Origin of the sequence: Flectobacillus longus (genome assembly GCF_030056705.1) — a bacterium.
Classification (GTDB): Bacteria; Bacteroidota; Bacteroidia; order Cytophagales; family Spirosomataceae; genus Flectobacillus; species Flectobacillus longus.
In genome coordinates this window covers 57,672-115,342 of record NZ_JASHIC010000024.1, presented here as the reverse complement: position 1 = coordinate 115,342, position 57,671 = coordinate 57,672, and the positions used below count along the sequence as shown (strand labels likewise).

Here is a 57,671-nt window from a genome sequence, read left to right as displayed (position 1 = left end):
TTGTAATATTTTAAAAATCAGGGCTTAATATACTACTTATCTAGTACATTAAGCCCTGAAAAAAAATTACTTTTTTTTTGAAATTTTAGAAGCGAATACCAAAACTTAAGCCACTAATTTTGGGTCCATAGCCTGTTTGGTACAATTGTGACAAATCATAATTCACGAATAAATCTGGAAAATCTTTCAAACCAAGCTCAAATGCAAGTCCATATCTAAGATTATTCAAGTAAAAACTGCTATGATTCCAAAGTTTTCTACCACTGTCAGATTCTTTTGTCTTTGTATAGCTATCTAATCTGTAGCCTACATATCCTCCAAATCCGATATATGTTACTGTACTACTCTTTTTGAATGCTACATAAGGCATTACTGGAAGATTAATATAGGCTACAGTTAATTTATTTCTAGACAAGTCTACAGGTTGCCCTTTGTCGTCAACATAATCTTTAAATTCTATATTATTATTTCCTTTTACTTCATATCTATTGTTTTCATACATGAAGTTGTACCAAGAAAATTCCAATCCGTAGCTTATTTTCAAAGCTGCACTGCTTCCTTTACTAATAGCTGCGCTACGAGTCCATCCAAAACCGAAGTAACGAGAGCCAAATGGACTTAATTCAAAGTCTTTTGTATTATAAACACCGCTTATCGAGCCTGTATTGGTAAAGCTATTTAAGCCAAAATAGATATTAAATCCTGAACGTGAGGCAAATTCTCCGTTGCGACGAGCCACTTTTGCTGTATCTCTCCACATCACTCTGGTTTCTTCGCTACCATCTTTTACAACTACGCCATTAACACTTACGTGGACTTCATCTCTTCCATCTTGAATATGTACTCCTCCAAGACCTACACTTATTCCTCCTTTAGAACCACTATTTCCTGACGAACCGCTATTGATTGTAGCATTAGAAGGAGCATTGGCTTTGATAGCTACATTAATTGTTTTATTATTTTGAGATATAACCAAAACAGTATCTTTTGTTATATCGCTATTAACAACCCTTCTGATTCCAATCCAAGTAGCATCATCTAAGGTCATTCCGCTCTTTTGAAAAAGAGCTTGAATGTCTTCTTTCAAACTTACATTGGGCTTGCCTCCTTCCAATACGGTCTGGTTTCTTTTATCTATCTTGATGACTGTAGAATCAGTCTCTATATTTCTTGCAATTGTTGGCTGAATTGCTAATACCATAAAAAATGCGATGATGTACAATTTTACCCAGTTTACTGTTACATCTAATTGGCTTATAGATTTCATGACTTTTATGATTTATACTCGATTTAGAAAGTTCTAATTTGTTTTATATCTCCTAGATGCAAGTCGTTTGCCTTAGGTTGCGTGATATGTTTATTTTTCGTTATTTTTTATTTCTTTCACTGACTCCACGATTGTTTCTTTTGTATTTTCTAGCTTCGCATCAGCACGTGCAAGTACTTTTTGTGGTTTCACACCAAGTTCGTTCCAATCCACTCCTTCTCCATTTTTAGCTCTTTTGAGTTGTTGCCAAAGTTTACCTAATTTAGTTGTTTTTCTATTACTCGCTTCTTCAACCCATCCCGGTCTTTCTGTATCTGGACCTGCGGGAGCTTCTACCATGCTTAACACAATCGTCTCAGCAGTTTTAGGTGTAGTTTGCTCTGGAGTACGTTCCATTACCAGTATGATAGTATTGTTAGTAACTTTTGGTAATGGTTGAGGCGTTTCCTTCTGAGCCAATACTGGTTCTTGGGTATCTTTAGTTACTTCAATTAATTTATTAAAATGCTCTTTGACTGAGCTCTTGTGAGTGGTTTGTTTATTTATTTTATTCAAAAGTGGCTTTGCTTGTGCTAAAGACTCTTCGATTTTATTTTCACCATTACCCGTTTTCTCCAACACTATTGATTTCTTAGGTTGAGCTAGCTTGTCTTCTTTTGCTTTTAGATGGCTATTTACTACCGCAACATTTGAGCCTTCAACTTCTGGGTTTGTAGTAGTTTCCCATACAAAATACCCTGCTGTTCCTAAGAGGAACACAACTGATGCCGCTCTTGCTACTTTCCACCACAGAGGTACTATTTTGGTTTCGTTTTGTTGTAATTTAGCCTGCAACTTATCCCATGCTTCTGGTCTAGGTTTGCGCTCATAATTTTGCAAACGTTCGTCAAATAGTTTATCTATATTATGCTTTTCCATTTTGTTTGCTAATTAACTGTTGATTTTTGTTGAGCTATTGCATTTTGCAATATAACTCTAGCTCTCGATAATTGTGATTTAGAAGTACTTTCTGTTATTCCTAAAGATGCAGCTATTTCTGCATGAGAATAACCTTCGATGGCGTACAAATTAAAGACTGTGCGATAACCAATAGGTAATGTTTCAATCAACTTCATTAGGTCATCCACCTCTAATTGTGTACTAAATTGTTCGGGTTCTGGTTCGTAAAGGATATTATCATAGCTCATTTCAAGTTTTGCATTTTTAGTACGTCTCAAGTACATTAATGCTTCGTTTACCATGACTCTTCTAATCCATCCTTCAAAACTTCCTTCTAATTTGAAAGTATCTATTTTTTCAAAAACCTTCACAAAGCCCTCAATCATTATTTCTTCTGCCTCAAAATCATCGTGCACATATCTAAAGCATACTCCAAGCATTCTGGAGGAGTATTTTTCATACACTCTTCGCTGAGCTTTGGGGTCGCCTTTCTGACAGGCTTTAACCAAAGCTTCTTCACTTTGAAAGAGTGATAAACCGCCGAGTTGTAAAATTTTCACGATAATTGTCTTGGTTTAGTTTTGTAATAGGTAGATGAAAAAGGTGCTAGAAAGGTTGCATGAGTTGTAATGAATTTTCAACTTTACGAAATTTTTTCTGAAAAACAGCTTATATTTTCGGCAATTCCTTTTTACTCAACCTTATTTATGCATACATCCGCTCCAATTGGAATTTTTGATAGTGGTATTGGTGGACTCACCGTAGCGCATGCCGTTACGAGATTACTCCCAAACGAAAATATCATCTACTTTGGTGATACCGCACATTTGCCTTATGGCGACAAGTCTGCGACAGCCATTCAGGCATATTCTATCAAAATTTGTAATGTTTTATTACAACAAAAATGCAAGGTAATTTTAATTGCTTGTAATTCGGCCTCGGCAGCTGCGTACGAATTAGTCAAAGAATATGTGGGTAGCAAGGCGAAAGTCATGAATGTAATTGACCCTGTGGTGGCTTTTCTTGGAGAAAATTATGCCAACAAAACCATTGGGTTGATCGGTACCAAACAAACCGTAAACTCCAATATTTACAGAAAAAAGATAGACTTTCTTGAAAAAGGAATTACGCTTAAGTCTTTGGCGACGCCACTTTTAGCTCCTATGATCGAAGAAGGTTTTTTTAATCATAACATATCTGAAAGTATTATTAATGAATACCTCCAAAACGATACATTAGACGATATCGAAGCGTTAATTTTGGGCTGTACTCATTATCCACTTATCAAAAAACAGATTAACCAATACTATAATGGAAAGGTAACGGTATTAGATACTTCTGAAATTGTAGCAAAATCTCTTTATGATTATTTAGAAAGCAATCATTTACTCAATGAAATGAACGCTCATATTCGTCACTTTTATGTTTCTGATTATACTCAATCATTTGAAACTTCTACAAAAATATTTTTTGGAGAACAGATTCGACTTCAACACTATCCTCTTTGGGAATAGGCATACATTTAAGCCTATTATAACAAAAATCCTGTCTCGTTCGAGACAGGATTTTTGTTATTTGAATGCTTGCTTCAGTTTTTGACGCATAATATCTTTTGGGCTTAAACCTTGGTTGGAAGTTCTCCACCAAAGAAAACCAATGACCATTGCCAATACATAGGGTACAGATAGGAGATATAAAATTCCTGTGTTTAGATTTGATGCAATTTGGCTTCTTCCATTCGATACGGTACTTTCCACTACTGAACGGCACATAGCACATTGAGCAAAACTCATGGTAGTCGAAACTACACTTAGCAATAAAACTAATAATACCTTTTTCATAAAACTTGAATTATTGATAATACGGAGAAATCATCAAGTAAACTATTACGCCTGTTACAGATACATAAAGCCATAAAGGAAATGCCCATTTTACAACTTTTTTATGTTCTGCTATCTGATTACTCAATGCAAAATATACTGCTTTAAGTACAAACCAAACGACTCCTACAGACAACAGAATGTGAGTAAGTAAGAAAAAGTAATAAATGGGGCGTAATAGACCTTCTCCTCCATAAGGGGTTGAATCATTTGAAATATGATATAAGATATAAAGTACCAAAAACAATGCTCCTTGTGCAAAAGAAAGCATCATCATTTTGCGATGCCCTTCAAGGTTTTGTTTTTTAATATAAGAATACCCTAATATGAGTGTAATGGAAGTAGTGGTATTTAAAATACCAATTACATGTGGCAATATTTTAGTCCAACTTCCTAAATCAATCTTTTGGCGAATACCTATTAAAAGTGCAACCGCAACTGGAATAACGATAGCAAGGATATTAACGATTTTATCGTTCTTTTTATCCTTCTGAATCGAGAAAGATGCCATGTGTGAATTATCTATTAAGTTTTTTTATTGATATAACTTCAATAATTACTTTTCTGTTTCGTAAATTTTTTGAAGTACTTTAATTTCGAGCATCAGGCGATCTACATCTTTCTTATCTGTTCCATCATAAAATCCTCGAATATAACCTTCTTTGTCTACTAGAATTAATTTTTCTGAATGAATAAAAGTCTCATCAGGGGTTTTTACAGCCTTATCATATTCAGAAGCATCCGCCACAGGGATGTAATATCCTTTTACAGCCAATGGATATAATTGCTGACGTGTACCTGTTAAGAAATGCCATTTCCCTGGAATAGCATCATATTGCTTGGCATATTCTTGCAACATTGCGGGCGTATCGTGTGAAGGGTCAACCGTGAACGACGCAAATTCGACATCTTTGTCTTGTCCAAAAGTATCCTGTACTCTTGTCAGCTGAGTAGATATTTTGGGGCAGATAGAAGTACATCTTGTAAAGAAGAAATCTGCTACATAAATTTTTCCAGCAAGCTGTTTATTAGAAAACGACTTACCTTCCTCATTAGTCAATGTCCAATCAGGAATAGTATGAAAAACGGTATCCATTTCGGGTTCATCCCATTTTGGATTAGGGTTTTTCTTCATTTTAATATAACCTGTAGTTGAATCAATCACAGGAATCAACTTTGGGAGTTTGTAATGGTTTTCACCAAAACCTCTCAAGAATAAAAAAATTAAAGCTGGAACCGCTAATGCTACGATTAGAATTCCAGCTTTTATACCTTTTTGCATATTTATCATGCTTTACACTTGAATAAAATACAGGCTGGCATTTTGCCAGCCTACCTTTATTGCTAATGATCAATACAAGTGACCGCCTTCGAAAAGTAATGCAGTCAACAACCATACAACAAAAACAACTGGAAGTAAAATCATCCAAATCAAGGTTTTTACTTCGTGCTTTAAGTGCATGAATTCACCAATGATATAGAATGCTTTAACAATAGTCATTCCAGCAAAGATTGCTACACGAAGACTACTTGCATGCATTGTAAATGCGATAATAAATTCAATCGCAGTCAAAATCAAAAGAATCCAGAATGTTTTCCAGATAGCGCCAGTTTGTGCTGGTGGAATTACTTTTTCCTCAGTTGCGTGAGAGTGTGCGTGTGATGCCATAATTTCAGAGATATTTTCAAAAATATATGATGTCATGGATAAAATTTACCCATGACATTTTCTCATAAAGACTAAACCAAATAGAAGAATGTAAATACGAATACCCATACAAGGTCTACAAAGTGCCAGTAAAGACCTACTTTCTCTACCATCTCGTAGTGACCACGTCGGTCGTACAAACCTGTAGCAGTGTTAAAGAACACCATGATAATCAAAATTACACCTGAAAATACGTGAGTTCCGTGGAAACCTGTAATAAAGAAGAACAAGTCTGCAAATGCTGGAGGTCCATAAGGGTTTTCTGTAAGATTAGCCCCAACGATTGGATTACCCAAAGCATCTTTCGCTGCTTTTACTAGGTCATGAGGACCAGCAATAAAGTGAGACCATTCCCAAGCTTGAGAACCTAAGAAAGTAAAACCACCGATAATTGTCCACAACAACCATTTTTCAACAGCAGCACGGTCGCCTCTGTGACCAGCTTCTACTGCTAATACCATTGTTACAGAACTAAAAATCAAGATGAATGTCATAATACCAACAAACACCAATGGAGCTTCGCCGTGGAAGAATGGCATCGCCTCGAATACTTTCTCAGGGATAGGCCAGTGAGTTGTAGCGAAGTAGAACTTTTCGTGAGCGCCTGTCCAAGCAGGTTGACTAAAACGGATCATTCCGTAAGAGACCAACAACGCTGAGAATGTAAAAGTATCTGAAAGCAAGAAGAACCACATCATTAGTTTTCCATAGCTCGCTTTCAAAGGTTCTGAACCACCCGCCCATGTCAGTTTCTCAGGAACAGCAGGTGCTGCGTGAATTGAAGACATCTTTTTTACTTTTTTGGTTAAATATTAATTACTAGATTATCAATTACCGTTAAATACTAACGATTAAAATACAAGAAAAAGAACAAATACAACCAGAGTCCATCAAGGAAGTGCCAATAAGTGGCACAAAGTTGTATGCGTGTTAGGTTGTTAGAGTTGATACTCAATCTGAAAGATGATACCAACGAGAATAAAAGTACAATCAACCCTGAGATAATATGCAACCCGTGGATACCTACAAAAATATAAATCCAAGAGGATGCGACATCACTTCCAGAGAAGTGCAATTGGTTCTTTACAAGGTCTGAAAAGCCATACCATTGCATAAACAAAAAGGCCATCCCAAATGCAAAAGTAATAGAAATTGCTATTTTGAGTGTATTGAAGTTATCTTTTTTTGCTGCCTTTACTGCCAAATGCATAAACACACTACTTACGACTAATACTCCTGTAGAATACAGGAAAATATTTGGTAAGTCAAATTCATGCCAATTCCCTTCAGCTTTTCTTACTAAATATCCAGAAGTCCAACCAGCAAACATCATTGTAATTGATGCAATTGCAAGCCATAGCATAAACTTCTTTGGGTTCATCGACATAGTTTTTACAGGCTCTTCACCCATATCTATATCTCTCAAATGTTCTTGTGTCATTATATTAAGTTTTTGCTTGTTGTTTCTCTCTAAATATTTTACAAACTATACCTTATCCATCAAAAAAGCAATTTGAACGATAGGGAGATAAATAAAGGAGCCAAACATCATCATTAACGCTGATTTATCTGTTGGCTTCATCATCAAGTAAAAGGTTTGAGATAAAAACAATACTCCACAAAGTACAGCAATCATTGCAGAATTGACGCCAGCCATGCCAAGCATATAAGGAACAAAACCACATGGAACCAAAAATATGGTATATATCATAATGGTTATTGCTGTACGCAAATCTTTGTGCCCATTGTTAGGAAGCATTTTAAATCCTGCTTTTTGATAGTCTTCATCAGCTACCCATGCAATCGCCCAAAAGTGGGGGAATTGCCAAAAGAACTGGATAGCAAACAAAATACCAGGCTCTAATCCAAAGTGATTTGTAGCGGCAATCCAACCAATCATTGGAGGAAATGCCCCAGGAATTGCACCTACAAATACAGAAATGGGACCTACTCTTTTGAGAGGAGTATATACAAATCCATATAAAATAAATGAAAGAACGCCAATAACACCTGCTTTGAAGTTGAACTCAAAAAACAATATATAGCTTGATAGCAATAACAAAATCAAACAAAATATTGATGCTTCTTTGACAGATAACCGCCCTGTCGGAAGAGGTCGACCAGCTGTACGTTTCATGAGTTTATCTAGCTCAATCTCTTTAACTTGGTTGACAATATTTGCGGCTCCTGTAATCAGAAGACCTGCCAAACTTATCAAGGTTAATCGTTCCCAATCGATTCTTTCTACGGCAAGTGAATAGCCAAATGCTCCAGAAAATGCTACTAAGAACGATAATCTAAACTTTAATAACTCATAATATGCTTTTACTTTACCAGCTATACCTATTGAGATGTTTTCGTTTGTGGTAACCATTTGTTACTTGACGTTCGTTTACGCCGTTTCCTTTTGAAATACTTTTCCAGAATTGAGTAACAATAAGATTACAAACTGTAATCCAAGTGCTACAATTGCTAATGTTAAGTGTACAGGTTGAATATAAGCTGGTACACTAAAATACGCCATTACAGCGCCTGATACAATTTCAACTATTACTAGAAGTACTAATGCCCTGAGGAAATTATAAAGAATTCCTTTTGCTTGAATATTCTTTTTGAGTTGAATAATCAAATAAACATGTAGTCCTAATAATATTAATGAGAAAGAGCGATGTATGTAAAAAGACAAACCTAATTGCTCTATCCAAGTAGAGCGGTCGTAACCAAAAATTGGATTTGCAATAATTTTATCGATAGCTTCTCTAACCTGTGTTCCAATCAATACCTGAGCGGTTGACAAAATCAAAAGAAGCATTAATATCTTGTTTAAAATGGATTTATTTGTAACTTTTTCAGTCTCAATAACTTCAGACCACGCTCTTGCTATAGAGTAAAGTAGCACAAATACTACTAAAATTGCTAACAACATGTGTGCTGTAACAACACCAGGTTTCAAAAACGAGTCAACTACAAATTTTCCTAATGCAGCATTTGCACCAATCAACACTACCGATAAAAATGATAAGAATATTAATATTTTATCTCTTTTACGGTAACTAAACGACGCTACAAATACGCCAAAAACGACAATACCTGTAAACGCACCAATCAATCTGTTCACATATTCAATCCATGTTTTTACAGGATTAAACTCTACCTCTCCATGAAGCTTCTCAGCATAAATTTCCTGATAATTTGGAGGTAACTGACTTACCTCTGTGGGAGGAACCCACATGCCAAAACACTTTGGCCAGTCCGGACAACCCATTCCCGACCCCGTGCTTCTTACAATACCACCTGCCAATACTAATAAGTAAATCGAGACAATTGTAACAAGACCAAGCTTACGGAACCACATAAATTTAAAATTGGATTTTAGACTGATTCAAAAGAATCAAATCTTGAAAAGTATAATTAGGTAATTCATAAAATAAATTTGAGAATGTAGAGTGTAGATTTTCCACACTCTACATTCTCAAATCAATATATGGAGCTATTAATGATTGTAAACATCATTTTGTACTGCCAACAAACCTTCAATTTCTTTTTCGTTAGCAATTTCTTCATTTTCCTCAGGTAAGTTCGACTCAGGAGTTGCTGAGAAAGGAACATTTTGAGGAATAAAGTCAGATGCTGAACCTGGCTTGCTGTAGTCATAAGGCCAACGATATACTGCTGGAATTTCTCCTTCCCAGTTTCCGTGACCTACAATGATTGGAGTAGTCCATTCCAAAGTATTCGAATTCCAAGGGTTTTGAGTAGCTTTCTTACCTTTGAAAATTGAATAGAAGAAGTTGAATGCAAAGATTGCTTGAGAAGCAAAAGTCAAAATCGCAGCGATTGAGATAAATGCGTTCATATCAGCAAATGTATCTTGTGCATTATTTGCTAAAGCAGTAAATGAATAGTAACGACGAGGGAAACCTGCGATACCAATATAGTGCATTGGGAAGAATACACAGTAAACACCTGCAAATGTCAACCAGAAGTGGATATAACCTAAAGTGTTGTTCATCATACGACCAAACAATTTAGGGAACCAGTGATACACACCTGCCAACAATCCGAAGAAAGATGCAGCACCCATTACCAAGTGGAAGTGAGCTACTACGAAATATGTATCGTGCAAGTTGATATCCAATGCAGAGTTACCTAAGATAATACCAGTAACACCACCAGAGATAAACAACGATACAAGACCGATAGAGAACAACATACCCGGTGTAAAGATGATATTACCTTTCCAAAGCGTTGTAATGTAGTTAAACGCCTTAACTGCTGAAGGAACAGCAATAATCAACGTTAAGAACATAAACACTGAACCTAGGAATGGGTTCATACCAGTTACGAACATGTGGTGAGCCCATACGATAAACGCAAGAACTGTAATACCCATCATAGATCCAATCATGGCACGGTAACCGAAGATAGGTTTACGAGCGTTAGTTGCAATAACTTCAGAAGTAATACCTAAAGCAGGCAACAATACAATATATACCTCAGGGTGACCTAAGAACCAGAACAAGTGTTGGTACAAAATAGCTGAACCACCTACGTTTGGAAGCGCTTCACCACCGATATAGATTTCAGATAGATAAAATGATGTACCGAAGCTACGGTCAAAAATCAACAATAAAGCAGCAGACAACAATACTGGGAAAGATAATAAACCTAATACCGCAGTAAAGAAAAACGCCCAAATAGTCAAAGGCATTTTAGTAAATGACATACCTCTTGTACGCAAGTTGATAACTGTAGTGATATAGTTAACACCACCTAACAACTGAGACACAATAAAGAATGTCATACTTGTCAACCACATAGTCATACCTAAGCCTGAACCTGGCATAGCTTGTGGAAGTGCAGACAATGGAGGATAAATTACCCAACCACCTGAAGCAGGACCTGTCTCAATGAAAAGAGACGCAAACATGATTACAGATGATAAGAAGAAGAACCAATATGACAACATGTTTAGGAAACCTGAAGCCATATCTCTTGCTCCAATCTGTAGTGGAATCAAGAAGTTTGAGAATGTACCCGACAAACCAGCAGTCAATACAAAGAATACCATGATAGTACCATGCATTGTTACTAGTGCTAGATAAAACTCTTTTTCCAATTTACCTTCCACTATCCACTCACCCAATACTGGTTTCAACCAGTCAAGGTTCATGTTAGGGAAACCAAGTTGTAAACGGAAGATAATTGACAAAGCACCACCGAAGAAAGCCCAGATGATACCTGTAATCAAATATTGCTTAGCAATTGTTTTGTGGTCTTCAGAGAAAATATACTTTCTGATGAAGCCAGGCTCATGATGCTCGTGCTCGTGGTCATGACCGTGTGCGTGAGCGTCGTTTGCGTGTAGTGTCGCAGTTGCCATAGATTACAATGATTATTCTAATAGTATTTGTTCAAACTCTATTTCAAAAATTGATTATCTTCTCAAAGAAGCCGTCGCAGGAGCTGCACCAGCAGCAGCTTGAGTACTATCTGATTCAGCAGCAGGAGCTTCAGCAGGAACATACTTTTGAGCTTTTCCTTTCAACTTTTCAGGTACTTTAGCTAGATAGTCAGGATTTTGAGTCAAGAAAGGTTTCTGTTGTGCAACCCAAGCTTTATAATCTTCTGGTTCATCAACAAATACTGTGATAGCCATACCGAAGTGACCACGACCACAGATTTCTGTACAGTTCAACTTATAGTTGAAATCAGATTTACCTAACTCTGCACGCATTTCATCTGTAGATTTGTTTGCCACAAACCAGAATTTAGTAGGCATACCAGGAACGGCATCCATTTTAACTCTTTGATATGGTAAATAAACAGAGTGAAGTACGTCCTGTGCTTTAATTTTCAACAAAACAGGTACACCTTTTGGTAAGTGCAATTCGTTTGCTGTAAAGTCGTCAAAAGAACTCTCGTCAGTAAAGTCGATACCAATTTGGTTTGTATCGTCAATCAATTTATAGTTTTGGTTACCCAACTTGTTATCATCGTTACCAGCGTAACGTACATACCAACCAAATTGGTGACCAGTTACTTCAATTACAACTGCATTTTCTGGAGCTTGTTTTGTAATATCTCTCCAAATTCTCCATCCTGTAAATACCAAAACGGCCATTACAATAGCTGGAATAATTGTCCAAATGATTTCTAACTTGTGGTTTACTGGATAGAAAGTAGCTACATTGTTTTTCTTGTAACGATACAAGAATGCAAAAACAAACAACAATGTGTTAGTTAAGAAGAACGCAGCAGTAACAATACCCATTGAAATCCAGAACATTTGGTCTGTTTTCAAACCATGCTCTGAAGCAGCAATTGGTAAAAAGTCTGGCTGAGAGTGAAGAAAAGACCACGCAGCGGCAATAGAACCCAATACAAGGAATACTAGAAAACCAAAGGCATTACCATTATTGGCCCCATCTACGCGAGCATCGGAGTCATCAGCACCCTGAATACCTTTCGAAAGAGCAATACTCTTAGAGACAATCATAATTGCCAAAACTAAGAATACTACTGACAAAAGACCTATTAGATATGTCATGTCTGAATTAATTTATTGTTTTGAATCTAATTCTAAAATATGATGTTCAGCAAAATTGTTTTACTGAATCCGAAAATTTTGAGAAAATTATCGGATGCCCGTAGGCACCCGATAAGCCACTAAATATCGTGGTGAAGCGACTCCTCCAAGAATGGGTGGTTTTTAGCAACCAAAGACGCTTTTGTCAATTCTGTAGAAACAACATATACAAATGCTGAAGCAAACAAAATAACACTACCAAATTCAACTAATCCGAACCCTCCGTGAGGACCTACCGTACCCGGCATAATCATCTGGTAGAAATCCAAGTAGTGACCTACAATGACAAAGAAACAACAGATTTTCAAGAAAATCGGAGTACGTTTTGCATCACGAGTCATCATGATTAAGAATGGGAAGAAGAAATTCATGAATACGTTCAAGATTTCAACTGCTTTGTACACTTTGTTGTGTCCTTCCCAACGCTCTAAGAAATAGATAGTTTCTTCTGGCATGTTAGCATAGTAAATCAACAAGAATTGAGCAAACCATACATAAGTCCAGAAAATAGAGAATGCAAACATAAACTTACCTAAGTCATGCAAGTGGCTATCGCTAACATACTGCATGTATCCTTTGTCTTTCAAGAACAATACAGTCAATGTAATTGTAGCTAAACCAGTTACATGCCAGCTAGAGAACATGTACCATCCAAACATTGTTGAAAACCAGTGAGTATCGATTGACATAACCCAGTCCCAAGCAGACAATGAAGAAGAAATACCCATTGCTACAACGAAACCAGTACCGATACGTACCATATCAAAAAAGTTCTGTGTTCCTCCATTCAAATCCTCTTCGATTGACTTTTTACGCATCATGTTCCAAAGAACAATCCATACAGTAAAGATGGCAACCAAACGAACTAAGAAGAATGTGAAATTCAAATATCCTTTTTTACCTGCAATAATTTTATCATAATGCTCACTTGCAGGGTCTGTAATTCCATGGTGCATCCAGTGGAAAATCACATCACCTTTGAATACAAATAACAAAAGCAATACAGGGAAAGTAAAATACAAAAATTTAGGGAAAGCTTCAGGGATTCTTTTTACTACAGACGACCAACCTGCCTTAGCAAGGTATTGTACTGCAACAAAGAACATACCGATTACGGCAATACCTGAGAAGAAAACACCGTTCATCCAAAGGTTAACCCAAAGACGATTTAGTGGATTCCAAGATGTTTCATGGTGAGAAACAGCACCACCAGAAAGGTGCTCTCCGCCATGTTCAGCAGCATGACCTGCCACTGCGTGAGCAGCTTCGTGCTCACCACTTCCTAAAAAGAAAACGCCAATACCCAAAAGCACAGCACCAATGATCATTGCTGTGATCACTCTCTTGCGTGCCTCCGGAGTAAATTCATAAAACTCCTCGACGTTTGCTGGGGAAAAATGTGAATGTCCCGCCATTATACTTATAAGTTTGTAAGTTTAATAGTATGAAAGATTGCATCTAAATTGATGCTTTTTTTGACTAAGCGTAATAACTACAAAACTGTAAATTACTGCTTTTGCAATTCATGTACGTAAAGTACAATTTTCCAACGGTCTGCCGAAGAAATTTGAGAAGCGTGTGACCACATACGTCCTTTACCATGAGTAATAGTATGGTAAATATGACCGTCGTTTACACTTTTCAAGGCATCCGATGAATAAACTGGAACCCCTTTGTACATTTTTGCTACTAAGCCATCGCCTTTACCAGCTTCACCGTGGCAGTGTTGGCAATATCTTTCATATTGAGTCTTACCTGCTTCAATGTTTTCAGGGGTTGCTGGATATGGGTTCGACAACAAAGCCTCAGATGAAGCCATATCGTCTTTACCGATATTACGAGCAATCATATCCATTTTCATTAATTTGCTGTTTACGGTATCACCATCTGCCGCAGCAAATTTTTCGCGTGGTACAGTTCCTTTAACAGGAGTACGCATGTTCATACCATAAGGGTTGATTGTATTCAACTCACCCTCAGTTTGTGTCATTGGTTCGTATGCAACCGAGTGATACATGTTTGGCGCAAACTCTGTCCCTGTGTCATTATGGCTATCTTTACAAGAAGTTGCAGATAAAGCAACAACTCCCGATAAAAACAGACCTATGTATTTATTAGTTAACATATTTTTGATTTTAATTAGTCGTTGAACATTGCTTTAGGGTATTCCTATGAATCAATGTTTAAAATTGCTTTACATTCACTTCGATAGCACCCGAAGCTTTCAAAATTTCTTCAATTTCAGCTTCTGATTTCTTATTAGTTCCCATGTTGATTGTCATGATGAACTTATCGTCAGTACTTCTTAAATCAAACGTTTTAGGCGTTTTTCCTGGCCACAAGCTATTTGATACAAAAAAGGTAAATACCATACCAAATGCAGTGAACAATACTGTACCTTCGAAAGTAACTGGAATCCAGTCAGGCAATGCAAAGAAATCCTTACCACCAATAATCATTGGCCAGTCAAAAACCATTGTATAATTGATCAAGAACTGAGCACAAGTCAAACCTGTTAAACCAAACAAGAATGCAGCAATAGGAATTCTTGTACGTGGGTGACCGATAGCAGTATCAAGTCCGTGGATTGGGAAAGGAGTATATACTTCTTCAATTTTCACGCCTTTTCCTTTTACTTCAGTTACTGCGTGTAATACCTCGTCCTCATCGTCGTAAACTCCAACCAAGTATTTTTCTGTTGTATTCATTTTAATATTCGTTATGTCTTGATATTAATTTCAAAAGTTAGAAGTGGTGCAGAAGTTTTCTGCACCTTCCCTTTTGAATGATTATTAATGAGTAACGGATTCTTTTCCTCCTTCAGATTTCTTCTTATAAGGATAGTTAGAAGAAACTCCTTTCATTACGGCTTTCACCTCTGCCATGTTGATTACTGGCAAAAACTTAGCAAACAAGAAGAATAATGTGAAGAATAAACCGAATGAGAAAATATAGTCACCAATATCGTACATCGTTGGAGAGAACATTGCCCAAGAAGATGGAATATAGTCACGGTGCAATGAAGAAACGATGATTACAAAACGTTCGAACCACATACCCACGTTCACAACAACCGAAAGGATGAATGAAATAAGGATATTTGTACGAATACTCTTGAACCAGAACAACTGTGGAGAAATTACGTTACATGTCATCATCATCCAATAAGCCCACCAGTACGGTCCAAATGCACGGTTGATGAAACAGTAGCTTTCGTATTCTACACCTGAGTACCAAGCAATGAAGAACTCAGTTAAGTAAGCAATACCAACAATAGAACCTGTTACTGTAATGATGATGTTCATCATTTCGATGTGTTCCATTGTGATGTAATCTTCCAATTTAAACGCAACACGAGTAATCAACAACAAAGTTTGCACCATAGCAAAACCTGAGAAGATTGCACCCGCAACGAAGTATGGAGGGAAGATAGTTGTGTGCCATCCCGGAATTACCGAAGTAGCAAAGTCCATTGATACAATTGTGTGTACAGAAAGTACAAGAGGGGTAGAGATACCCGCCAAAATCAAAGACACATATTCATAACGAGCCCAAGTTTTAGCAGAACCAGTCCAACCTACAGAGAACAAGCCGTACCAGAATTTAGAAGCCTTAGTTTGAGCACGGTCACGAATTGTAGCCAAGTCAGGAATAAGACCTAAATACCAGAATACCAATGAAACAGAAAGATAAGTTGAGATAGCAAATACGTCCCAAACCAATGGTGAGTTGAAGTTAACCCAGATAGAACCAAATGTGTTTGGAAGTGGCAATGCCCAGTGAGCCAACCAAGGACGACCCATGTGAGCCAAGATAAATGAAGCAGCACATAATACTGCGAAGATTGTCATCGCTTCTGCTGCACGGTTAATTGAAGTTCTCCATTTTTGACGGAACAACAACAATACAGCAGAGATAAGCGTACCAGCGTGACCGATACCTACCCACCATACGAAGTTTGTAATGTCCCAAGCCCAACCTACGGTCTTGTTCAAACCCCAAACTCCAATTCCTTGCCACCATGTGTAACCTAAACAATAGGCACCATAGGCGAAAATCACACAAGACACAGAAAAGGCAATTTTCCACTCTTTCGTTGGTTCACCTTCAACTTGCTTGCAGATGTCTTGTGTTACATCGTGATAAGATCTACCACCTCCTACGAGGGTTTCTCTTATTGGTGATACTACGTGCGACATATTTTAAGATTTAATAGTTTTAAATTCGTTATGTTCTTATACGAGAGGGATTTCTCCCTCTCTAATTTCTTTACTTATGCGTGTTCTTTTGCCTCGCCCTCAGCCTTTTTTGCTTCTCTTTCTTTGTTACGTACTTTTACTAAGTAAGAGATATTTGGCTTAACGTTGATTTCTTCAATCACACCGAACGAACGGCCAACTTTTTCAGCTTCTAATACTTTTGAAATTTCTGATTCTGGATCATTCATATCTCCGAAAGTAATAGCGCTTGTTGGACAAGATTGAGCACAAGCCACTTGGATTTCTCCATCTTTTGGTCTTCTCTTCTCTTTCTTAGCTTCCAACTTACCAGCTTGGATACGTTGAACACACATCGAACATTTTTCCATTACCCCACGTGAACGAACCGTTACGTCTGGGTTCAATACCATACGACCTAAGTCATTGTTCAAATGGAAATCGAAATCGTCAGTTTGGAAATAACGGAACCAGTTGAAACGACGTACTTTGTATGGACAGTTGTTAGCACAGTAACGTGTACCGATACAACGGTTGTAAGTCATTTGGTTCAAGCCCTCTGTTGAGTGAGTAGTAGCTAATACAGGACATACTGTTTCACAAGGAGCGTTGTTACAGTGTTGACACAACATTGGTTGGAATACAACTTCTGGGTTTTCAGAAGCTACTTCCAATCCTTTTAAATCTTCGATATCCGCATCAGAAGAATAATAACGGTCGATACGCATCCAGTGCATTTCACGACGGTTGATAACTTCTTGACGACCTACAACTGGAACGTTGTTTTCAGCAGAACATGACACCACACATGCACTACATCCAGTACAAGTATTTAAGTCAATCACCATACCCCAAGCGTGGTTGTTGTATTTGTGACCATTCCACAATGAAATATCAGTTGCAGTTTTCTTACCTTCAGCTGTTAAGATTTCTGGTTTGAAACGTCCTGCTTCTACATTCTTTTTGTATTCAGACAATACTGTTTCCTGAACAACAGCCTCACGAGCCATTACAGTATTGTGTGTTTGTGTTTGAGCAATTTTAACCTCTTCTCCAGTTGATTTGATAGCTACATCTCCAGTATTGAAGAATGCTAACGTACCATTAACAGTTGAGATGAAAGGATAAGCATTAGCACCTACTCCATCAGCTGATTTACCAGCTTTTGTACGTCCGTAACCAATAGCTACAGCGATAGTACCATTTGCTTGACCTGGTTGAACTAATACTGGCAATTTGATAGACTTGCCACCAATAGTCAACTCAGCTTCTTTGTCTTGCTCTAATTTCAATTCAGCAGCTGTCTTTTGAGAAACTGCCAAATAGTTTGTCCAACAAGCTTTAGACACTGGCTCAGGCAACTCTTGTAACCAAGGGTTGTTTGCTTGAGAACCAGTACCCATACTTACTTTCTCATACACTGCTAATTCTAATTTATCTGAAGAAGCTTTGTAGTTCTTAGAGATAGCAGCAGCGGCATCAGCCAAGTTCACAGCAGGAGCAGCAGCGCTAGGTGTTGAACCAAACTCATAAACACCATCATGCAATACTTGTGACCATTGTACTTTTCCAGCTTTCAAAATGTTGCTAGTCCAGTTAGTCTCCAAATATGTTGCATAATCAGCATTCAAACCAGCCCATGTTAATAAGCTAGATTGAATTTGACGAGTTTTAAAAATCGTTGAAATAGTAGGCTGAGTCAATGAGAAGAAACCTTTTTTAGGCTCAGCATCGTTCCAAGACTCCAAGAAGTGAGAGTCAGGAGTGTTATATTTTACCAATGAAGCTGTTTCGTCAGCTCTATCGTTTGTCGCAATTGTTAAAGCAATTTTTGGAAGAGCTTCAGCCAATTCAGCACCACGTGGGTGGTTGTAAACTGGGTTTGCGTTGTAGAAGATAACCGCAGCAATTGCTCCAGATTTAGCTTCGTTAATGAACTGATTCATTTCAGCATCAGAACCTTGACGGTAGTTAGCTGGAGTTCCTAAATCAATTGTTGTACCATAAGCACCAACCAATCCGTTGATTGCAGCTACAACAGCTTGAACAGAAGCGTCATTTGAACCAGATACTACGATAGAAGCACCTTTTGAAGCAACTAAGTCAGCAGCAGCTTTCTCCAAATACTCAACTTTTACCGCAGATGTTGATAAAGCAGGAGCACCTACTTTTGCCGCTACAGCATTATAAAGAGCTGTTGCAACTAAACCTTCTTGAGATGGCTTATATGTTGCACGGTAGTCAGCGTTAGCACCAGTGTTAGACATAATAGTCTCAAACTGATAGTGACGAGACATTTCTTTGTTTCCACCTTTTGCAGAAGATACACGACGAGTTTTAGCCCACTGTGCAGCAAATTCAGATGGAGAAATCCAAGTACCTAAGAAGTCAGCACCCAAAGAAACGATTGTCTTTGCCTTGCTAAAATCAAAGCTTGGTAGTACTCCGTTAGCTGCGACTAAACCTGACAACGAGTTTGCGTCATAAGTAACAACTTTAGTCGTTGGGTATTTAGCAACGAAATCACCAATAACTTTCTTAGTCGTAGGAGACAAGATAGAATTTGTTACAATTCTGATTTGTCCACCTTTAGCCAATCCAGAGATGATTTCTTTATCTACAGAAGCCCAATCAGCAGCCTTACCTGCGATTTGAGGTCCTTTTAGTTTTTCGTTATCATAAAGACTCAAAACAGACGCTTGAGCACGTCCAGAAAGAGCACCTTTAGATACAGAAGAAGCTTTGTTACCTTCAATTTTGATAGGGCGACCTTCACGTGTCTTTACCAAAATAGAAGCGTATTCACCGCCATCTACAAAAGTTGAAGCATACCAGTTAGCAATAGTAGGCTCAACATCTTCTGGCTTATTTAAGTACGGAATCGTATTCTTAACTGGAGCTTCACAAGCTGCCAATGCTACCGCCGACATACCGAAACCTAACACTTTTAAGAAATCACGACGATGAGATCCTGTACCATCGAAGATAGCACCTTCTTTCTCGTCTGCTGATGGGGCATCACCGAACTCACGGTCTGCATATTTAACGAACTCAGCATCGTTAGTTAACTCCTCAATCCCTCTCCAATACCTTTTTGTAGTATTTTCCATATATATTATAATAGTATAAACAGAAACTATTGAATATTAAAATGAAGTAACAAGTCAGAAGCAAGAAAAACGTTTTTGTTTTTTGCTTCTGACATTTGACTTCTTAGTAGTGACATTTTGAACACTCCAAACCTCCGATGTTAGCAACTTTCAAAGGCTCTTTGTTTTCTTTATTATGGATTTCAACAAGCTTATCATAATATGCGTTGCCTTTTGTATTTACGTCAGTTTTTCTGTGACAGTCAATACACCAACCCATTGTTAATGTTGAGCGTTGTTCTACTACTTCCATTTTTTGAATTTCACCGTGACAGTTTTGACACTCTAAACCAGCCACATTAGTATGCTGGGCGTGGTTAAAGTATGCCAAATCAGGCAAGTTGTGAACACGAATCCACTGGATTGGCTCATCTTTTTCGATAGCACGGTAAATTTTTTGAATTTCTGGAGACTCACGCTTGATTGTATTGTGACAGTTCATACAAATGTTTGGAGAAGGAACGTTAGCACCTTTACCTTTGTAAACACCTGTGTGGCAATACCCACAGTTGATTTGATAGTCACCTGCGTGAAGTTTGTGAGAGAAATGGATTGGCTGTTCAGGAGCATATCCTTGGTGAATACCTACACCATAAGCAGCATCAATCGTTGCTTTACCAATCAATAAGGTAATCAAAAGAGCTGCACCTGTTTTGAAAGCATTATTTGCTGCTAATTTTTTACCATTTTCAGCAATTCTTTGTAACAAAGGAATACTTTCAGCTTCTTCAGCAGATACCGATGCCAATTTAGAGAGCGTAGTAACAATTGACAACAATGCAACCAATACCAACACCATCACACCAAGAAGTGCGATTAGGATATATTGTAGCATTCCACCGTTAGATTCCGCTGCTGGAGCAGCTGCGCCTGCCGCTGGGGCTGCACCTGCTGCTGGAGCAGCTGGAGCTGCATTCTGAGCATCAATATAAGCAAGTACACTCTTGATTTGAGCTTCCGAATAACCCGGATATGCCGTCATCTGAGCCTTACCAAACTTGTTGTAAAGATCGTTAGCATATTTATCACCACTGGCGATAACAGCCTGAGGGTTGTGAACCCACTTTACAATCCAATCCAACGGTCTTCTTTGACCTACACCTTGAAGGCCTGGCCCCACTAAAGGTTCTGCACTTGTATTGTGACAAGCCGCACAGTTGTTTTTGAAAATTTGCTCTCCTTCTGCTACATCCTGAGCATTTACTCTTACAACCGAGGCAAACATTCCCAGTAGCATTGTCAAAGCAACAATTTTCAAGCGTTTCATGGTTATCATAAGAATCTATAAACTAATTTTAATAATTAAGTACTACGCTAAACTATTTACCTAATAATCTGAGACTTCCGCTTATTTTTAGACTTTTCAATCGAAAAAATAAGGCAAAAAAGTAGAAGAAACACACTATTTCGGGTCACAAAAGTACAATCGGAATAATTACGAACCAATTTATTTATTATTGATTTTCAGCAAAATTAGTATAGTTACGAACTATTTAGAACAATTCTAAGTTATTTGCAATTTTGTTGAATATACGGCTTAAAAATCTCCTATATAATTTCCACAAAATCAGCTAGTTCATTTTGATTCACTTAGCTTTACTTATTCAGCATTTAAGAGATACTGAATATACTAAATTAAAGCTTCGAATTTAGTTCATTTTTTTGATTCCACCATCCTTGTCACTGTTCAATTTGCGTACATCAGTATGATTTTTATCATTTTTTTTCTCAGTTTTTATACAGCAAAAATAGCATAGCAATATGATAGAATTAGTAATCTTTGTAAAATACTAATTCTTGGAAAAATACTAAAAGTACTTATTTATTGAGAGAGTAGATTTTAACTCTATCCTTGAAGAAAAAATATTAATAAATAAAGATAAAGCTAGAGGTTTGTTACTTTTCAGCCCCGACTCTAAGAGAAGATAAACTTTTGAAAAAGTAATAAAACTTATTTAGCAGATAATTAAAAAAAGTATGCTCAAAAGTATTTGCTTATCCTATTAAGACTATCTCTTTGGCTTTACTTTTATGAAGATATAATCAAGTTTTAGCAAAAGAAGGCATAAAAAAAGCGCAACTAGCTTTCACTAATTACGCTTTTGAGGTCTCGAGCGGATTCGAACCGCTGTGGAAGCTTTTGCAGAGCTCTGCCTAGCCACTCGGCCACAAGACCCTTTTGTTTGGAATGCAAAATTAGGAATTCACAAGGCATTTACCAAACTTTTTGAGCAAAAAATCATAAATACTTTATAAAATACTGATTTTCAAACAGTAAATAACCTGAATACAATGTTATATTTTATCAATAGTACTTTATAACAAAAGCAAAGGCAAACCCATTACTGAGTTTGCCTTTCTTTGTGTGTATCTCTGAGTGTTGTTAACTTGATTAGAATTAGAAACGGAAGTGTGAGAACGCTTTGTTCGCTTCCGCCATGCGGTGTGTATCGTCTTTTTTCTTAACAGCAGCACCTTCACCTTTAGCAGCAGCGATGATTTCACCAGCTAAACGATCGACCATTGTTTTTTCTCCACGCTTACGAGCATAAAGAATCAACCACTTCATACCTACTGACAATTTACGATCTGCACGTACTTCTGTTGGTACTTGGAATGTAGCACCACCTACACGACGGCTTTTTACTTCTACAGCTGGCATTACGTTGTTCAAAGCTTTTTTGAACGTTTCCAAACCGTTTTCTTTTGTTCTATCTTCAACTTTGTCTAATGCACCGTAAAAAATGTTGAATGCCGTTGATTTTTTACCATCGTACATCAAGTTGTTAACAAACTTAGTTACCATTACATCTCTAAATTTAGGATCAGGTAACACGTATCTTTTCTTTGGTTTTGCCTTTCTCATTGGATTTGTTAAGTTTTTTAATGATAGCCCAAGCTTCTGCTCTTAACTTAGCATACTGGACTGGTTGTTGAATTTGGAAATATGACAATCTGAAGATTTGAAAATGAATACTTTACATTTTCAAACTAACGAATTTTCAAATTTTCAAATTACTTTTTCTTACCGCCTTTTCCGCCTTTTACTGGAGCTTGTACTTGACCTGGCTTAGGACGTTTAGCACCGTATTTAGAACGACGCTGACGACGACCGTTAACACCTGCAGTATCCAATGCACCACGGATAATGTGGTAACGAACCCCTGGTAAGTCTTTCACACGACCACCACGAATCAATACGATTGAGTGCTCTTGCAAGTTGTGACCTTCACCTGGAATGTATGCGTTTACTTCTTTACCATTTGTCAAACGTACACGGGCTACTTTACGCATCGCAGAGTTTGGTTTCTTTGGCGTTGTAGTATATACCCTTGTACAAACGCCACGACGTTGTGGACAAGAATCTAAGGCTGGAGATTTTGACTTCCAAGTCATTTGCTCTCTACCTTTACGTACTAACTGTTGTATAGTTGGCATTTTGTCTTGTTGTTATTGAGAGATACACTTTCCTAATTTGAATGATTTCAACTGCACTTTTCTAAGAAATTCATTTGATAGTCGCTCAAATCAGGGGTGCAAAATTACGTAAAGTCTCTGATAAACAAAAGGTTTGATACAATTATTTTATCAACACGTTTAATAATTATCTCAGAATTAGGGCTTTGTAACAATTACCGTATTTTCCATATAAAAAAGCAAAGGGATTTTGTGCTAGCTGTAACACAAAATCCCTTTGCTTTTAATTAAATCTTTTAAATCTTATTTGGTAAGTTCTGTTGTGTAAATGACTTTACCGTCTTGATTTACCACTTGAACATTGAGTTTGTTGCTCGTTACCGAAAACACCATAAAGCCATATTCGTTGCTAGCCAACTTACTAATGGGTAATGTCCCTATAGCTGTACTTTCAGAAGCAGACCCTGACACAAAATAGTGTGTTTTACCTGGAGGAAGTAAATGTTGTAAGTCATGGTCGTGCCCACAGATATAGGCATCTACTTGATGCTTATCCAAAACACTTTTCAAAGATGCTCTCACCGCCTTAGTATCGTAACTTTCTCTGCGTTTTTCGGTAGCCGTAAACAATGGATGATGCCCTACTACCAATTTCCATTTTACTTTTGGAGAAGTTGTCGACAATACCTTGTCTAACCATTTTTTCTGAGCTGTGCTATCTTGACTGATCACATTGGGACCGTAATCTTTATTTTTATAAAAATCAGGAATCAATGGGTTGGTATCAATAAACGCTACTAACACTTCATTACCTCCATCTATTTGGAAGGTTTTGGTGTAATAGCGAGCTGGCATTCGCCAACGACGACTAATTTTTGAGTAAGCTACTTGTGCATCGGGGTTGCCACCATAATCGTGATTTCCTAATACAGGATACCAATCCCATTGTAACGAAAAGGCAGTGTATATATCTTCAAAAGAATATTTCCACAGTGGGTCAAATTCACTTTGAACACCCCTTGGATAGAAATTGTCTCCCGTAGAAATGACAAACTCACTACCAATTTGTTTGGCTACTTTTCCCATTTGGTCTGCTACAGGCTTTTGGTGGTCTTCGCCAACACGTCCCCAATCGCCCATTACCAAAAATTTCAAAGCACCTTCAATCCTCTGCACTTCTTGTGCTTCGGCTTTTGTAGCCAATAGGCATATACTGGCTAGTAGGTAAAATACTTTTTTCATAATTTTTCAGAAAATTAAGTTTATGTACCTCGACCATTGACTGTCAAAACACTTTTATTCAAGTATTTTGACAGTCAATGGTCGATAGTACACCGATAATCTTAAAATTGTACTCAATAGTTCATCAAAATTAGACTTCTATTGAGGATATTCTATGACTATCTGCAAGGATTTAACAATACTATATTATTAAAGTAATACAACTCGACTTTTTCCCTAAATTAAAAATAAAAAAGCCTATGCTTTTGACATAGGCTTAAGATTTTACAAACTTCTTATGATTCCTAGCTCTAATCCACGAAGCTCAGCTAAACCTCTCAAACGACCAATAGCAGTATAACCCGGATTGGTACGTTTTTCAGGATTTAAGTCATCTAACATACGGTGACCGTGATCTGGACGAAACGGCAAACGATAATCTTCTCTACCTTCAGCTATACGTTTGCGTTGCTCCAAAACAAGACCTTTCATAACACCATACATATCTACATCGCCATCGAGATGGTCAGCTTCATAGAAATTGCCTTCTACATCACGCTTGGTTGCACGCAAATGAATAAAGTTGATACGGTTTCCTAGGCGTTCAACCATATCCGCTAGGTCATTGTCTTCACGAACACCATAACTGCCTGTACAGAAACAAAGGCCGTTATTAGTGCTTTCGTAAGCTGCCAATAATTGTCGAGCATCACTTTCGGTACTAACGACTCTTGGTAAGCCCAAAATTGGATACGGAGGGTCGTCGGGGTGAATGGCTAAATTGATACCTGCTTCTTCGGCTGCTGGAGTAATAGCTCGAATAAATTCATAAAGATTGGCACGCAATTCGGCATCTCCTACTTCATTATAGGTTTCTAATACTGCGGCAAATTCTTCTACTGTAAAGCTTTCTTCACTTCCTGGCAAACCAGCTATAATATTACGAATCAACTTAGTTTTGGCAGCTTCACTTGCTTGATGATACCAAGTATGTGCTTTTTGTAATTGGGTTTCTGTATAACCTTCTTCTGCGCCTTTTCTTTTTAAGATGAATATCTCAAAAGCTGCAAATTCGGTAGCATCAAAGCGTAGGGCTGTTGAACCATCAGCTAATGGGTAATCTAAATCGGTACGAGTCCAGTCCAATACAGGCATAAAGTTGTAACACACAGTGTCAATTCCTGCCTTGCCTAGGTTTAACAAACTTTGCTTGTAATTCTCGATGTATTGCAAATAATTGCCAGAACGCTTTTTGATGTCTTCGTGTACAGGCACGCTTTCTACTACAGAAAAATTAAGTCCTGCTTTTTCTATCTCGGCTTTACGAGTTAAAATTTCTTCTAATGACCAAACTACGCCATTGGGCAGATGGTGAAGTGCTGTTACGATACCTGTAGCTCCTGCCTGACGAATATGCGCCAATGATACAGGGTCTTTTGGACCAAACCAACGAAATGTTTGTTCTAAGGGCATTTTAAGATTGATTAGGATGAAAAGATGCGATTAATTTATAAAGGCAATCTTTGTTTTTTTTTACCCAATCATTCCTAAGAAAGATTTGAATAATAAGTGAGAGGGCAACAAGTTACCCTCTCTGATTTAGAGATTAAGACTTATTTTCCGCGAGAATAATTTGCTACATAATCAGGAATTGGCGTTTCGTGACGCATGAGTGGGTCAGTAATTGGAGCTTGAGCAACTTGTTTTAAGGGTAAAACTCCCGCCCAAACTGGTAATTCATAATCTTCTTCATCATCACTTGGATTACCTACTCGTACTTTAGCCGAAGCTTTTTCCAACGAAAATGCTAAAACCATTGTTTTCTTCATTTCAGAGGCATCTGGCTCACGAACTTCTGCCCAGCGACCTTTGATAACGTGTTCGGTAAAGGCTTCTAAAGCATCCCATGCCTCTTGTTCATCGGTGATAAGTTCGGCTTGCGCAAATACTACCACAGAACGATAATTGACCGAATGATGAAAAGCTGAGCGAGCTAATACCAAACCGTCCAACAATGAAACAGATAGGCAAACCTCTCGACCATCGGCGAGACTTCGCATAAAATGACTCCCAACCGAGCCATGTATATAGAGCTTATTTCCTATTCGACAATATCCTGTTGGTATCATCATTGGTCTACCATTTTCTACGTAAGCTACTTGACAAACCAAACCTTCGTCGAGAATGCTATAAATTTGTTCGGAATCGTAGCTAGCTCTTTTTACTAATCGACTTGGTTTTAAATTAACATCTTCCATAAGTTCTTGTAAATGTGAATTGTTAACAGATATGTTGATAAATCATGTTACAAATTTCTATCTTTACTGGCATAGTTTATTAGTCCAGTTGTAAACAGTGAAATAGTCCAGATGCAAATTCCTTATAAGTCGATCTTAGTATTGGAGCGCGGTTCGGCAGTGCCTTTATATGTACAGCTTGCCAATGCTTTTATTCAACATATTCAAAGTGGGATTATTCCAAAAGGTTGTAAACTTTTGGGGTCTCGTCCCTTGGCTGATTTATTAGAAATAAATCGTCAGACCGTAATTCAGGCTTATGAAGAGATTCAATCACAAGGATGGATTGAAATTTTACCGAAAAGAGGTGTTTTCGTGAGTAATCAACTTCCAATAGTTCAAGCAAAAGGATTTATTTCTACTCAAATAAATGAAACGGGCGAAAAAGATAGTATCCTTAACAACCGAGCTTCGGGTTTGTTTTTACCTAAATTAATTCAACATCGCCTCGCCTTTAACGATGGCCTGCCTGACTCTCGTTTAGCTCCAAGGGAAGCATTGGCTAAACGTTATGCACATTATATCAACTACGCTGAACCTGCTTTATTGAATTACACGGAAGTTTATGGATTACGTCGTTTTCGGGAAAATTTAGCAACATTACTCAATCAAACCAGAGGGCTTTCCATTGATGCCGAACATATCCTAAGTACGCGAGGAAGTCAAATGGGAATTTATTTGGTAGCTCATGCTTTCATACGTTCAGGCGACTTGGTTGTAGTTGGTGAGCTGAGTTATCAAGCGACCAATTTAACTTTTGAGCATTTTGGAGCCACAACAATGACTATTCCTGTAGATGAAGAAGGTTTGGATACAAATGCGCTAGAAAAACTCTGTCAAAAACATCCTATTCGGATGGTGTATGTTACCTCACACCATTATCATCCGACTACGGTCACGCTAAAACCAGAGCGTCGTTTACATTTATTGCAGCTTGCTGAAACTTATCATTTTTGGATTATCGAAGATGACTATGACTACGATTTTCATTATGCTAATCGCCCAGTATTACCATTGGCAAGTGCTAATACGCACGGAAGAGTTATCTATATCGGTTCGTTTACCAAGCTCATTGCTCCAACTTTTCGGGTAGGGTATGTGGTAGCCACTCCTGATATCATTGAAGAACTAGGTAAAATCAGAAGGATTATTGATCGCCAAGGCGATACTATTCTTGAAGCTTGCTTGGCTGATTTATTGGAAAATGGCACTATCAGACGACATGTAACCAAAGCCCTCAAAGAATATCGTCAGCGTCGGGATTTTACCTGTGAATTATTTGAAAAAGAGCTAGGAGAAAAAGTTACTTTCGAAAAACCTCAAGGCGGTATGGCTATCTGGATGAAGTTTTCTGAAAAATATCCTCTAGAAAGTTTATCCGAAAATGCCCATAAAAAAGGCTTATACTTGCCAAACGGGAGCGCATATAAGCCTTTAAATGCTTGTAGGATTGGGTTTGCCTCGATGACTCTTTCAGAAATTGAAGAATCTATGTCAATTTTGAAAAAAATAATGATTGATTAACGCTTGAGTTTACCGCTTACATCACCTTTTACCACCATTTCAATTTCTTGCAAAGTAGCTAAATTAAAATCGCCTTCCACTGTGTGCTTCAAGGCTGAAGCCGCCACACCGTATTCTAATGCTTTTTGAATATCTTGGAATGTAATATAAGCATAGATAAAACCCGCCATAAAGGCATCGCCTCCGCCAATTCTATCTATAATATTAGGGATATCGATTGTTTTCGTTTTAATCATTTCGGTGCCATTCCAGCATTGCCCTGAAAGGGTATTATGTGAAGCTGAAATTTGACCTCTTTTGGTATTCAATACAAATTTTACTTGGGGAAATTGTGTCAAAATCTGCTGACAGATAGATTTAAAACTACCCTTTTCATCATTAGGTGCAATCCCAAACATATCATTTGCATCGCCTTTGCTACAAATAATTACATCGCAATACGAGATTAGTTCTGGCATTACCTCACTGGGCTTTTTGCCCCACTGCCAAAGGTTTTTACGATAACCAACATCTGCTGAAATAGTTAGCCCCATACGACGAGCCACTTTTACAGCCTGCAAGCAAGCTTCTGCTGCCGATGCTGATATTGCTGGAGATATACCCGTAAAGTGAAACCACTGTGCATCGGCAAAGATAGTTTCCCAATCAAAATCAGCAGGGTTCAATAAAGCAAAAGCAGAATCAAAGCGGTCATAGATTACCTTAGAAGGTCGCATAGCGGCACCATTTTCTACAAAATAAATACCCAAGCGATTTCCCTTCATTTGCATAAACTCCGTACCAACACCGTATTTGAGATAAGTAGTGCGGGCAGCATAGCCAAGGTCATTATCAGGAAATACTGTAACATGACTTGCTGGAATACCCATAATTGCAAGAGAAGATGACACATTAGCCTCGCCACCACCAAAGTTGATGTCGAAAGCGGCTGACTGTGAAAATCTTGCAAAATTAGGCGTAGTCAGTCTCATCAAGACCTCGCCAAAGGTGATTACTTTTTTCATGATTTCAGATTCCTTAATGGTTATAATACCTAGCTTTCCGAAAGATAACAAATACGTTTCAAAAATCTTATTTTTAGGAATGTAAAAAGGCGTTCTAAACTCATTATGAGATAGAACGCCCTTTATATTTTGATATAGCGTACAAAGTGCTTATTTCATCTATAAAAGGGTTTATACGATTTCACCCCTATCCCGAAATAACAAATAATCTTTGCACACGACTATATATTACAAATACTTAGCTACTGATTCTTCAAAGCCTGCTAGTTGGGTTAAATCTTCGCCCCAAAGACTACGATTGGATAATACTTTATGCAAATCAAAATTATCCCAAGCCTCATAAAAATAAGATGCGTAATTACAGCTGATTTGATAATGTTCTCCATTGCACTCCCCATAATAGTTGCCATTTACCTCTTTTACAGCGTGCATAAACTGTAAATAAGCTGCAAAGCCCATCGCAAATAATTCTGGAGCACGACCAAACTCACGGTAGTATTCCATCAAAATGGGGATATTACGCATACGCATTTTGGCCGAATACTGTACCGTAATATCTAACAACTTATGATTGATATATGGATTACGGAAACGGTCTAGCACCATACGTCCAAAACGGTCGGCCGTTTTTGAATCTACTTTATATGGAATTGCCAACGACAATTCGCCTAACATTAGATTGGTAATAATACGGCTCATATAGCCATTTGCCATAACGTCTTTTACGTATTTAAAACCTAACAAATACGCCATTCCACACATAAGGGTGTGCGTACCATTCAACAAACGAAGTTTTAGTTCACGATAAATTTCGATGTCTTTGTCAATAATAACACCTTCATCGGCCTGTGCAAAACTTAATACTTTACGAACGTGTTCATCGCCTTGAATAGCCCATAAACGATACACTTCCGACATGATTAAAAGGTCGTCCTGATAACCTAATTTCTGTAAAATTTCTGTTGAGTTTTCTGGCTTTCCTGGTACAATTCTATCTACCAATGAATTGCAAAAACGATTATGAGTGTCAATCCACTCTATAAATTCAGGCTCAAGTGCATTACGGTGTGCCTGTTCTAAAACAATTTCTTGTAATTTATCACCATTACCAACGATCAACTCTGTCGGAACAATCACCATACCACTTTCAGCAGAACCACCTAAATACTTCCATCTTTCGTATAAGAACGCCAATAACTTTACAGGGAAAGACTGTGGCGGTGTAGAAGTTACTTTATCCGACTCTAGTAATGCGATACCAACCTCAGTTGTATTCGAAATGATAATTTGCATTTCAGGATTGCGTGCGCATTCCAAGATAGCGCTCCATTCATTACGAGCAGATAGAGTACGAGAAATAGCACTATTTATGATTGTTTCTTCAATCAACTTGCCATTTTCTAAGCCCTTTATACAATGTGTATATAAGCCATCTTGCTCATTAAAAGCATCAGCATCGCCTTTATCTGTAGATTTTACGACAACGATTCTTCCGTTGAAAACACCTTGTTTGTTAGCTTTATCGATAAAATAATCGCATAAGCCTCTCAATAATACACCTGTACCAAACTGTAATACTTTTTCAGGTAAAGAGAATAGCGCTTCATCAGGCACTTGTACTTGTCCTTTAAATTGGGCAGTAGCTGTCGACAAAAATGACTTAGTTAGTTTAAGATCCATCACACAACGAATATAATTTGTAAATACATACTGGACTAGAAAGTAGAATAAGGGGTTTATTCTACTCTATTTTGGAGATATTATTTCTTAAGGAGTTGATGTGTCCCAAACCTTTAGGTTGGAAATGTATATAATACAAGTAGAGGCTTGGTGCTCTCGGGCATGAGTTATATGTCCAATATGATAGACTTTTTGTATTTTGAGAAGCTACAAATTGGCTCAAACCCGATAGTTTAACCAAACAATAAGATTAAGTTTTCATAGTAAATAGTCAAATCGAATACTATGCTTCTCCGACTGGTCCACTATAATTTGTTGGAAATTGGAAGCCTATAGCACCTTTCTCATCAGAAATACTACCGTAAGCATCTTCATATTTTGCGATGTTGTCCTTCAAAGCATTCAATAATCTGTAAGCATGATCAGGCGTCATTATTACGCGCGATTTTACACGTGCTTTGGGTAACCCTGGCATCATTTTAATGAAATCAATTACAAATTCACTTTGTGAATGTGCAATCATTGCAAGGTTTACATACTCGCCTTCAGCCATTTCCTCTGTAAGCTCTACATTAATTTGTGTTTCGTCTTGTTGATTTGCCATAGTTTAAAAACGTAAAAGTTTGATTTTCAAATTTAATCAAAAACCTTACCTATTCAATTATTCAAGCTTTTAATTAAGATTTTTTTCTTTTGCTGAGAGAAGTGTCCAAAAGTTATTCAAAAGCCTTTAAAATAGATAAATAGACTTTTTTTGAAAAATATTGTTAAAAATTCCTACAAAAAATAAACCACAAACAACTGTAAAACAAACACTTACATCCTAAAAACCAACATTTATCCCTTTTGAGATTCTGGTATTTTTTATAAAAAAAGCCAAAGGCCCTTAGAACTGAATCTAAGAGCCTTTGAAAATATGTTCAAAAAGAAGTTTGGACTAAACAATCCAACGAGCTTTACGATAGCCACCCACTTTTTGTTGAGCTTGCTGTTCTTTAGCTGTTTCGATTTGCTGTAACTCTTCTTTTGAAGTAATGATATAATCTTGGTATTTGCGAACACCAGTACCTGCTGGAATCAAGTGACCTACGATTACGTTTTCTTTCAAGCCATCTAAGCCATCTGATTTCGCTCTGATTGAAGCTTCAGACAATACTTTAGTTGTTTCTTGGAATGACGCAGCCGAGATGAATGATTCAGTACCCAATGACGCCTGTGTAATACCTTGCAAGTTTGGTTGAGATACTGCTGGTTGAGCATCACGAACCTCTACTTTACGCAAGTCACGACGCTTCAATGAAGAGTTTTCATCACGCAACGCACGAGTCGTTACAATCATACCAACTTTCATTTTATCAGAGTCCCCTGCATCTACAACAACTTTCTTATCAAGAATATCGTCATTTGCCAAACGTACAGCAAAACGATCTACATTCTGATTGTTCAAGAACATGGTATCTCCAGAGTCAACGATTTCTACTTTTTGCATCATCTGACGAACGATACATTCAATGTGCTTATCGTTGATTTTTACACCTTGCAAACGGTAAACGTCCTGAATCTCATTTACTAAGTATTCTTGTACCGCAGTTGGTCCTTTGATAGCCAAGATATCTGATGGCGTAATTGCACCATCTGAAAGAGGCACACCTGCACGAACAAAGTCATTATTCTGAACAAGGATGTGTTTCGAAAGTGGTACTAAGTACTTGCGTTCAGCACCATCTTTAGCTTTCACATAGATTTCACGGTTACCACGTTTGATACCACCTAATGTAATTACACCGTCGATTTCAGAAACTACGGCAGGGTTAGATGGATTACGAGCTTCGAACAACTCAGTTACACGTGGAAGACCACCCGTAATGTCACGAGTTTTACCAGCAGCACGAGGAATCTTAGCAAGAATCTGACCAGGTTTGATTACAGCTCCATTATCAACAGAAAGACGAGCAGCCACAGGTACGTTGAAAGAAGTTTCTTCACCGTTTTTGTTAACAATTACGATTGAAGGGTTCTTTGTTTTATCCTTAGATTCGATAATAACTTTTTCTCTCAAACCAGTTTGTTCATCGGCTTCTTCTTTGTAAGTGATATTTTCTTCGATTGAGTCGAATCTTGCAATACCATCAGCTTCAGAAAGGATTACGGCGTTGTATGGATCCCAAGCACAGATTTCTGTACCTTTGGCAATGGTTTGTCCGTCTTTCACACGCAAGTAAGCACCGTAAGGAACGTTGTTTGTGATATATACTTGGTTTGTAGCTGGGTTCACAATTTGAACCTCACCCGAACGACCCATTACAATTTCTACTGGATTACCTTCAGGATCTACAGAGGCTACAGTACGCATCTCTTCGAAACGGATGATACCATCAAATTTCGCTTTAATCGTTGCATCCAATGTTACGTTTTGGGCAGTACCCCCAACGTGGAATGTACGAAGTGTCAACTGTGTACCTGGCTCACCGATTGACTGAGAAGCAATTACCCCTACAGCTTCACCGATACTTACCATTCTACCTGTTGAAAGGTTACGGCCATAACACTTAGCACAAACACCATTACGAGTTTCACAAGTTAATACCGAACGAATCTCGATAGAATCAATAGCTGTATCATCTACACTTGTTGCCATCTCTTCAGTGATTTCTTCACCTGCTGGAATCAGCAAATCTCCAGTAACTGGATCATGTACATCGTGAATTGACACACGACCTAAGATACGCTCTGAAAGTGGTTCGATGATCTCTTCGTTATCTTTCAACGCAGCGATTTGGATACCACGTAATGTACCACAATCTTCTTCGTTTACAATAACATCCTGAGCAACGTCATGCAAACGACGAGTCAAGTAACCAGCATCGGCCGTTTTCAAGGCTGTATCGGCAAGACCTTTACGAGCACCGTGCGTTGAGATAAAGTACTCAAGTACGTCAAGACCTTCTTTAAAGTTAGAAAGGATTGGGTTTTCGATGATTTCACCAACCGAACCTTGTAAGTTCTTTTGAGGCTTTGCCATCAAACCACGCATACCACCTAACTGACGAATCTGCTCACGAGAACCACGAGCACCTGAGTGCATCATCATAAAGATAGCGTTGAAGCCTTGTTGGTCATTCTCCATTTGCTTCATCAACGTATCCGTGATTTTCGAGTTTACTTTCGTCCAAATATCAATAACGGCATTGTAACGCTCGTTATCGGTAATAAGACCCATCAAGTAGTTATCAGTTACAGAAGCTACATCTTCAGTAGCTTTAGTAATTAAGTCAGCCTTTTCTTCTGGTACGATAATATCACCGATACCCATTGAAAGACCACCTCTGAAGGCCATCTGGTAACCCAATTCTTTAATATCATCTAAGAATTTAGCAGTACGAGCTACTCCAGAGATTTTAAATACTTGAGAAATGATTTGTTGCAATTTCTTCTTAGTCAACAATTCATTGATATATCCTACTTCTTCAGGAACGCAAAGGTTGAATAATACACGACCTGCAACAGTTTTCACCATTTCTTCAACCAATGTACCATCTTCTTTACGAACCTTAGCTTTTACTTCGATATTAGCATGTTTCGAAACTCTACCTTCGTTCATACCAATTACTACTTCTTCAAAGCCGTAGAATTTCATTCCTTCACCTACAATTGGGTACTCTGGTGTATGTCTACGTCCTTTTGTTACGTAGTACAAACCAAGAACCATGTCTTGAGAAGGTACTGTAATAGGCGCACCGTTGGCAGGGTTCAAGATGTTGTGCGAAGCCAACATCAATAAAGATGCCTCAAGGATAGCCTCTTGACCTAGTGGTACGTGTACCGCCATCTGGTCACCATCAAAGTCGGCGTTGAAGGCCGTACAAGTCAATGGGTGCAATTGGATAGCTTTACCTTCGATCAACTTAGGTTGGAATGCTTGGATACCCAAACGGTGGAGCGTTGGGGCACGGTTAAGAAGAACAGGGTGTCCTTTCATTACGTTTTCCAAAATATCCCAAACCACAGGGTCTTTTCTATCAACGATTTTCTTAGCAGATTTTACCGTTTTAACGATACCACGCTCAATCAATTTGCGAATAACAAATGGCTTGAATAGCTCGGCAGCCATATCTTTTGGCAAACCACACTCGTGCATCTTCAATTCTGGACCTACTACGATTACCGAACGACCAGAGTAGTCAACACGTTTACCTAACAAGTTTTGACGGAAACGACCTTGCTTACCTTTCAACATATCAGAAAGAGATTTCAAAGCACGGTTACCTTCAGAACGTACAGCGTTAACTTTACGTGAGTTGTCAAACAATGAGTCAACAGCTTCTTGAAGCATACGTTTTTCGTTACGTAAAATTACTTCAGGCGCTTTGATTTCAATCAAACGTTTCAAACGGTTGTTACGAATGATTACACGACGGTAAAGATCATTCAAATCTGACGTAGCAAAACGACCACCATCAAGAGGTACTAATGGACGTAATTCTGGTGGAATTACAGGAACCATTTTAATAACCATCCATTCTGGTCTGTTTTCGATACGTGTACCAGCTTCACGGAAAGCTTCAACTACTTTCAAACGTTTTAAAGCTTCAGCTTTACGTTGTTGAGAAGTGTCGTTAGCAGCCGAGTGGCGAAGACTATAAGAAAGATCATCTAACGCAGTACGTTTCAATAACATTTCAAGTGCCTCAGCACCCATCTTAGCAATGAATTTTTGAGGATCTTCGTCAGGAAGCAATTGGTTTTCGCGAGGCAATTTGTCGATAATGTCCAAATATTCGTCTTCAGTCAAGAAGTCCATTTTGTTAACACCATCTTCCTCTTTGATACCTGGTTGAACTACCACGTATCTTTCGTAGTAGATAACTTGATCCAATTTTTTTGTAGAAAGACCTAGCAAATAACCAATTTTGTTAGGCAAACTACGGAAGTACCAGATGTGTGCTACAGGAACCACCAATTCGATGTGTCCCATACGCTCACGACGTACTTTTTTCTCAGTAACCTCTACACCACAACGGTCGCAGATGATACCTTTATAGCGAATACGCTTATATTTTCCACAGTGACATTCCCAGTCTTTCGTTGGACCGAAGATACGCTCGCAGAACAAACCTCCCATTTCTGGTTTGTAAGTCCTATAGTTGATGGTTTCAGGTTGAGTAACCTCGCCATGCGAACCTTCAAGAATTGACTCTGGCGATGCCAACGAGATTGTTACTCTCTGGAAGTCGCTATTTAATTTTCTATTTTTTTTGAATGACATTTTTAAATCTGTTTTTAATTTAAAATATCTAAGGGTTTGGAAAAATTAGCGCATGGCTTTATTTCTCCCTGGGAATTAACTTTCAGAAAAATAACCTCACGATTTAGCTTCGGTATCTACAAACTTTGGAAGCATATTCATTTATAAAATATCCCATTTAAGGTTTGTTTTATAATATTTAGCTTCCGAATTCTGATAATTGCACAAGATTAAATCATAAGATCCTTTGTGCAGTTCGCCTTTGGGTATAATCGTATTGTATTCTGAACTTTGCAAATATGGCTTTCTAGATGCCAACTGAACTCTACTAGGATTATAAACAAATAGATATTCTTTCGACTTCAACAAGTAATAAGTTCCATGAAGTCCAGATTGCTCTAGATTATTACCATTTAATGTCAACGTTGAATCTGTCACTATTGATTGCAAAGTCAAGGTATTTTTCTCAAAAGTTGGTTTTTCCGCAAATGCCTTCCATTCTTTATGCAAGGGTGTTGCTGGAAAAACATAAGCATTATAATGATTCATTAATGAATCGTTCGTCTTTTTAATAAAGTAGAATGGGTTATAATGCGGATGCGTAGGAGGAACACCATCATAGTAATGATTAAATGTTACTGCTGCTAAAAGTTTGGCTCGTGAAGACATTAGTCCCCAAAATTTTGCATATCCTAAAAAGAAGATTGCCATAGAAAACCCTAAAGCAATTTTTGCAAAATGAGCAAACCTTACATTCATCACAAAATATCCATACACTAGCGCCAGTGCCATGAAAGCATAATAACGATGATTGGAAACTAACATCGTAAATTCTGGATCACTTCCTGTTCGACCAAATGCAATTACACTGGTGGTAAAAAGCAAATATCCAAGCGTATAAAACGTAAATGATGCTACAAAATGCGTAGTTTGATCTTTTAACCTCATATTGAGAAAAGATTTCCACAAAACATAAAATACCAAGAGTAAGGTTAAAAAACCTGCAATACCCGGTATTGTAGCTTTCCAAAAACTCAATGCCGACAAGGATAAATCAGCCCATCCGCCCCAGATATACAAAAAACCTAAAGGAATATAAGTAGGATGCTCCTGAAACGTTTTTAGTCCTAATTCAATAAATGGTTGTTTTTGGTAACCATGAAAATAAAATCCGACTATTATCGCTGCATAAGTCAACCATGCAAACAGCAACTTATATTTTCTTTCTACTAATAAAATGACAGCTCCCAATGGTAGGGCAAAAATGCCACTACCAAAGGAAAAAATGCCCATTAGTACAGTTCCAAATGCAAGATAATTCCACTTAGAATTTTTCTGTAACAACAGATATACTGTCCAAATACTATAAAACAAAGCCCATAAGTACTGACACGAAGAGTTTGCCCAAGTAATAATGATATAGATATGTAATGGAAACATAAGATATACCATCGGCAACAGCTTACTACTACTTTGAACTCTTCTGAAGGTACTATACACTACTAAATACAATCCTAGCAATGAGAAGTCACCTATGTAAGGGTAATAGTTGAAATGAATCTGACCAAACACCTTATATTGAAACATACTCATCAGCGTCAAAATAGGAAATCGATACTCATTGTGCTGCGCAAACAATGCGGTCAATTTTTCACTAATCGTTGATGCTTTTAGTTCTCCTAAAAATGCTCCTGCTACCATTGTGTAGTCATCAAATATCACAAGGTTTTGTGTATGATAAAAACAGAAATAGGCAAACATTAAAGGAGGTATTATACCTAGTAAAAAAACACCTAGTTTCCTTATCATTTATTATTCCAACGTAATTTCTAGAGCTAAACCTCTTAGTTCGTGGATCAATACGTTGAATGATTCTGGAATACCTGGTTTTGGCATGTTTTCACCTTTAACGATAGCTTCGTATGCTTTTGCACGACCTACTACGTCATCGGATTTAACTGTCAAAATTTCTTGAAGGATATTAGCAGCACCAAATGCTTCGAGTGCCCAAACCTCCATTTCACCAAAACGCTGACCACCAAACTGTGCTTTACCACCAAGAGGTTGTTGCGTAATCAATGAATATGGTCCGATTGAACGTGCGTGCATTTTATCATCTACTAAGTGACCTAGTTTCAGCATGTAAATAATACCTACTGTTACTGGTTGGTCAAAACGCTCGCCACTAAGACCATTGTACAAGTATGTACGACCCCAAGATGGCAATCCAGCTAATGTCAATTCGTGAGCTACTTCTGCTTCTGTAGCACCGTCAAAGATTGGAGTAGCGTATTTCTTGTTCAATTTTTCACCTGCCCAAGCCAATACAGTCTCATAAATCTGACCGATGTTCATACGTGAAGGTACCCCTAGTGGGTTCAACACGATGTCTACTGGAGTTCCGTCTTCCAAGAATGGCATATCTTCGTCACGTACAATACGAGCCACAACCCCTTTGTTACCGTGGCGACCCGCCATTTTGTCACCCACTTTCAACTTACGTTTCTTAGCGATATATACTTTCGCTAATTTCACGATACCAGCTGGCAATTCGTCTCCTACTTCTAATACGAATCTCTCACGTTTGAAGCGACCTACTAATTCGTTACGACGAACATTATAGTTTTTCACCAACAGTAACAACAATTTGTTGGCAGCATCATCTTCACTAGCTTCTTCCAAAATCAAGTCAGCCAACAAGTTAGCTTCTTCAGGAACACTATATGAGCTATCGTCACGGTACAAGTTTTTAGCAGGGAACAAAGCTTCTTCAATGTTACGAGCTGTAAACTTGATTCCTTTTTCAAGGATAACCGAACCGAATTTATGTTTGATACCGTTACAAGTTTTACCTTCCAACAATTCAACCATTTTGCCTATCATCGTAGCACGAATAGAAGTAAGGTCTCTTGACAATTGTTTTGACAAAATTGTCAACTCTTTCTTCGCTTTCTCACGCTCGTCTTTGTCTTTCTTAGGACGGCTAAACAATTTGGTATCGATAACAACACCTTTCAATGATGGTGGTGCTTTCTTAGAAGCATCCTTCACATCACCAGCTTTATCACCGAAGATAGCACGAAGTAATTTTTCTTCTGGAGTTGGATCAGATTCTCCTTTTGGTGTGATTTTACCAATAAGGATATCTCCTTCTTTTACTTCAGAACCTACTCGTACAACACCGTTTTCATCTAAGTTCTTCACTGTTTCTTCAGAAACGTTAGGAATCTCAGCTGTTAATTCTTCTTCTCCACGTTTGGTATCACGAACTTCTAGTTCGAATTCTTCAATGTGGATTGAAGTAAAGATATCATCACGAACAACTTTCTCAGAAATTACAATCGCATCCTCGAAGTTGTAACCTTGCCAAGGCATGAAGGCTACTTTCATGTTACGTCCAAGTGCCAATTCACCTTGTTGTGTTGCATAACCTTCACAAAGTGCTTGTCCTTTTTGTACACGTTGTCCTTTACGAACAATTGGCTTCAAGTTGATTGTAGTATCTTGGTTAGTTCTACGGAACTTAATCAATTTGTATTCTTTTGTATCACCTTCAAAGCTTACTAAGTACTCATTAGGAGACATATCGTATTTTACAACGATTTTGATACTGTCTACATAAGCAATAACACCATCTGCCTCTGCCACAACTAATGTGCGAGAGTCAAGTGCTACACGAGCTTCAAGACCTGTACCTACGATAGGAGCTTCAGGACGCAACAATGGCACGGCCTGACGTTGCATGTTTGAACCCATCAAGGCACGGTTGGCATCATCATGCTCCAAGAAAGGAATCAAAGAAGCCGCAACCGATACAATTTGGTTTGGAGCAACATCCATGAATTGAGCCTCTTGTGGGTCAACTCTTGGGAAGTCCCCTTCGAAACGAGCTTTTACACGGTCACTTTCAAACAAACCATCATCACCATAAGAAGCATTTGCCTGAATGATGTTTTTACCATCTTCTTCTTCTGCTGTCAAATAGTGAACTTGATCTACTTGTACTTTTCCACTTTCTACTACACGATAAGGTGTTTCAATAAAGCCCATCGAGTTGATTTTTGCGTGAACGCAAAGTGATGAAATCAAACCGATGTTTGGACCTTCAGGAGTTTCAATCGTACACAAACGACCGTAGTGCGTATAGTGAACGTCACGAACCTCAAAACCTGCACGCTCACGAGAGAGACCACCAGGTCCAAGGGCCGACAAACGACGCTTGTGAGTAATCTCAGCCAATGGGTTTGTTTGGTCCATAAACTGAGAAAGCTGGTTGGTTCCGAAGAACGAGTTGATTACAGAAGAAAGCGTACGAGCATTAATCAAATCAACTGGCTTGAAGTCTTCGTTATCACGAACGTTCATACGTTCTTTGATGGTACGAGCCATACGAGCCAAACCTACCCCAAACTGAGCATATAATTGCTCACCTACTGTACGAACACGACGATTTGACAAGTGGTCAATATCATCGACTACAGCTTTTGAGTTAATCAAACCGATTAAGTATTTAACAATCGAGATAATATCATCTTTTGTCAATACTTTCGTTTCCATTGGAATATCATGACCCAATTTCTTGTTAATTCTATAACGACCAACCTCACCTAAATCGTAACGTTTGTCAGAGAAGAACAAGTTTTGGATAATGTCACGAGCTGTTTGCTCATCAGGTGCTTCTGTATTACGCAACTGACGGTAAATTTGCTCAACCGCTTCTTTTTCAGAGTTTGAAGAGTCTTTTTGTAACGTGTTATAAATGATATTATAATCGTTTACATTCATATCTTCTTTGTGAAGAATGATTGTATCAAGACCTGCATCTAAAATTGTTTCGATGTCATTGGCAGAAATAACAGAGTCACGTTCCAACAATACTTCGTTACGGTCGATAGATACTACTTCACCAGTATCCTCATCCACGAAGTCTTCTTGCCAAGTTCTCAATACTCTTGCCGCCAAACGACGACCTACTGCTTTTTTCAAAGTAGCTTGATCAGCTCTAACTTCTTCAGAAAGACCAAACAAGTCTAAGATTTCTTTATCTGAACCGAAACCAATCGCACGCAAAAGAGTTGTTACAGGGAACTTTTTCTTACGGTCGATGTAAGCGTACATTACGTTGTTTACGTCAGTTGCAAATTCAATCCAAGAACCTTTGAAAGGAATAATACGAGCTGAGTACAACTTAGTACCATTTGTGTGACGGCTTTGAGAGAAGAATACCCCTGGAGAACGGTGCAATTGAGATACAATTACGCGCTCAGCTCCGTTGATTACAAATGAGCCACGCTCAGTCATATAAGGAATATTTCCTAAGAATACTTCTTGCTCAATTGTTTCGAAATCTTCGTTGTCGTCATCATTACAAATCAAACGAAGTTTCGCTTTTAAAGGTACTGAGTAAGTAAGACCACGGTCAATACACTCATCTACCGAATATTTTGGAGGGTCAACCGAATAGTCAATAAATTCGAGAACAAAGTTTTCACGAGAATCCGCAATTGGGAAGTTCTCAGCAAAAACCTTAAATAGACCCTCGTCATTACGATTTTCAGCAGGAGTTTCCAATTGGAAAAACTCCTGGAATGACTTCACCTGAATATCCAAGAAATCTGGGTACTCAAGCAAATTCTTAACTTTGGCGAACGCGAGTCTGCCAGTGTTTGTCATGTGTGCCAAGGCTGTTACTGTTTTGAAGTTTACTGTAAAAGTTTACTGTTATCAGTTGGTATCAATGAGCAAAGAATGGTAAGTAAGGGTCCTCTTTGCAAAACTGACAAGTTTGGCTTTTGTGCCAAATGAAGCCTCGTAGATGTGAGTATCATTGCCTCCCTTTGCTAATCTTCCTACGAAAAAAGAAAAGTGTTTCGGAACCAAGTACTTATCAAAAGGGATGCAAAATCCGTAAAATCTTTGATAGCCTGCAAAATTACCAAATTAATCTTTGATTATCAAGTTTTTAGCAGGAAAATTTGGAGTTGTAAAAAAAATGAATTATAAAGAACAATACTTGTTAAAAATACCCCTAAAACCAAACATTACAGGTTTGAAAGATTCATCTTTAAATATACTTGACATTGTCATTTAAAACATTTAACTTCCTCTAAATCAAACCTTTTTACGACTATGACAACCCTCGAACAAATTGAGCATTGGGGCGACACGCATCATCCTGCTTGGCTCGACATCGTACGTATTTTTTTGGGCGTTTTGCTTTTCATGAAAGGGGTTAGCTTTATTGGCGATACCACCTATCTTGCAACTTTAATTCAGGGATTACATTTCAATGCTTGGACAGTTGTGGCAGTGCATTATGTAGCGTTTGCACATTTGGTTGGAGGACTCATGATTCTTCTGGGTTGTCTTACTCGAACAGCATCGATTGCTCAGCTTCCTATCATGATTGTAGCAGTTTTCTTTACCAACCTCAGAAATGGCTTTAGTTATTTAAACTCTGAGTTATGGTTATCGGTATTTGTGTTAATTATGCTTATGGTATTTTCGGTAATAGGTTCTGGAGGATTTTCTTTTGATGAGTTTGTAAAAAGGAATACACCCAAAAGAAATTAAAGATAAATTTGAACATGAGAGATACCCGAATATTGGGGTATCGGATATTTGATTTTGGATTAATCAGTTTTAGAGTCCTACAGCAAACCTTCCTAGCACAACTAATTCATTTACAAAAGAAAAATTACAAATCATTAATAAAAGTTCATATAACGCAAAAAGAGCCATAACCTAAGGTTATGACTCTTTTTTATACTGTATATTGTGTTAATTACTTAACTTCAACTTCAGCACCAGCTTCTTCTAAAGATTTTTTCAAACCTTCAGCTTCTTCTTTAGAAACGCCTTCTTTGATAGCTTTTGGAGCGCCGTCAACTACTTCTTTAGCTTCTTTCAAGCCAAGACCAGTCAAGTCTTTCACCAATTTAACTACTGCTAATTTGTTAGCACCAGCAGCTTTCAAGATTACGTCGAAAGAAGTTTTCTCAGCAGGAGCTTCAGCAGCTTCACCAGCACCACCACCAGCTACAACAACTGCAGCAGCAGCAGCAGGTTCGATACCATACTCATCTTTCAAGATAGCTGCTAATTCGTTAACTTCTTTAACTGTTAAATTTACTAATTGTTCAGCGAATGCTTTTAAATCTGCCATTGTATTAATAGATTTTAATTGTTTACGATTTTGATTTACTATATGCGTTATATTGTGCTTGGAAGCCTCTTTCAAAGAGTATGTCTTCAAGGAAGAATGACCAATGGTCTGTTATTATCCTTCTCTTTCTGACAAAGTTTTCAAGATACCTGCCAATTTGCCTCCACTGCTTTGAAGAGCAGAAACAACGTTTTTCGCAGGAGATTGCAACAATCCAATGATGTCGCCAATCATCTCTTGTTTTGACTTCACATTTTCAAGAGCTACTAATTGATCTTCTCCGATGAACAAACCACCTTCAATAGATGCTCCTTTGAAACGGATCTTATCTTTACCAGCTTCTTTTTTGAAGTCTTTGATTAATTTAGCTGGAGTTTTAGGGTTTTCTGGTGAGAAAATTACACCTGACAAACCTTTCAAAACTGTTCCATTGAAAGCACTGTAATCAACACCAGTTGTTTCAAGTGCTTTAGCAATCAAAGTATTTTTAACAACACGGTATTCTAAACCACGTTGGAAACAAAGTCTTCTGAATGCGTTTACTTCTGCAACGGTCAACCCGCCGGTATCAGTGATGTAGAAGTATGGAGTAGCAGCGAACTTTTCGCTCAACTCACCAATAATGACTGCTTTTTCTTCTCTCGTCATGATTACAAACCGTTAACTGTTGCTTTGTCAATTTGAACACCTGGAGACATAGTTGAAGACAAATTGATTGACTGCACGTATGTACCTTTAGCTGAAGATGGCTTCAATTTCAACAAAGTGTTGATCAATTCTTGAGCGTTTTCAGCCAACTTAGAAGGTTCGAATGAAACCTTACCAATTGAAGTGTGGATAATACCAGTTTTGTCAACTTTGAAGTCGATTTTACCAGCTTTCACTTCTTTCACAGCTTGACCTACTTCCAAAGTCACAGTACCTGACTTAGGGTTTGGCATCAAGCCACGTGGACCTAAAACACGACCTAAACGACCGATTTTAGCCATTACAGTTGGCATAGTAATGATTACATCAATGTCAGTCCAACCTTTTTCGATTTTTTGAATATATTCGTCCAAACCAACGAAGTCAGCACCAGCAGCTTTAGCTTCCTCTTCCTTGTCAGGAGTACAAAGCACTAATACACGTACATCTTTACCTGTACCGTGAGGCAATGCTACTACGCCACGTACCATTTGGTCGGCTTTACGAGGGTCAACCCCCAAACGAACGTCGATGTCTACAGAACTATCGAATTTCGTATATGAAATCTCTTTCAAAATCTCAGCCGCTTGCGTAAGTGAATACGCTTGCGCCTTGTCATATTTCGAAAGAGCCTCTTTTTGTTTCTTTGTTAACTTAGCCATTATTTCTTTTCAATTTGAAAATTTGAAAATGTGCTAATTTGAAAAAGTTTAGATTTTGAAATGACGTATTTTTCAATCTTCGCATTTCCAAATCATCAAACCTTCAAATTAGAAAGGTTTTTCTCCTGTAACTGTGATACCCATAGAACGAGCTGTACCTGCTACCATGCTCATTGCTGCTTCTACTGTAAAGCAGTTCAAGTCTGGCATTTTAGTTTCAGCGATTGTACGTACTTGGTCCCAAGTTACAGAACCAACTTTTTTCAAGTTTGGCTGAGCTGAACCAATTTTCACCTTAGCAGCTTCCAAAATCAAGATTGGAGCAGGAGGAGTTTTTACTACGAAATCAAATGATTTGTCTTTGTAGTAAGTAATTAATACAGGTAGGATAACACCTGGTTTATCTTGTGTTCTGGCATTGAACTGCTTACAGAACTCCATGATATTCAAACCCTTAGAACCCAAAGCAGGACCGATTGGAGGTGAAGGGTTTGCTGCACCACCTTTGCACTGCAACTTAACGTAGCCAGCTATTTCTTTTGCCATTTCTTTGTAATGTCTTTAAATGTTGGATTGTGACGCTAAACTTTTTCGCATGATTGCGAAATTTAATGCCAAGATTGACTTCTCTCTGCCAGTTGGGGTGGAAGCTTTCCCTACCTGATTGAAGTCGGGCGTTTAGGTAAGAAAATTTGTAACTGAACTTTCTGATTTACAGCATCTTGCTCTATCTCACAACAGGCAAACGTTGTGCTGCTACCGAAACGGACTGCAAAATTACGGCTTTCTTCTTAATATACAAATAGTTATAAGAAAAAATTAGAGGGTTTTGTGTTTTTTCTTATTTACACGCCCTTTTTATTCGAATGAAGTCTATTTTGAAGGGACAAAGTGAAATTGTAATTAGAGTTTAGTTATACTGATATTAATCAAGCTATCATTACATATTTATTCACATACTCATTTTAAAGAGGATTTAGTTTTGAGTCATGATTACTTAATTTTAAGATTTAACTAATTCATATAATTTCTATTGGGGATTACTATTTAATTTCTTTTTACCTGAATATAAATATGAGCCGTTCGACCTTTGTCATCGGTACACGAAATTTTTATTTTTCCTGCCTCAGGATAAAAAAACGTTTCTTGATGTGGAGCGCTCTTTTGATAGAGCTTATCATTAATATACCAATATATCGTTTTGACATCATTACCAACCTGACAGCTCAATTGTAGCTTTACAGTTTCATTAGATTCTATCCAGTATTCCGCCCCATCATTGGGTGATGAAATAATGGGAACGTTATTATTAAAAACTCTTGTGCATTTAGGATTATGTGACGGTATTTGCTCATACTGAATATGTCGTGTTTGAAACCATGTAATCAGTTCGGGAGCAAAGACAGGATATTGCTTTTGTACTACACCACTATCTGGTATACAAACAGTACAATAGCTTATTGTAGCCGATGGATTTACCCAAACAGCTTTGGTGTGCGTACAATTTTGCGTATTAGATACTCCCATAATGTAATAGTCTGTGATTTGGTGATTGCAATATTCACTAGGAACAGACCCTGTCTCGGCACAAACTTTTCGCATGGCCAAATTAGCGCTTGGGCTAAACCATTTGGCTGAAGAATTATAATCAATTGTGTTAAAAATATCGAGCAAAAGTGGGGTAGCAATATTGGCACCCGAAAGCTCTGGCACGCCTTCACCCGAAAAATTCCCTATCCATATCCCTAAAGTGTATTTGGCATTGTAACCAATACTCCAAGCATCCTTTTTACCAAACGAAGTTCCTGTTTTCCAAGCAATTTTGGGCATTCGATAGGTATATTCATAATTGTTGGGTAAATCAGGACGGGTTATCTGACTAAGAATTTGGTTTATTAAAAACGTAGCATCTTCCGAAAGGATTTCTGTAGGTTTATTGGGATTTTCTTCTGCCAGTAAAGTAGCTTTAGTAAATGTTCCCTGATGGGCAAAACTGCTGAAAAGATTGGTTAATTCCTCCAAAGTAACGCCACAACCTCCCAGCGCTAGTGATAATCCTAGTTTCGAAGCATTCTTCTTGATTGTTTGAAATTCTGCTTTCTTTAGTTTTTCAATCATACTGGCTGTAGAAATGTCTTTCAACAATTTTACCGCAGGAATATTAAGAGAATTCGCCAAAGCAAATTCAGCTGTAACTTTTCCATGAAATTGCTTGTCAAAATTTTCTGGCTCAAAGCCTCCAAAATTACTTGGCACATCGTTGATGGCGGACTTCGGCGTGATAATTCCTTTGTCCAAAGCTATACCATATAATAGAGGTTTGAGCGTGCTCCCAGGCGAACGAATCGCTCGGATACCATCAACTTGTCCGCCATCTACAGGATTGTTGAAATCCGCTGAACCTACGTAAGCTTCTACTTGTTTGGTTTGATTATTAATCAACAGCACTGCCGCATTATGGATATTGATACCATATAATCTATTAACATAGTTTTGAACGATTTTTTCTAATGTTAGTTGTAAATTTCTATGCAAACTCGAATGTATCGTTGGCTCATTAGGGTAAGTAGTTTTGAGCCGATATGCTAGATGGGGAGCTAGTTTAGGAGCTTCGTGTCGTCGTACTTGCAAAGGTTCTGCCAAGGCATCTTCTATATCTTGAGACGCAAACAGATCTGCTTCTGCAAATCGCTGCAGCCACTTATTTCTTTCTTGTAAAATGTATGTATTGTTTTTCCCTAATCTCAAACTCGAAGGTCGATTTGGAATAATTGTTAATGCTGTAACTTCTGCCAAACTCAAAACATCTGGCGACTTTTGAAAATACAAAACTGAAGCAGACTTTAGACCCTCGATATTAGACCCATAGGGAACAAGGCTCAAATACATTTGTAGAATTTCATCTTTAGAATAATGTAACTCAAGTTGTACAGCTCGAATCATTTCGGTGATTTTATGCCAATAAGTGCGCTCTTGTGGATAAAGCAAACGTACTACTTGCATGGTAATCGTACTAGCTCCCGAAGTACGCCGTCTTTTGATAATATTATTGAAAAAAGCACGTCCTACAGCAATAGGGTTGATACCAAAATGGTAACGAAACCAACGGTCTTCTTTAAAGATAATAGCCTTTTCGAGGGTTGGGGTTATTTCTTTAAGTTCAGTTTGCATTCGCCATTTATCGTGAGGATTTAGAAAGGCATGCAATATTTTTCCGTCAGAATCAGTAATTACTGTAGAATATTGAGGATTGACTTTAACAGCAAAAGCAATGTCTAAACTCACTAATAGAAATATTACAACAAAAAATATTCGCCAATTGCGTGATTGATAAAGGCGTTTTGCCCAATATTCTAGCTTTGATAGAGACATTGAAAAAATGTTTTGATAAATTGTAAAAATAAGGCTTGTTTTATAAACAGCCAAGTAACTTAAAATTTCCTAGACTTGATAATATGAAAATTCAATTTCACGGAGCAGCACAACGTGTGACTGGCTCAAAACACTTGCTAATTACAGAAAAAGGCACTAAAATCCTGTTAGACTGTGGATTATTTCAGGGTTTGAATACACAGGATATGAACCAAAAGTTTGGATTTGAACCATCCGAAATTGACTATGTAATCTTATCTCACGCACATATCGATCATACGGGGCTGTTGCCTCGTTTGGTAGCCAAAGGTTTTCAAGGACCGATTTTTTGTACTTCTGCAACCAAAGATTTAGCTACTTTACTGCTTGGAGATTCGGCAAGGATTCAAGAAAACGACTTGGCAAGAATCAATAAGCGTCGTGAAAAAAGGGGAGAAACTTTACTCGAAAATCTTTACACTGAAGACGATGTAGCACAAACCATAGCGCAAATGCAAGCCATCAATTTTCGTGAAGATGTTTCAATTTGTGAAGAAGTATCTGTCTACTTTACCGATACGGGGCATATTCTTGGTTCGGCGGCGATTTCTTTGACGATAAAAGAAGGAGACAAGTCAATTCATGTTTTCTTTTCGGGAGATATTGGTCGACCACATGACAAAATTCTCAAAAGTCCAGAAGCTTTTCCACAAGCTGACTATATCATTTGTGAATCTACTTATGGTTCGCGCTTGCATGAGCCCGAAGCCGATGTAAAGGCAAATTTGCTCAAAATTGTACGAAGAGTTTGCGTCGAACAAAGAGGCAAACTCATTATTCCTGCCTTTTCAATTGACCGTACACAAGAATTAGTATATGCGCTCGATCAGTTAGAATCTGAAGGCCATTTACCCAAAATCAAAGTGTATGTAGACTCTCCACTATCGGTTAGTGCTACGATGGTCATGAAAAACCACCCAGAATGTTTTAACCCTGAAATATTATCTTATCTCGAAAAAGGCGATGGAGATGCCTTTGGGTTTCCAAATCTACGTTATGTCAGTTCTGTTGAAGAATCAAAAAAGTTGAATGATAGCACCGAACCTTGCATTATTATTTCGGCATCGGGTATGGCTGAAGCTGGACGTATCAAGCACCATATCGCTAATCACATCAACGATGTTCGCTGTTGTATTCTTTTGGTAGGATATACTTCTCCAGATAGTTTGGGAGGACAATTAAAATCGGGTGCAAAACGAGTACATATTTTTGGAGAGTATCACGACGTTCGAGCAGAAGTATTGGTAATGGATTCTTTTTCGGCGCATGCAGACTATCAGGAGATTATTTCTTATCTAGAATGCCAAAATAAAGAACAAGTCAAAACAATTTTCTTAGTTCATGGCGAGCTAGATACACAAGAAATATTCAAAGGAAAATTAGAGAAAGAGGGATACAAACACATCGAAATTCCACAAATGCACCAAGAGGTAGAGCTTGATTAAAGTATATTTCAAGAATAAGCTTTGAGCTTTCAGCAATCGAACTAAATCGGTAAAATGCTATTTTTTGTTTTTACCCGAAAGCCGAATCCTGAAAGCTCAAAGCTCCGATTGATTACTGAAGCGCTTGAGCCCAATCGGCAATCAAATCTTCTATATTTTCTAAACCTACAGATACTCGTAGCAAGTTATCTGGCGTTGGACTGGTTGGTCCTTCAACCGATTTGCGATGCTCTATTAAACTTTCTACTCCTCCCAAACTAGTTGCTGTGGTAAACAATTGTAGTTTTCCAGTAACATTCATTGCATTGATAGCATCTCCCTTTACTTGTACCGACAACATGGCTCCTGCCTGTGACATTTGTTTTTGAGCAATTGCATATTGCGGATGTGACGACAAACCAGGATAGTGTACTACTTCAATAGCAGGATGTTGAGTAAGATATTCTGCTAATTGTTGAGCATTGGCAGTTTGAGCCTTTACACGTAGAGACAATGTTTTAATTCCTCTTGCTACCAACCAACATTCGAATGGAGAAGGAACTCCACCTGTCAATTTTTGGATTGTTCTGATTTTATTTGCCAAATCTCCTTCTTCTTTTAAAATCAAAGCTCCACCCAGCACGTCGCCATGTCCGCCAAAATATTTTGTGGTAGAATGCATCACAATATCAGCTCCTAACAATAATGGACGCTGTAAAACTGGTGTTGCCCAAGTATTATCTACGGCACACAAAGCACCATGTTGATGCGCCAAATCTGCAATAGCTGTAATATCTGAAACTTTTAGTTGAGGATTAGAAGGAGTTTCGAGCCAAATTAATTTAGTATTTGGTTGAATGGCATTTTGGATAGCCTCTAAATCAGTAGTATCGACTTTGGTAAGTGTAAGCCCCCAATGAGAGAAAATTTCTTCAATCAATACATTAGTGGCAAAGTAAGCATCGTCGGGTGTAATGATGTGGTCTCCAGATTTGAAAGATTGAAACAATGCAGTAGTCGCGGCCATTCCCGAAGCAAAGGCAAAACCAACTGCTCCTGCTTCGAGAACAGCAAAGCTTTTTTCGAGTAACTGCCGATTTGGATTATCGTTGCGCGAATAAATATATCCGTGAGCATACGACCCGTCTGTTTCTCTCTCAAAAGTAGTTGAAAGGTATATTGGCGAAGCAACCGCACCAGCGTTAGCGTCGGTCATTTGGGTGCTTTTTATGGCTAATGTTTCAAAATTCATCAGAAATATTGTTTGTTTAAAAGTTTGAGCTGAAGCAAATACCAGAACAAGCCTTCAAGGCTTTACAAATTTAATCTAGTATTTTGGATTTTGTAACACTTTACCGATACCGACATACAAGGACAACAAGTAATTCCTTTCATAATAGCTTTGAGTAAGGCACTTTTTAAGTATATTTATAAGTCCTTCAAAACGACCTATTTCGTCTTCTTTTTCAACCTAATTTTCTATTAAAATGACTGATTCAACAAAATTGCCACCAACTGGCTCAGGCAATTCATCTAGAAGAGATTTTTTAAAAGCAGCATCTCTCACTCTAGGAAGTTTTTACATCGTTCCTCGTCATGTTCTTGGTAAAGGCTTTACGGCTCCTTCTGACAAACTCAACATTGCAGCCATTGGTTGCGGTGGTAAAGGTTGGACAGACTTAAATGGCGCTTGGGACAATGGTCGAAACAACATTGCTACTCTCTGCGATGTAGATGACCGTCAGGCGGCAAATGCTATCAAAAAGTTTCCTAATGCTAAGTATTACAAAGACTTCAGAAAACTTTTAGAGGCTGAGAAAAATAACATTGATGCTGTAACTGTATCTACACCCGACCATACACACTATGTAATTGCCATGGCTGCCATGCAAATGGGCAAGCATGTTTACGTACAAAAACCTTTGGCTCACAACATTGCTGAGGTTCGTAAAATGACTATTGCTGCTCGTGAGAACAAGGTTGTAACTCAAATGGGCAATCAAGGTTCATCGGGCGATGGGGTTCGTCGTATGATGGAGTGGTACAAAGCTGGCTTGATTGGAGAGGTAAATCGAGTACACGTATGGACCAATCGTCCTGTATGGCCACAAGGTTTGGCTAAACCACAAGGTAAATTTGATATTCCGAGTGAGTTAGATTGGGATTTATGGTTAGGACCAGCAGCTTATGAAGATTATAACCCTGGGTATCACCCATTCAACTGGCGTGGTTGGGTTAATTTTGGTACAGGCTCGCTTGGCGATATGGCTTGTCACATGATGGATCCACCCTATCGTATTTTGGGATTAGGTCATCCGTCAGAAGTAGAATGTAGTATGAGCGATGGCTGGACTGGGCCATTTAAACAAGGCTACTTTCCTGAAAGTTTCCCTGCTTCGTCTATGATTCATCTCAAATTCCCAAGAAAAGGTAAAGATCCTGTAAAAATGACTTGGTATGACGGAGGTCTTATGCCTGAGCGTCCAGAAGAAATTCCTGCCGATGTAAAACTAGGCGACTGGAGCGGCGGTGTATTGCTTATGGGGACAAAAGGCGTAATGATGTGTGGTGTATATGGTGCCAACCCTTCGCTTTGGCCAGAAACCAAACTCAAAGAAAAAGGCGATAAACTGCCTATTTCGATTCCGAGAGTTGTGGGTGCCGACAACGAAGGTCATTACCAACAATGGCTTCAGGCTTGCCGTGATGGATATGGCAAACATCAACCATTGAGTTCATCGTTTGATTATGCAGGACCAATGTCAGAAACCGTATTGATGGGTAATTTGGCAATCAGAAGTTACTTTTATCGTACGCCTAAAAAAGACAAACAATGGCTACAAGAATATGATTACCCTGGACGTAAAAAACTATTATGGGATGGCGAAAATATGCGTATCACCAATTTTGAAGAGGCAAATCAATTCGTAAAAAGAGAATATCGCCAAGGTTGGAGTATGTAATTTTAGAATAAAAAAGGAGTTGCTTGTGTGAGCAACTCCTTTTGTGTTAGGTAGAATAATATAAATTTCATGTTAGTATCTCATTTCAATCAGTTCCTAAATATTGCCCCTTCTACGGCGGGCAATTGGTAAAATACTCTTGTCGAGCAATTCAACGTAGTCGCGGTGTATTACGCGAATGTACTGGCGATTGACAAGGTGCTTGCGACTAATTCGCACAAAGCCTTCATCCGTTTTGGTAGCAACTCTTCCTATGGTCTGAGCCATAATATCTTTTCTACCTGTTTGCAGGTAAACAAAGGTATAGTTGATAGAGCCTTCAAAATACATAATGTCTTGGGAAAAATAGAAATATTTTCTCCCAATAGTCAAGTGGGGTGGGATTTTTTTGTTCATAAGAGTGATGTTGAGCTATTAATTTTGACATACAAGGTTTATACAAATATCAATTCATAGGTTCAAGCATCAAATACTTAACATTCAGTATTTTAACAAGTGGCAAAAAGGAATTGCATAAAATGAAGATATTCTTTAAGAAAAAATGAAATTATTTTATGGTACTTTTTCTATAAATAAAGGATTGTAACTTTGTACATATAATAAGGCTAGATACAACATTCCCTTTTGATATATCTCTTAAATAGGGTATGAGTCACACATGAAAATCTCTTTGTGATGATTATATATCCATTTTACTAACAATTATCTTATGAACCTAAATATCTCTCCCAACTCAAGTAAAGAAGAAATTTTTGAACAAATTGCCAAAGAATTAAATACCCTTGGCTTTAATGTTGTTAAACAAGATCAAACTCGTCCTTGGGGTGGTTTTTTTGTAATCGACGAAACACAAGCTCCTGCTTTTGCAAGTACATATTTTCCACATTTGGAAATGTCTGAAATTCAGATTACCAACAAGTTGAGTCCAAAAATATTAGTAGTAGCTCCCGAAAAACGTCTTTCTTGGCAGTACCATTTTCGTCGTGCCGAAATTTGGAAAGTTATTGCAGGTACAACTGTAGGTGTAAAAATTAGCCCAACCGACGAAGAAGGCGATGAAGTAAAAAGATTAGAATCTGGTAGCTTTATTCAAATGGATAAAGGCGAACGCCATAGATTAATCGGCTTAGAGTCTTGGGGGGTAGTAGCAGAAATCTGGCAACATACCGATCCTGAAACTCCATCTGACGAAGACGATATTGTTCGCTTACAAGACGACTTCGGTAGATAGTCAAAAGTTCATAATTTTAGACTGTTTACTTAAGGTAAAAGAAAGTATTCCCATACCTTAAGTAAACAGTCTATATCCTCCAAAAATCACTTGTTTACAAATTTATCTTTGCATAATATTCTACATATTTAGTTCTTATCGTATATCCCCCTTTGTTAAATACAATTTGTCATAATTTTTCCAGACATATTTACATTTTACAAAAACTTCTTTATCAAGTCATTACCACTTATCCATACTGATTTCCATTCATCATACTAGCAGAACATTTCTACAAAAAATCACAGAAAACTTTGAACCTTTTTAAAGTTTCCATAGTTTTGCCTTCAGAAACTATTCTAATCACGAAAGTTTCCAACCTCTGATAAACTTGCAAAACCTACCATATAATCAGGTCATTAGCAATTTTACATATTAGAAATGAAGGAAAGAATTATTGAAACTAGCGGTCGTTTGTTTATGCGTTATGGAGTAAAATCTATAACGATGGACGACATTGCCAAAGAGTTGGGGATTTCTAAGAAAACCATTTATCAACATTTTTCAGATAAAGACGAAATCGTTTTTCAGGTTGCAGTACATCAATTGGAAGAAGATAAGTGTGAGTACCAAACCATGAATGACAGTTCGAAGAATGTGGTCGAAAAAATGGTTAAAACTATTGAAATGCTCAAAAAGTCGTTTTGCGAAATCAATCCAACGATGCTTTACGACATCAAGAAATATCACCCTCGTGCTTGGAATTTATTCATGGAGCATAAACAGAATTTTATTCTGACTCAAATGATTAAAGACCTTGAAAAAGGTATCGCTGATGGGTTGTTTAGACCAGAAATCAAAGTAGAAATCATAGCTAAGCTACACTTAGAATCAATTTTTATTGCGTTTGACATGCAAGTTTTTCCACCTGATAGATTTTCGTTTATTGAAGTTCAAATCGCCTTAATTGATCATTTTATTAGAGGTGTCTTGTCGGACGAAGGTCTCAAATTATATAATAACTATCTCAATCTATTGAGTTAATGAGTTATTGATAATCAGTGATTTGATATGTTTTCTTACCACATACAAATATTCAATTATTCTTATTCTCAACTCATAAAGCATATATGTTCTTTAAAAATTTACTAATTATCTAGTCAAAAATGAAAACTAAACTTAAAAGTAGCTTACTGACTTTCAGTATATTGCTTACTTCGGTAGTGGCTCGTGCCCAACAAAGCTACACGCTCAAGGAGGCGATAGATTATGCAGTAAAGAACCATTCGAATGTAAAAACCGCACAACTTGATGTATTGAATGCTAGCGCAAAGGTGAATGAAATCAAAGCGATGGGATTGCCACAAGTAAATGCAAACATTGGTTACACCAACAACCTTATCATCCAAAGGGTATTTATTCCAGCCAAAACATTTGATCCAAATGCCAAAGAAGGCGACGTAGTAGCAGCTGAATTTGGTGTGCGCAATAGTGGTAGTGCTGTTGCAAGCTTGAGCCAGTTATTATTTGATGGTTCATATACCTTAGGCTTAAAAGCCGCAGATGTTTATAAGGAATTATCGGCCAAGTCTCTTACGCAAACAAAGCAACAAATTGCAGAAAACGTCACGAAAGCCTATTATGGTATTCTTGTCAATGAAGAGCGTTTGGAAATCCTTAAGCTTAATATCGGTCGCCTTGACTCTCTTTTCAATCAAACCAAAGCATTAAATCTACAAGGATTCGTTGAAAAACTTGACGTACAACGTTTAGAGGTACAAAAAAACAATCTTTCGATTGAGTACAAAAATGTAGAACGCTTACAAGAATTAAGTTACAATTTGCTCAAATTTCAGATGGGTTTACCTCTAACTGAACCAGTAGCTGTAACGGACAAATTGAGCAGTGTCAACTTGAATGAGTTTTTGCCAGAAAACGAAACACCTTTCCAGTATGATGACCGTATCGAATATTCGATGTTGAAAACACAAGATCGTTTGGCTCAACTAGATTTGAAAAACCAAAAAGCAGGTTATTTGCCAAAGGTATTCCTTACAAGTACGTATGGGTATTCGACGGGTCGTCCACAATTTGGTGATTTAATTACCAAACCTTGGTTTAACGCAGCCACACTTGGTTTCTCTATTCAAGTTCCAATTTTTGACGGATTCTCGAAAAAATACAAAATTATCCAATCTGCCAATGCTGTACAGAAGATTAAAGAAAACTTTACCTTCTTACAAAACAGCATCGACTTACAAGTAAAACAAGGTCAAATTACCCTGAAAAATGCCTATGAAACGCTTCAAGAACAAAAGCATAATATGGATTTGGCAAAAGAAGTTGTTCGTGTAACCAAAATCAAATATGAACAAGGTGTTGGCACAAACTTAGAATTAGTCAATGCTGAATCATCTTACAAAGAAGCTCAAAACAATTATTTTGCTACCTTATATAACGTGCTAATTGCTAAAGTTGATCTTGACAAAGCCAAAGGCAAGTTATTTGTAGAATAATCCCTAATACTAAAAATCGCAAAAAAGAAATAATGAAAAAGCAATACTTAGCAATAGCCTCTGCCTTATTTTTATTGGCAGCCTGCAATAAATCAACTGATAAAAAAGCTGAACTAGAAGCCCTAAAATCTCAGAAACAAGAAATTGAAGCTAAAATCAAAGGCTTAGAAAAAGAATTAGGTAAAACAGAGAAAAAAGAAGAACAAAAAATCGTAACAGTATCTGTAAGCCCAATTCAAGCGCAAAGCTTTAAGCACTTCGTGGAAGTTCAAGGTTTGGTAAGCTCTGAAAATATTGTACAAGTTACTCCACAAATGAGTGGACAATTGACTAGCGTTTTAGTAACCGTAGGTCAAGCTTTGAAAAAAGGACAATTAGTTGCAACTATAGACAATACTGTTTTGAAGCAGTCAATGGCCGAAATCAAGCAACAATTAGATTTAGCCGTTACGCTTTTCAACAAGCAAAAAGCACTTTGGGATCAACAAATTGGTACTGAAGTACAATACCTTCAAGCAAAAGCCAATAAAGAAGCTCTAGAAAAACGTATTGTAACCATGGAAGCACAATTGGCTATGACCAAAGTATATGCTCCAATTGCAGGAACGGTTGAGGTTGTTCGCCAGAAAGTAGGTGAAATGGGTATGCCAGGACAACCTATTTTCCAATTAGTAAATGTAGGTAATTTGAAAGTTGTAGGTAAAGTAGCAGATACCTATTTGGGTTCTGTAAAACGTGGTGATGCTCTAAATGTGAAATTCCCAGATATTAACAAGGAATTGAATACAAAAGTAGGCGTAGTTGACGCCTTAGTTGATCCAGTTTCAAGAACTTTTGGCGTAGAAGCTAAAGTACCAAACTTGGGCGGTCAATTAAAGCCTAACCAAGTAGCTATCATGACGATCAATGACTTGTCAAAAGCAAACTCAATCGTGATTCTTCAAAACTTAATTCAGAATACAGAACTAGGCAATATCGTTTATGTAGCCGTTACCGAAAATGGTAAAAAAGTAGCACGTGGTCGTAAAGTAAAAACTGGTTTGAGCTATAATGGCAATATCGAAATCCTTGAAGGACTTTCAGCAGGTGAACTTTTGATTACGCAAGGATACCAAGACTTAGTTGATGGAACTCCTTTGAGTTACTAATCCACATGAGCCTTAAGAATGTGGATAACTTTTATTTATCCACATTCCAATCTCAACAATAGCATTTCTAAAGATAAATAGGCAAGCCATTGGCTTGTCGACAGACCATAGCGCCAAGCCAATGGCTGTATAACTATCTCTATTAAAATGGAAAATCAAGAAAAAGATATACAAGAATTACCTCATGGTAGTGGTGGAATCTATAAGATGATTGGATGGCTTGCTTCCAACCAAACCACTGTTTACCTTTTCACCTTTATGGTGTTTTTAGCGGGTTTAGGTATCTACGGAAGCCTTCCCAAAGAGCAATTCCCAGACATTAAAGTACCACAGATTTATGTGCAAACT

The 57,671-nt window shown here is 37.8% G+C and carries 47 protein-coding genes and 1 tRNA gene (1 of these 48 only partly in view); 10 read left to right on the top strand and 38 right to left on the bottom strand.

Annotation, left to right across the window (positions count from 1 at the left end; translation table 11 throughout):
• Positions 1–85: 85 nt before the first annotated feature.
• The 3 genes from QM491_RS18085 to QM491_RS18075 form a co-directional block, all read right to left on the bottom strand.
• Positions 86–1,267, bottom strand: coding sequence for an outer membrane beta-barrel protein (locus QM491_RS18085; RefSeq protein ID WP_283328958.1), 1,182 nt, complete (start codon positions 1,265–1,267; stop codon positions 86–88).
• Between the two features lie 90 nt (positions 1,268–1,357).
• Positions 1,358–2,185 carry a hypothetical protein gene (locus QM491_RS18080; protein WP_283328957.1) on the bottom strand — a complete coding sequence of 276 codons (828 nt, stop codon included), beginning with the start codon at positions 2,183–2,185 and terminating at the stop codon, positions 1,358–1,360.
• 8 nt (positions 2,186–2,193) lie between these two features.
• Positions 2,194–2,769: an RNA polymerase sigma factor gene (locus QM491_RS18075; RefSeq protein ID WP_166551620.1), complete on the bottom strand. Its 576-nt coding sequence runs from the start codon at positions 2,767–2,769 to the stop codon at positions 2,194–2,196.
• A gap of 144 nt (positions 2,770–2,913) precedes the next feature.
• Between QM491_RS18075 and murI the strand changes: the two genes are divergently transcribed.
• Positions 2,914–3,720: a glutamate racemase gene (gene murI / locus QM491_RS18070; RefSeq protein ID WP_283328956.1), complete on the top strand. Its 807-nt coding sequence runs from the start codon at positions 2,914–2,916 to the stop codon at positions 3,718–3,720.
• Positions 3,721–3,777: 57 nt separating this feature from the next.
• Here the strand turns inward: murI and QM491_RS18065 are convergent, their stop codons facing one another.
• The 22 genes from QM491_RS18065 to QM491_RS17960 form a co-directional block, all read right to left on the bottom strand.
• Positions 3,778–4,047, bottom strand: coding sequence for a CAMCR motif-containing small membrane protein (locus tag QM491_RS18065; RefSeq protein WP_283328955.1), 270 nt, complete (start codon positions 4,045–4,047; stop codon positions 3,778–3,780).
• A gap of 10 nt (positions 4,048–4,057) precedes the next feature.
• Positions 4,058–4,597, bottom strand: a complete 540-nt coding sequence (locus tag QM491_RS18060; RefSeq protein ID WP_283328954.1) for a DUF420 domain-containing protein — start codon at positions 4,595–4,597, stop codon at positions 4,058–4,060.
• 45 nt (positions 4,598–4,642) lie between these two features.
• A complete protein-coding gene (locus tag QM491_RS18055; protein ID WP_283328953.1) occupies positions 4,643–5,368 on the bottom strand; it encodes an SCO family protein in 726 nt (241 codons plus the stop codon).
• Between the two features lie 69 nt (positions 5,369–5,437).
• The gene (locus QM491_RS18050) at positions 5,438–5,791 is read right to left on the bottom strand and encodes a cytochrome C oxidase subunit IV family protein (protein ID WP_374761267.1); all 354 of its coding nucleotides are present in this window, start codon (positions 5,789–5,791) and stop codon (positions 5,438–5,440) included.
• A 35-nt stretch (positions 5,792–5,826) separates the two neighbouring features.
• Positions 5,827–6,582, bottom strand: coding sequence for a cytochrome c oxidase subunit 3 (locus QM491_RS18045; RefSeq protein WP_283328952.1), 756 nt, complete (start codon positions 6,580–6,582; stop codon positions 5,827–5,829).
• 56 nt (positions 6,583–6,638) lie between these two features.
• Positions 6,639–7,235: a cytochrome c oxidase subunit 3 gene (locus tag QM491_RS18040; RefSeq protein WP_283328951.1), complete on the bottom strand. Its 597-nt coding sequence runs from the start codon at positions 7,233–7,235 to the stop codon at positions 6,639–6,641.
• A 45-nt stretch (positions 7,236–7,280) separates the two neighbouring features.
• Positions 7,281–8,168 (bottom strand): heme o synthase, encoded by an 888-nt coding sequence (gene cyoE, locus QM491_RS18035; protein WP_283328950.1) that lies wholly within the window; start codon positions 8,166–8,168, stop codon positions 7,281–7,283.
• 18 nt (positions 8,169–8,186) lie between these two features.
• Positions 8,187–9,149 (bottom strand): COX15/CtaA family protein, encoded by a 963-nt coding sequence (locus tag QM491_RS18030; RefSeq protein WP_283328949.1) that lies wholly within the window; start codon positions 9,147–9,149, stop codon positions 8,187–8,189.
• A 138-nt stretch (positions 9,150–9,287) separates the two neighbouring features.
• The gene (locus QM491_RS18025) at positions 9,288–11,177 is read right to left on the bottom strand and encodes a cytochrome c oxidase subunit I (RefSeq protein ID WP_283328948.1); all 1,890 of its coding nucleotides are present in this window, start codon (positions 11,175–11,177) and stop codon (positions 9,288–9,290) included.
• 54 nt (positions 11,178–11,231) lie between these two features.
• Positions 11,232–12,344: a cytochrome c oxidase subunit II gene (locus tag QM491_RS18020; protein WP_283328947.1), complete on the bottom strand. Its 1,113-nt coding sequence runs from the start codon at positions 12,342–12,344 to the stop codon at positions 11,232–11,234.
• Between the two features lie 119 nt (positions 12,345–12,463).
• A complete protein-coding gene (locus QM491_RS18015) occupies positions 12,464–13,711 on the bottom strand; it encodes a quinol:cytochrome C oxidoreductase (protein ID WP_310589584.1) in 1,248 nt (415 codons plus the stop codon).
• Positions 13,712–13,890: 179 nt separating this feature from the next.
• Positions 13,891–14,508: a c-type cytochrome gene (locus QM491_RS18010; protein WP_095161135.1), complete on the bottom strand. Its 618-nt coding sequence runs from the start codon at positions 14,506–14,508 to the stop codon at positions 13,891–13,893.
• 58 nt (positions 14,509–14,566) lie between these two features.
• Positions 14,567–15,091, bottom strand: coding sequence for a DUF3341 domain-containing protein (locus tag QM491_RS18005; RefSeq protein WP_166551574.1), 525 nt, complete (start codon positions 15,089–15,091; stop codon positions 14,567–14,569).
• Positions 15,092–15,175: 84 nt separating this feature from the next.
• Positions 15,176–16,582, bottom strand: a complete 1,407-nt coding sequence (gene nrfD / locus QM491_RS18000) for an NrfD/PsrC family molybdoenzyme membrane anchor subunit (RefSeq protein ID WP_166551575.1) — start codon at positions 16,580–16,582, stop codon at positions 15,176–15,178.
• Positions 16,583–16,656: 74 nt separating this feature from the next.
• On the bottom strand, positions 16,657–19,710 hold the full coding sequence (locus tag QM491_RS17995) for a TAT-variant-translocated molybdopterin oxidoreductase (protein WP_283328945.1): 3,054 nt from the start codon (positions 19,708–19,710) through the stop codon (positions 16,657–16,659).
• 103 nt (positions 19,711–19,813) lie between these two features.
• Positions 19,814–21,016, bottom strand: a complete 1,203-nt coding sequence (locus tag QM491_RS17990; RefSeq protein ID WP_283328944.1) for a c-type cytochrome — start codon at positions 21,014–21,016, stop codon at positions 19,814–19,816.
• A gap of 838 nt (positions 21,017–21,854) precedes the next feature.
• A tRNA-Cys gene (locus QM491_RS17985) sits at positions 21,855–21,925 on the bottom strand.
• A gap of 222 nt (positions 21,926–22,147) precedes the next feature.
• Positions 22,148–22,615, bottom strand: a complete 468-nt coding sequence (gene rpsG / locus QM491_RS17980; protein WP_095161130.1) for a 30S ribosomal protein S7 — start codon at positions 22,613–22,615, stop codon at positions 22,148–22,150.
• Between the two features lie 149 nt (positions 22,616–22,764).
• Positions 22,765–23,187 (bottom strand): 30S ribosomal protein S12, encoded by a 423-nt coding sequence (gene rpsL, locus QM491_RS17975; protein ID WP_095161129.1) that lies wholly within the window; start codon positions 23,185–23,187, stop codon positions 22,765–22,767.
• Positions 23,188–23,469: 282 nt separating this feature from the next.
• Positions 23,470–24,408 carry a purple acid phosphatase family protein gene (locus tag QM491_RS17970; RefSeq protein WP_283328943.1) on the bottom strand — a complete coding sequence of 313 codons (939 nt, stop codon included), beginning with the start codon at positions 24,406–24,408 and terminating at the stop codon, positions 23,470–23,472.
• Between the two features lie 264 nt (positions 24,409–24,672).
• Entirely contained in the window at positions 24,673–25,860 is a 1,188-nt protein-coding gene (uxuA, locus tag QM491_RS17965; protein WP_283328942.1) for a mannonate dehydratase, read from the bottom strand.
• Positions 25,861–26,000: 140 nt separating this feature from the next.
• Positions 26,001–26,645 (bottom strand): pyridoxamine 5'-phosphate oxidase family protein, encoded by a 645-nt coding sequence (locus QM491_RS17960; protein WP_283328941.1) that lies wholly within the window; start codon positions 26,643–26,645, stop codon positions 26,001–26,003.
• A gap of 111 nt (positions 26,646–26,756) precedes the next feature.
• On the opposite strand from QM491_RS17960, the gene QM491_RS17955 reads away from it, so the two are divergent.
• A complete protein-coding gene (locus tag QM491_RS17955) occupies positions 26,757–28,208 on the top strand; it encodes an aminotransferase-like domain-containing protein (RefSeq protein WP_283328940.1) in 1,452 nt (483 codons plus the stop codon).
• Here the strand turns inward: QM491_RS17955 and QM491_RS17950 are convergent.
• From QM491_RS17950 to rpoB, 6 genes are all read right to left on the bottom strand, one after another.
• A complete protein-coding gene (locus QM491_RS17950; RefSeq protein ID WP_283328939.1) occupies positions 28,205–29,212 on the bottom strand; it encodes a sugar kinase in 1,008 nt (335 codons plus the stop codon). The two genes, QM491_RS17955 and QM491_RS17950, sit on opposite strands and share 4 nt — an antisense overlap.
• 228 nt (positions 29,213–29,440) lie before the next feature.
• Positions 29,441–30,892 (bottom strand): tagaturonate reductase, encoded by a 1,452-nt coding sequence (locus QM491_RS17945; protein WP_283328938.1) that lies wholly within the window; start codon positions 30,890–30,892, stop codon positions 29,441–29,443.
• A gap of 283 nt (positions 30,893–31,175) precedes the next feature.
• Entirely contained in the window at positions 31,176–31,496 is a 321-nt protein-coding gene (locus tag QM491_RS17940) for a DUF3467 domain-containing protein (RefSeq protein WP_095161123.1), read from the bottom strand.
• 333 nt (positions 31,497–31,829) lie between these two features.
• Complete coding sequence (gene rpoC / locus QM491_RS17935) at positions 31,830–36,158, bottom strand: DNA-directed RNA polymerase subunit beta' (protein WP_283328937.1); 4,329 nt, start codon at positions 36,156–36,158, stop codon at positions 31,830–31,832.
• A gap of 141 nt (positions 36,159–36,299) precedes the next feature.
• The gene (locus QM491_RS17930) at positions 36,300–37,946 is read right to left on the bottom strand and encodes a hypothetical protein (protein ID WP_283328936.1); all 1,647 of its coding nucleotides are present in this window, start codon (positions 37,944–37,946) and stop codon (positions 36,300–36,302) included.
• A gap of 3 nt (positions 37,947–37,949) precedes the next feature.
• The gene (rpoB, locus tag QM491_RS17925) at positions 37,950–41,810 is read right to left on the bottom strand and encodes a DNA-directed RNA polymerase subunit beta (protein ID WP_283328935.1); all 3,861 of its coding nucleotides are present in this window, start codon (positions 41,808–41,810) and stop codon (positions 37,950–37,952) included.
• A gap of 456 nt (positions 41,811–42,266) precedes the next feature.
• On the opposite strand from rpoB, the gene QM491_RS17920 reads away from it, so the two are divergent.
• Positions 42,267–42,710 (top strand): DoxX family protein, encoded by a 444-nt coding sequence (locus tag QM491_RS17920; protein ID WP_283328934.1) that lies wholly within the window; start codon positions 42,267–42,269, stop codon positions 42,708–42,710.
• Between the two features lie 211 nt (positions 42,711–42,921).
• On the opposite strand, the gene rplL is transcribed toward QM491_RS17920, so the two are convergent.
• The 5 genes from rplL to pbpC form a co-directional block, all read right to left on the bottom strand.
• Entirely contained in the window at positions 42,922–43,302 is a 381-nt protein-coding gene (gene rplL / locus QM491_RS17915; RefSeq protein ID WP_283328933.1) for a 50S ribosomal protein L7/L12, read from the bottom strand.
• A 114-nt stretch (positions 43,303–43,416) separates the two neighbouring features.
• A complete protein-coding gene (rplJ, locus tag QM491_RS17910) occupies positions 43,417–43,950 on the bottom strand; it encodes a 50S ribosomal protein L10 (RefSeq protein ID WP_095161118.1) in 534 nt (177 codons plus the stop codon).
• 2 nt (positions 43,951–43,952) lie between these two features.
• Entirely contained in the window at positions 43,953–44,651 is a 699-nt protein-coding gene (gene rplA, locus QM491_RS17905) for a 50S ribosomal protein L1 (protein ID WP_283328932.1), read from the bottom strand.
• Positions 44,652–44,759: 108 nt separating this feature from the next.
• On the bottom strand, positions 44,760–45,197 hold the full coding sequence (rplK, locus tag QM491_RS17900; protein ID WP_166551587.1) for a 50S ribosomal protein L11: 438 nt from the start codon (positions 45,195–45,197) through the stop codon (positions 44,760–44,762).
• Between the two features lie 501 nt (positions 45,198–45,698).
• Entirely contained in the window at positions 45,699–48,023 is a 2,325-nt protein-coding gene (gene pbpC / locus QM491_RS17895) for a penicillin-binding protein 1C (protein WP_283328931.1), read from the bottom strand.
• 83 nt (positions 48,024–48,106) lie between these two features.
• Between pbpC and QM491_RS17890 the strand changes: the two genes are divergently transcribed.
• Positions 48,107–49,507, top strand: coding sequence for an MBL fold metallo-hydrolase RNA specificity domain-containing protein (locus QM491_RS17890; RefSeq protein WP_283328930.1), 1,401 nt, complete (start codon positions 48,107–48,109; stop codon positions 49,505–49,507).
• Positions 49,508–49,619: 112 nt separating this feature from the next.
• On the opposite strand, the gene QM491_RS17885 is transcribed toward QM491_RS17890, so the two are convergent.
• Complete coding sequence (locus tag QM491_RS17885) at positions 49,620–50,738, bottom strand: trans-sulfuration enzyme family protein (protein WP_283328929.1); 1,119 nt, start codon at positions 50,736–50,738, stop codon at positions 49,620–49,622.
• 235 nt (positions 50,739–50,973) lie between these two features.
• On the opposite strand from QM491_RS17885, the gene QM491_RS17880 reads away from it, so the two are divergent.
• Positions 50,974–52,449, top strand: coding sequence for a Gfo/Idh/MocA family protein (locus tag QM491_RS17880; RefSeq protein ID WP_283328928.1), 1,476 nt, complete (start codon positions 50,974–50,976; stop codon positions 52,447–52,449).
• A 96-nt stretch (positions 52,450–52,545) separates the two neighbouring features.
• On the opposite strand, the gene QM491_RS17875 is transcribed toward QM491_RS17880, so the two are convergent.
• Entirely contained in the window at positions 52,546–52,845 is a 300-nt protein-coding gene (locus tag QM491_RS17875) for a LytTR family DNA-binding domain-containing protein (protein ID WP_283328927.1), read from the bottom strand.
• Positions 52,846–53,158: 313 nt separating this feature from the next.
• Between QM491_RS17875 and QM491_RS17870 the strand changes: the two genes are divergently transcribed.
• The 5 genes from QM491_RS17870 to QM491_RS17850 all read left to right on the top strand — a co-directional run.
• Positions 53,159–53,680, top strand: coding sequence for a cupin domain-containing protein (locus tag QM491_RS17870; protein ID WP_283328926.1), 522 nt, complete (start codon positions 53,159–53,161; stop codon positions 53,678–53,680).
• Positions 53,681–54,100: 420 nt separating this feature from the next.
• Positions 54,101–54,703: a TetR/AcrR family transcriptional regulator gene (locus tag QM491_RS17865; protein WP_166551594.1), complete on the top strand. Its 603-nt coding sequence runs from the start codon at positions 54,101–54,103 to the stop codon at positions 54,701–54,703.
• Positions 54,704–54,825: 122 nt separating this feature from the next.
• Positions 54,826–56,175, top strand: a complete 1,350-nt coding sequence (locus tag QM491_RS17860) for a TolC family protein (RefSeq protein ID WP_283328925.1) — start codon at positions 54,826–54,828, stop codon at positions 56,173–56,175.
• 32 nt (positions 56,176–56,207) lie between these two features.
• Positions 56,208–57,323 carry an efflux RND transporter periplasmic adaptor subunit gene (locus QM491_RS17855; protein ID WP_283328924.1) on the top strand — a complete coding sequence of 372 codons (1,116 nt, stop codon included), beginning with the start codon at positions 56,208–56,210 and terminating at the stop codon, positions 57,321–57,323.
• A gap of 207 nt (positions 57,324–57,530) precedes the next feature.
• A protein-coding gene (locus QM491_RS17850; protein ID WP_283328983.1) for an efflux RND transporter permease subunit crosses the window boundary here: on the top strand, positions 57,531–57,671 show its start. Its footprint extends 3,216 nt past the window's final position; only the first 141 of its 3,357 coding nucleotides appear in the window; it begins with the start codon at positions 57,531–57,533; its stop codon lies beyond the right edge, outside the window.

Bases quoted from the DNA above. Each gene is read 5' to 3' on its own strand.
- QM491_RS18085 (WP_283328958.1), bottom strand. From the start codon at position 1,267: ATGAAATCTATAAGCCAATTAGATGTAACAGTAAACTGGGTAAAATTG.
- QM491_RS18080 (WP_283328957.1), bottom strand. From the start codon at position 2,185: ATGGAAAAGCATAATATAGATAAACTATTTGACGAACGTTTGCAAAAT.
- murI (WP_283328956.1), top strand. From the start codon at position 2,914: ATGCATACATCCGCTCCAATTGGAATTTTTGATAGTGGTATTGGTGGA.
- QM491_RS18065 (WP_283328955.1), bottom strand. From the start codon at position 4,047: ATGAAAAAGGTATTATTAGTTTTATTGCTAAGTGTAGTTTCGACTACC.
- QM491_RS18060 (WP_283328954.1), bottom strand. From the start codon at position 4,597: ATGGCATCTTTCTCGATTCAGAAGGATAAAAAGAACGATAAAATCGTT.
- QM491_RS18055 (WP_283328953.1), bottom strand. From the start codon at position 5,368: ATGCAAAAAGGTATAAAAGCTGGAATTCTAATCGTAGCATTAGCGGTT.
- QM491_RS18050 (WP_374761267.1), bottom strand. From the start codon at position 5,791: ATGACATCATATATTTTTGAAAATATCTCTGAAATTATGGCATCACAC.
- QM491_RS18045 (WP_283328952.1), bottom strand. From the start codon at position 6,582: ATGTCTTCAATTCACGCAGCACCTGCTGTTCCTGAGAAACTGACATGG.
- QM491_RS18040 (WP_283328951.1), bottom strand. From the start codon at position 7,235: ATGACACAAGAACATTTGAGAGATATAGATATGGGTGAAGAGCCTGTA.
- cyoE (WP_283328950.1), bottom strand. From the start codon at position 8,168: ATGGTTACCACAAACGAAAACATCTCAATAGGTATAGCTGGTAAAGTA.
- QM491_RS18030 (WP_283328949.1), bottom strand. From the start codon at position 9,149: ATGTGGTTCCGTAAGCTTGGTCTTGTTACAATTGTCTCGATTTACTTA.
- QM491_RS18025 (WP_283328948.1), bottom strand. From the start codon at position 11,177: ATGGCAACTGCGACACTACACGCAAACGACGCTCACGCACACGGTCAT.
- QM491_RS18020 (WP_283328947.1), bottom strand. From the start codon at position 12,344: ATGACATATCTAATAGGTCTTTTGTCAGTAGTATTCTTAGTTTTGGCA.
- QM491_RS18015 (WP_310589584.1), bottom strand. From the start codon at position 13,711: ATGATCATTGGTGCTGTGCTTTTGGGTATTGGCGTTTTCTTTTTAGGA.
- QM491_RS18010 (WP_095161135.1), bottom strand. From the start codon at position 14,508: ATGTTAACTAATAAATACATAGGTCTGTTTTTATCGGGAGTTGTTGCT.
- QM491_RS18005 (WP_166551574.1), bottom strand. From the start codon at position 15,091: ATGAATACAACAGAAAAATACTTGGTTGGAGTTTACGACGATGAGGAC.
- nrfD (WP_166551575.1), bottom strand. From the start codon at position 16,582: ATGTCGCACGTAGTATCACCAATAAGAGAAACCCTCGTAGGAGGTGGT.
- QM491_RS17995 (WP_283328945.1), bottom strand. From the start codon at position 19,710: ATGGAAAATACTACAAAAAGGTATTGGAGAGGGATTGAGGAGTTAACT.
- QM491_RS17990 (WP_283328944.1), bottom strand. From the start codon at position 21,016: ATGAAACGCTTGAAAATTGTTGCTTTGACAATGCTACTGGGAATGTTT.
- rpsG (WP_095161130.1), bottom strand. From the start codon at position 22,615: ATGAGAAAGGCAAAACCAAAGAAAAGATACGTGTTACCTGATCCTAAA.
- rpsL (WP_095161129.1), bottom strand. From the start codon at position 23,187: ATGCCAACTATACAACAGTTAGTACGTAAAGGTAGAGAGCAAATGACT.
- QM491_RS17970 (WP_283328943.1), bottom strand. From the start codon at position 24,408: ATGAAAAAAGTATTTTACCTACTAGCCAGTATATGCCTATTGGCTACA.
- uxuA (WP_283328942.1), bottom strand. From the start codon at position 25,860: ATGCCCTTAGAACAAACATTTCGTTGGTTTGGTCCAAAAGACCCTGTA.
- QM491_RS17960 (WP_283328941.1), bottom strand. From the start codon at position 26,645: ATGGAAGATGTTAATTTAAAACCAAGTCGATTAGTAAAAAGAGCTAGC.
- QM491_RS17955 (WP_283328940.1), top strand. From the start codon at position 26,757: ATGCAAATTCCTTATAAGTCGATCTTAGTATTGGAGCGCGGTTCGGCA.
- QM491_RS17950 (WP_283328939.1), bottom strand. From the start codon at position 29,212: ATGAAAAAAGTAATCACCTTTGGCGAGGTCTTGATGAGACTGACTACG.
- QM491_RS17945 (WP_283328938.1), bottom strand. From the start codon at position 30,892: ATGGATCTTAAACTAACTAAGTCATTTTTGTCGACAGCTACTGCCCAA.
- QM491_RS17940 (WP_095161123.1), bottom strand. From the start codon at position 31,496: ATGGCAAATCAACAAGACGAAACACAAATTAATGTAGAGCTTACAGAG.
- rpoC (WP_283328937.1), bottom strand. From the start codon at position 36,158: ATGTCATTCAAAAAAAATAGAAAATTAAATAGCGACTTCCAGAGAGTA.
- QM491_RS17930 (WP_283328936.1), bottom strand. From the start codon at position 37,946: ATGATAAGGAAACTAGGTGTTTTTTTACTAGGTATAATACCTCCTTTA.
- rpoB (WP_283328935.1), bottom strand. From the start codon at position 41,810: ATGACAAACACTGGCAGACTCGCGTTCGCCAAAGTTAAGAATTTGCTT.
- QM491_RS17920 (WP_283328934.1), top strand. From the start codon at position 42,267: ATGACAACCCTCGAACAAATTGAGCATTGGGGCGACACGCATCATCCT.
- rplL (WP_283328933.1), bottom strand. From the start codon at position 43,302: ATGGCAGATTTAAAAGCATTCGCTGAACAATTAGTAAATTTAACAGTT.
- rplJ (WP_095161118.1), bottom strand. From the start codon at position 43,950: ATGACGAGAGAAGAAAAAGCAGTCATTATTGGTGAGTTGAGCGAAAAG.
- rplA (WP_283328932.1), bottom strand. From the start codon at position 44,651: ATGGCTAAGTTAACAAAGAAACAAAAAGAGGCTCTTTCGAAATATGAC.
- rplK (WP_166551587.1), bottom strand. From the start codon at position 45,197: ATGGCAAAAGAAATAGCTGGCTACGTTAAGTTGCAGTGCAAAGGTGGT.
- pbpC (WP_283328931.1), bottom strand. From the start codon at position 48,023: ATGTCTCTATCAAAGCTAGAATATTGGGCAAAACGCCTTTATCAATCA.
- QM491_RS17890 (WP_283328930.1), top strand. From the start codon at position 48,107: ATGAAAATTCAATTTCACGGAGCAGCACAACGTGTGACTGGCTCAAAA.
- QM491_RS17885 (WP_283328929.1), bottom strand. From the start codon at position 50,738: ATGAATTTTGAAACATTAGCCATAAAAAGCACCCAAATGACCGACGCT.
- QM491_RS17880 (WP_283328928.1), top strand. From the start codon at position 50,974: ATGACTGATTCAACAAAATTGCCACCAACTGGCTCAGGCAATTCATCT.
- QM491_RS17875 (WP_283328927.1), bottom strand. From the start codon at position 52,845: ATGAACAAAAAAATCCCACCCCACTTGACTATTGGGAGAAAATATTTC.
- QM491_RS17870 (WP_283328926.1), top strand. From the start codon at position 53,159: ATGAACCTAAATATCTCTCCCAACTCAAGTAAAGAAGAAATTTTTGAA.
- QM491_RS17865 (WP_166551594.1), top strand. From the start codon at position 54,101: ATGAAGGAAAGAATTATTGAAACTAGCGGTCGTTTGTTTATGCGTTAT.
- QM491_RS17860 (WP_283328925.1), top strand. From the start codon at position 54,826: ATGAAAACTAAACTTAAAAGTAGCTTACTGACTTTCAGTATATTGCTT.
- QM491_RS17855 (WP_283328924.1), top strand. From the start codon at position 56,208: ATGAAAAAGCAATACTTAGCAATAGCCTCTGCCTTATTTTTATTGGCA.